The following is a 56,330-nucleotide window of genomic DNA, read 5'->3' on the forward strand; positions in this document are numbered from 1 at the left end:
CGACAGCGCGTCGACGGCCGCCGAACGCAAGGCGGCAGCCGTGAAGACCGGCCCGCTGTCGGCGGCCGAGGTCAAGTCGGCGTCCACGGCGTTCCTCACTGCCTGGCAGAGCGGTGACGTCGCGAAGGCCGCCGCCACCACGAACGACACGGCGGCGGCCCGCACGCTGCTCACCGGGTACGGCAAAGAGGCGCACATCAAGGACGTGACGCTCACCCCTGGCACCAGATCCGGCGCGAAGCTGCCGTTCTCCGTGAAGGGCACCGTCTCCTACAAGGGCCAGACCAAGGCCCTCTCGTACGACTCCCAGCTCACCGTCGTCCGCCGGGCCGAGGACGGAAAGCCGCTGGTCGACTGGCACTCCTCCGTCGTCCACCCGGATCTGGAGGACGGCGACCGGCTGGTCACCGGGGAGGCCGGGACACCGCCGGTCAAGGCGCTCGACCGGGACGGCGGGGAGCTGACCGAGGCCAAGTACCCGTCCCTGGGGACGGTCCTTGACGGCCTGCGCGAGAAGTACGGCAAGAAGGCCGGCGGCAAGGCGGGCATCGAGCTGCGGGTGATCCGCAAGGGCTCCTCCGGAGATTCCGCCAAGGCGACCGAGGGCAACGAGGGGGCCCCCGACAAGACGCTGCTGGAACTGAGCAAGGGGACGCCCGGCACGGTCCGTACGACCCTCAACCCGAGCCTCCAGGCGACGGCCGAGGGGCAGGTGGCCAAGAAGTCCAAGGCGTCGTTGGTCATGACGAAGGCGTCGACGGGCGAGATCCTGGCCGTCGCGAACTCCGGCCACGGCTTCAACACCGCCTTCCAGGGCTCCCTGGCGCCCGGCTCCACTATGAAGATCATCTCGGCGTCGCTGCTCCTCGACAAGGGGCTGGCGTCGATGGACAAGCAGCACCCGTGCCCCAAGTTCTCCACGTACGGCGGCTGGAAGTTCCAGAACGACGACAAGTTCGAGATCAAGGGCGGCACGTTCAAGGCGAGCTTCGCGCGCTCCTGCAACACGGCCTTCATCAGCCAGGCCAAGAAGCTCAGCGACGACGATCTGACGAAGCAGGCCCAGGAGGTCTTCGGGCTCGGCAAGAACGACTGGCAGATCGGGGTGTCCAGCTTCGACGGCGCGGTGCCGGTGCAGTCCGACGCCCAGATGGCGGCCTCGCTGATCGGCCAGGGCGCGGTCCGGATGAACCCGCTGAACATGGCGTCGGTCGTCGCGACGGCGAAGACCGGCACCTTCCACCAGCCCTACCTGGTGTCTCCGGACGTCGACGACCGTACGCTCGCGAAGGCGCCCCGTTCGCTGTCCGCCTCCACGCGGGCCCAGTTGCAGCAGCTGCTGCAGTACACGGCGGCGGCGGGCACGGCGGCCGAGGCGATGGCGGGCCTCGGTTCCGACTTCGGCGCGAAGACCGGCTCCGCGGAGGTGGACGGTCAGAAGAAGCCCAACGGCTGGTTCACGGCGTGGAAGGGCGACTTGGCTGCCGCCGGCGTGGTGCAGCAGGGCGGGCATGGCGGCGAAGCCGCTGGCCCGCTCGTGGCGGCGATGCTCAAGGCGGGGAGCTAGGCGCTCCGCTGGAAAGCACAGTTCGACGCTGCGGGTCCGTCGTGGCTGGTCGCGCAGTTCCCCGCGCCCCTGGAAGGAAGGCCTGCGGCCTCCTTTCAGGGGCGCGGGGCTTCACCCACTCAGCTCCTGTGAGCCACCGGCGCTCCCGCCGTGTACGTACGACGGAGGAAGCGGACCAGCGCTTTCACGTCGAACTGCACGACCTCCACCCCTTTCGGCGAGTGGAACTCCATCACGGCCTGCACCCGGCCGCACGGCCATATGCGTATGTCACCGGAGGCGGCCGGAGTGCGCAGCCCCCGTTCGAGGAGGTCGCGAGCGACAACCCACTCGTGGTGCCCGGGAAGGGTGACGTGCACCTCGGGCGGCTCGGCCTCGGGGTCGTAGCGGAGGGCGACCGGGACCGCGGGTAGGTCCTCCGCCGAATCCGTCACGATGTGGGCGCGCGCGTACTGCTCGACGGCGGACATCGGTCGCTCCTTCGCCGGGGGGTCCGGGGGACCCTGTGAGAACCCTTTGGGCTGATTTCTATCCAATGTCGCATATTTCGTGGATTGCGCTCCCGGGCTATTGATGGACACCTCGCTCTTGCAAGCTGTTCGCAACAAGGCACTATCATCAAACGGTTAGCCAGCCGGCCGGACCCCGGAAGCGGAGCCCATCCATGCACGTGCCCGACGGATTCATCAACGCCCCCGTCTCCCTGGCCACCGGAGCCGTCGCCGCCGGAGCCGTCGCCGTGAGCCTGCGCGGCGCCCGGCGCGAACTCGACGAACGCACCGCCCCGCTCGCGGGCCTGGTCGCCGCCTTCATCTTCGCCGTGCAGATGCTGAACTTCCCGGTCGCGGCAGGCACCAGCGGCCACCTCCTCGGCGGCGCCCTCGCGGCGATACTCGTCGGCCCCTATACCGGTGTCCTCTGTGTCTCCGTCGTGCTGCTCATGCAGGGCATCCTCTTCGCGGACGGCGGCCTCACCGCGCTCGGCGTGAACATCACGATCATGGCGGTGGTCACGACGGTCGTGGCCTACGCCGCGTTCCGCGGCCTTGTAAAACTCCTGCCCAAGAAGCGCCGCTCCATTACCGTCTCCGCGTTCATCGCCGCCGTGCTCTCCGTGCCGGCCGCCGCCGCGGCCTTCACGCTCGTCTACGCGATCGGCGGCACCACGGACGTGCCCATCGGGCAGGTCCTGACCGCCATGGTCGGCGTCCACGTCCTCATCGGCATCGGCGAGGCCGCGATCACCGCGCTCACGGTCGGCGCCGTCATCGCCGTACGACCGGACCTCGTGTACGGCGCCCGCGGACTGACCGCCCCGCTGAAGCTCCGCGTGAACGGCGAGCTGGTCGACGCCCCGGCCGCCGAGCCCGCCCCGGTCACCGCCCGGTCCCCCCGCAAGGTCCTGCTCGTCGGCCTCGCGGCCTCCCTCGTCCTCGCCGGTTTCGTCAGCTTCTACGCCTCCGCCAGCCCCGACGGCCTGGAGAAGGTCGCCGCCGACAAGGGCATCGACGCCAAGGCCGAGGACCACGCCGCCGCCGACTCCCCACTGGCCGACTACGGCATCGAGGGCATCACCGACTCCCGCCTCTCCGGCGGCCTCGCGGGCGTGATCGGCGTGGGCGTCACGGTGGTCGCGGGCACGGGCATCTTCTGGTCCGTACGCAAGCGCCGTACGTCCGAGACCTCGCCCTCGTCAGTTCCCGAGAAGGTCTGACATGGGTGCGGGCCACGCGCACAAGCTCTACCGGCACGGGCACTCGCCCGTGCACGCCCTGCCGCCGCACACCAAGCTCGCGGCCGTCTTCGCCTTCGTCATCGTCGTCGTCTCGACCCCGCGCGAGGCGATGTGGGCCTTCGCGCTGTACGCCGTGCTGCTCGCGGCCGTCGCGTACGCGGCCCGCGTACCGGCCGGCTTCCTGCTGAAGCGGCTGCTGATCGAGGTGCCGTTCGTGGCCTTCGCGGTACTGATGCCGTTCGTGGCGCAGGGCGAACGCGTGGAAGTACTCGGGATGTCCCTGAGCGTGAACGGCCTGTGGGGCGCCTGGAACGTACTCGCCAAGGGCACCCTCGGCGTCGCCGCCTCCGCACTGCTCGCCTCCACCACCGAACTGCGCGAACTGCTCCTGGGACTGCAGCGGTTGAAGCTCCCGCCGCTCCTCGTACAGATCGCCTCCTTCATGATCCGGTACGGCGACGTCATCGCGGACGAGATGCGGCGGATGAAGATCGCGCGGGAGTCGCGCGGCTTCGAGGCCCGCGGCGTACGGTCCTGGGGCGTCCTCGCCAAGTCGGCGGGCGCGCTGTTCATCCGGTCGTACGAGCGCGGGGAGCGGGTGCATCTCGCCATGGTGAGCCGGGGTTACACCGGTTCCATGCCGGTCATCGACGAAGTGACCGCGTCCCGGGCGCAGTGGTCGTACGCCCTTGCCCTGCCCAGTACGGCCCTTGTCGTGTGTCTGTTGGGATGGACCCTGTGACAACCCCCTCTCTGGAAGTGGCCGGACTGGCCTTCGCGTACCCCGACGGCCACCAGGCCCTGTTCGGCGTCGACTTCACCGTCGCGCGCGGTGAGCGCGTGGCGCTGCTCGGGCCGAACGGCGCCGGGAAGACCACGCTCGTGCTGCACCTCAACGGCATCCTGACCGGCGGCACCGGCACCGTGACGGTCGCCGGGCTGCCCGTCGGCAAGAAGCACATGGCCGAGATCCGGCGGAAGGTCGGCATCGTCTTCCAGGACCCGGACGACCAGCTGTTCATGCCGACCGTGCGCGAGGACGTGGCCTTCGGACCCGCGGCGGCCGGCCTGAAGGGGCCGGAACTGGAGACGCGCGTACACACGGCGCTGGAGCGGGTCGGCATGGAGGCCTTCGCGAACCGTCCCCCGCACCATCTGTCGTTCGGGCAGCGGCGGCGGGTGGCGGTCGCGACCGTGCTGGCGATGGAGCCGGAGATCCTGGTCCTGGACGAGCCGTCGTCCAACCTCGACCCCGCCTCGCGGCGCGAACTCGCCGACATCCTGCGGTCGTTGGACGTCACCGTCCTCATGGTCACGCACGACCTGCCGTACGCCCTCGAACTGTGCCCCCGCTCCCTGATCCTCAGCGAGGGCGTGATCGCCGCGGACGGGAAAACGGGCGAACTGCTCTCGGACGAGGAGCTGATGCGGGAGCATCGTCTGGAGCTGCCCTTCGGCTTCGATCCGCGTTCCGTGACAATGGGCGCGTGACGAACGACGAGACCGAGAAGACCACGGTCAGGGGCCAAGGCTCGCTCTTCCTGGACGACCAGCTGTGCTTCGCGCTGTACGCCGCCCACCGCGCGGTGACGGCCGCGTACCGCCCGCTGCTCGACGAACTCGGCCTCACCTACCCGCAGTATCTCGTCCTGCTGGCCCTGTGGGAGCGCGGCGAGACGCCGGTCAAGGAGCTGGCGGCCGCCCTGCGGCTCGACTACGGCACGGTGTCCCCGCTCCTGAAGCGGCTGGAGGCGGCGGGCCTGGTGCGGCGTGAGCGGTCGGCGCGGGATGAGCGGTCGGTGCTCGTCGCGGTCACGGGACGCGGGGAGGAGCTGCGGGAGCGCGCGGAGTGCGTACCTGGCGCACTGCTCACGGCGACGGGGCTCGGCGGGCCGGAGGTCGCGCGGTTGCGCGAGGAGTTGTGGCGGCTGGCGGAGAAGGCTGAGGCCGCGGCGGACCGTACCCGCTGATCTCGCGTTACCCACGGTTGCTACCCCCTGGTAACAGCGGCCCGGCTACCGCCAAGTACCTTGTGCACGATGTACTTGTGCGCATGCCTTCTGGGGGAGGCCAACCATGACTGATGGCACCGCTGTTGTCGACACCCGCCCGACAAAGATCATGTACGTCGCCGAGGCCACCGCGCACGGCGGTCGCGACGGCTACGTCACCAGCCAGGACGGTCAGATCGAACTGAAGGTCGCGATGCCGCCCGCCCTCGGCGGCGACGGCAACGGCACGAACCCGGAGCAGCTGTTCGCGGCCGGCTTCAGCGCCTGCTTCCACAACGCGCTGGTCCTCGTCGGCCGCCGCGCCGGCTTCGACCTCACCGGTTCCACGGTCGCCGCGAAGGTCGGCATCGGCCCGAACAAGCAGCGGGGCTACGGACTCGCGGTCGCCCTCAGCGTCTCGCTGCCCGTCCTCGACGCGGGCATCGCATCGAAGCTGGTGGACGCGGCCCACGAGGTCTGCCCGTACTCGAACGCGACGCGGGGGAACATCGACGTGACGATTCTGCTTGGCTGAAGGAGGCGACCGGGACAACGGTCCTTCAGCGAGACAGGAGTACGAACGTGGACGTGCACGGCACAGTGGCCGAGGGCTTCGAGCCGGTCAGGGACGCGTTCGTACGGAACTTCGCGGTGCTCGGGGACCGGGGCGCGGCGGTGGCCGTGTACCGGGACGGGCGCAAGGTGGTCGACCTGTGGGGCGGGACGCGCGATGTCGACGGCACCGAGCCCTGGGAGCGGGGCACGGCCCAGATCATGCGCTCGGCGACCAAGGGCGTCGCCGCCGCCGTACCGCTGCTGTTGCACCAGCGCGGGGAGTTGGACCTGGACGCACCGGTCGGCGAGTACTGGCCGGAGTTCAAGGCGCGCGGCAAGGACCGCGTGCTGGTCCGGCACGTGCTGAACCATCGGGCCGGGCTCCCGGTGCTCGACCGCCCGCTCACGCCGGAGGAGGCCCTGGAACCTTCGAAGGGCCCCGAGGCCGTGGCCGCCCAAGCCCCCGTCTGGGCGCCCGGCACGGATCACGGCTATCACGCGCTGACGTACGGCTGGATGCTCGACGAGTTGGTGCGGCGCGTGACAGGACACGGCACCGGTGAGTGGATCGCGTCGGAGATCGCCGGGCCGCTGGGCCTGGACCTGTGGCTGGGGCTGCCGGCGGAGGAGGAGGCAGCGGGCCGGACCGGCCGCGTCGGCCGGATCGAGGCACCGGAGCCGGCCGGGGCGGGCCCGCGCCTCCGCCCGAAGCGCGCGGTCACCGAGGCCTACGACGACCCCTCCTCCCTCACCCGGCGGGCCTTCGCCGCGATCACCCCGTTCCCCGACCAGAACGACCCGGCGTACCGCGCGGCGACGCTCCCCGCGACGAACGGCATCGCGACGGCGGACGGCCTGGCCCGCTTCTACGCTTCGCTGATCGGTGAAGTGGACGGCATATCGCGGCTGTTCACGCCGGAGACCCTGGCGGCGGCCCGCAAGGAGGAGTCGGCAGGCCCCGACCGAATCCTGGTGATCAACACCCGCTTCGGCCTCGGCCACATGCTCCACGGCTCGGCCTCACCCTTCCTGTCCCCCGGCTCCTTCGGCCACCCGGGCCGCGGCGGCCCCCTCGGCTTCGCCGACCCCGAGTCGGGCATCGCTCTCGGCTACGTGACGAACGGCTTCCGCAAGACGGTGACGGCGGATCCGCGGGCACAGGCGCTGGTACGGGCGGTACGGGCGGCGCAGTCGTCGTAGCCGAGTCCCCCGCTGTTCCTCGCTCGATCTGGTGCGCCTGTGGTGCGGGCCATGCGGTGCGCAGCGGTCGGCCGTCCTCGACCACGCAGCGAGCCAGATGCCGGAAGGTCCTCACCCGGGACCCGCACCATCCGTCCACAACCTCCCGAGACAGCACGATCAGCGGGCAAGATGGCCTCATGACAAAGCTGTCGGTACGGTCGGTCCGTCGCACTCCCTCCGGTTCGGTGCTGTCGTTGTGGTCACAGGACTCCGTGTTGTCGATCGGCTCAGTGGGTTCGGTGCTGTCCGTGGGGTCCGTCGGTTCGGCCTTGTCGGTCGGCTCGATCGGAAGTGCCCTGTCGGTCGGCTCGATCGGTTCCGCCCTGGCGCTGATCTCAACCGGGTCGTGGCTGAGTACAGGATCGTTGTTCTCCGCGCAGTCGCGGTGGTCGGTGCTGTCCTGGCGTTCCTCTCGCGGTTTCCTGGCCGCGGGAGCGGTAGGGGCAGCGGCCGGAAGCGCCCTGCTGTTGGCCCAGATGCTGCACAAGGCCGAAACCGGCACCGAATGATCCAAGTCAGGCTGAGAGGACATTCCGCTCCGCGTTTCAGCCCGAAATGGATACTTGGAGCTCGTAACACGATCACGATCCGGGCTTCTTGAGGCGTGTCCACGCACACGCGGGTCGTCGGCGGTGCGGGCCCCGAAGGCGCGATGTCCTTCGGGGCGCGCGGCAGGGGTTCGCGTTCAGGCGTTGTAGCCGCCGTGGGCGTCCAGCACCGCGCCCGTGACGTACGACGCGGCGGGGCTCGCCAGGAAGGCGATCGCCGCGGCGATTTCGTCGGGGTGCCCCATGCGTTGCAGGGACAGCGAGCTGACCAGGGCCTTGAGGGTCTCGGGGTCCGGCGGTTGCATGCCGCCCTCCATCAGTCCGGCCTCCACGACGTTGGCCGTGATGTTCCGGGGCCCGAGGTCGCGTGCGGCGCCCATGGTGTACCTCTCGATCCCGGACTTGGTCGCCGAGTAGTCGGCAAGGCCGGGGGTGCCGACCCGGGAGCCCAGTCCGGAACTCACCGTGACGATGCGGCCGCCCTTGCGCAGCACTCGGGAGGCGGCCCGGATGACGGCGATCACGCCGAGGTAGTTGGTGGCGTGCATCCGGTCCAGTGCGGCGGTGTCGGCGTCCGGGTCGTCCACCGTGCCGGCCACGGAGATCGCCGCGTTGTTGACGAGGACGTCCAGGCCGCCGAAGTGCGCGACCACGTCGTCGATCAGCGCCGGCGCCCGGCTTGTGTCCGCCTGGTCGGACTTGAAGGCGACGGCCTTGGCTCCCTTGCCGTGCACCTCGTCGACGACTGCCTGCGCCTGCTTCTCGGAGCTGACGTAGGTGAAGGCGACGTCGGCGCCCTGCTCGGCCAGCAGCCGTACGGTCGCGGCTCCCAGTCCGCGCGACCCCCCGGTGACCAGGGCGACCTTGCCCGTGAGTGGCTTGCTCATTCTTCTCACCTCGTTGATTGACCCTTCCTGGCAGTCGCAACGTTAATTGTTACGACAGGCTGTTGCAACCTTCACTGTTACGACTGCACTGTCGTAACATGAAGCGTTGCGACCGAGAGGAGGAGTCCATGAGCGCCAACAGCAGGCTGACCATCGCCGCCCACGCGCTGGCCTGGATCGGCCTCTACCAGCGCCAGGGCCATGAGGTCGCCACCTCCGAGCAGATCGCGACCAGCGCGAACACCAACCCCGTGGTGATCAGACGGCTGCTCGGTGAGCTGCGCAGGGCCGGGCTCGTGGAGTCCCGGCGGGGCGTGGGCGCGGGCTGGTCGCTGGCACGCGAGCTGGAGTCGATGACCCTGCTCGACGTGTACGAGGCAGTGGAACCCGGCCCGCTGTTCGCAATGCACCGCACCACCCCGGACCAGGGATGCGTGGTGGGTCACGGCATCCAGCCGGCAATGCAGAGCATCTACGAGGGCATCGAGGAGACCGTGAGACACGAGCTGGCCCGCGTCACGCTCGCGAACGTACTCCGGGACGTACTCGCGGCACCTCGCTAGCGTCGCAGATGAGCTTAGGTTTTCCTGGGCAGGGCTGGGTTTTCGCCCCGGGAGGAAAGAGGTCTCGGTGGTCCGTGGCCGGGTCCCTGCCGGGTGGCGGGGGTGGCGTGGGCGTGCAGGTGGAAGCCTGCGCCGAGTCTGGCCCCGCGCGGCAGGTGCCGGGTGGGGGTGCTCATCGTGTGCGGTGCCTGCCGCCCCGGGCGCCGCTGGCTGCGGCGGCGGGGTGGCTGGGGCGTCCGCCCCGCCGGACGCTTTCCACCCGGACGGGCCGTTGACGCTTGAGCGGCGGCTCGTGTTGCGGGTGGGGCGGGGACCCTGCGTCGCTTCCTGGGCACAGGGTGGTTTCTCGTCGGCCCGCTCTTGGTCCGGTCCACGGGCATCGCCTGCGGGGTGGACGAGGAGAGCGGGGCCGGGTGGGACTGCTGGACCGGCTGGTCCAGCTCCTGGGCCGTGCGACGCAGCACATAGCTGCCGTCGGATCGGTTCAGGACGCTCAGGTGCTGATGCTGCAGGCCGCGTGCGCCGATCCGCTGCCAGGCCGCGACGTCGCGGTCCGCGCTGTAGCCGCAGGCCGGATTGGGGCAGGTGGCCCATTTCCAGCCTGGTGTGGTGCGGTCGGGTGCGGCGTGGTGGCGGAAGGGGGTGAGGCAGCGGGGGCAATACTTCGAGGTGCCCCGGGCGGGGACGATGACCACGGCGATGCCGTACCGGGCGGCGGCGTGGATCGTCTCGGTGACGATCTGTCCGCGCACGCTGCTGGACAGGCGGGTGTTGAGGGTGCGGCCCTTGCCGCGGGCCTCCATGTCCCGCAGGTCCTCCAGGTAGATCACATGCGCCTCGGCGGCGCGGGCGTGTTCCACCATGAAGCGGGCGGCGGTCTTGGCGAGCGCGGTATTCAGCCGCTCGCGCCGACGGCTGACCCGGCGGTGCTCCTCACGCAGCACGGCCAGCTTCGCAACATCGGCCGGGTCGGGGCGCGAGCCATGGTAGTGACCGTCGATGAGGGTCTGCAGGTGGGTGGCCTTGGTCCACAGCTGCTCGCCGATGATCCGCAGCCGGTCTGCCTTCGCCAGCACGCCGTCCACGCGCAGGAACACCGGCTTGCCGTCGGTGAGCGCGGTCGGCTGGGTGCCGCCGGTGAGGGTGAGGGTGCCGCCGGTGAGCAGGGTGTTCAACCCGTAGTCGAAGGCCACCGCCGTCCGGTGCCCGTCACGTCGGGTCCTCGGAGCGGGGTGGCTGTGGGCGACATCCAGGCGGATCCGGCCGTCACGCAGCCGCAGAGTCGGGGCGTGCAGCGCGGCGGCCGCCTCGATGGTGGGCGGCAGCCGGAAGCGGATCTTGACCGGGTGCCAGTCGGCCCGGGTACGCGGGTCAGGGCGCACCGGCAGCCGCACGGTCAGTACCCCGTAACGCGCGGGATCGTCCGCCCACCGACTCAGGCTGGTCAGCTGCCTGTCAGCGGCGGCCAGTACCACCTGGCGCCCGCCGCCCGGCGCCTCCTCCAGCTCACACACATCGTTCGGCATCCGGTGATGGGCTGTCATAAAGCGCAGCACCTGACGGGTGCGGCCGCGCAGGACGGACGCGGGCACTGCCTGGCCGTCCGGGCACGCCTCGCGCAGCGCGTCCCACTCGGCCGGGGTGCGCCGCATCGGATCCGGATGTGCCGTGGGCCAGGTCGCCAGGACGGCGTCCAGGATCTGGGCACGCCACTGTGCCGAGCGCAGTACTCGTCCGGCCTGTTCCTCGGCGATCCGCCGCACCCGGTCGGGCACATACACGCCGTCGGGTACGGCCGCGGTCCAGCCCAGGGTGCGCAGCGCCATCCAGGCGTTGCCCGGCAGTTTCTCCCCCGAGGGGGCGCGCCCGGAGGCCAGCTGGTCCACCTCCGCCCGCGTCCAGTGCGCGCCGATCACTGCGGCGGCCATTTCCTCCACCAGGTCGGTCAGCCAGCCGACCCGATCACCCAGCCCTCCCGCGCCCAGCACCTCACCGGTCGTTGTGTCCAGGCCCCGGAAAGCCATGGCGGGGGCACAGGCCACCCGCGCTGTCTCCCCGTCCCCCAACTCGATCTTCCGCCGCATGGGTCACCCCTCACCGTTCGCAGGAGCAGCAGTGCGCGCAGCGGCAGCGGCCGCCAGAAGACGCTGCCGGGCCTGGCGGGAGCGGATTCCATACAAACGGCCCGAGAAAGAGGCGACCAGCGACATGAAGTCGGCCAGCAGCTCCTCCGTGCCGCCGGGCGCCTGCGACTTGGCATGCAATACCTCCACCTGGACCTGATCACGGGAGAGCAGCGCGGTCAGCCAGGCCGCACCGAACCGGGCGAGGCGGTCCTCGTGCGTCACCCGCACATGCGTGAACTCCCCGTTCCGTGCCCGGACAAGCAGGCGGTCCAGGCCCGGACGGTGCTCGCGCATCCCCGAAGCCCGGTCCCGGAAGACCGCCACCACCTCACCCGTGGCCGACGCCCGCAGCTCGGCCTCCTGGGCCGCCAGCGACGACTCCTGACCAGTCCGTCCCGACACCCGCACATACAACGCCTCACGCCGCTCACGCACCGGCATGACATCCCCGACAACCAGCCCCTCCAACGCCAGGCAGGAGAAGCGACGCTCCCTGCCGACCCACACCACCTCGACCTTGCCCGCATCCGCCCACGCCCGCAGCGTGTCCGGATGCAGCCCCACCCGACGCGCGGCCACCGACAGACGAAGAAGCTCCATGTCCCAGACGCTAACCACTCACAACAACACACCCCCACCACACAGTTGAGACACCGCCCATAGGTGCGAAAACACTCCGATCCCCCTGCGCCCCCGACCCGCATGTGATACCCAGCCAAACCCAGGAAAGCCAAGCCAATCAGCACACGGTACGTGCCCCTCCCCGTTACGCCCTGACATCACCAAAATCCCCATCCATGCCCAGGCCCGCGAATGGCCTGGCAACCAGTCACGCCAAAGACCGTTGCGGTATCAGACCGTGTCCTACGAGCTCGTAATGATCTTGTTGCAGTGCCCTGGTCCGGCGTGACCGATGTGACGATTCCGCCGTTCGGGAGGATGTGAGCACCCGGCCATGGATCGTGGACGACGACTTGTGGGCGCCGATCGAGCCGCTGCTGCCGCCCTGGCCGGAGAAGTCGCCGGGCCCACGGCCGGTGGCGGACCGGCTGTGTCTGCAGGGCATCCTGTACGTCCTGCACAACGACATAGCCTGGCAACTCCTGCCGCTGGAGCTGGGATTCGGTTCCGGGCAGACCTGTTGGCGGCGCCTGGAGCGGTGGCAGCAGGCCGAGGTCTTCGACCACCTGCACCGCATCCTGCTCGCCGAGCTGAACGCGGCCGGCCAACTCGACTGGTCACGGGCCTGCGTGGACGGCTCCCATGTCCGCGCGAAAAAGGGGGCGCCGACACCGGTCCGTCGCCGGTCGACCGGCGCAAGACGGGCAGCAAACACCACCTGATCTGCGACGGACGTGGAACTCCGCTCAAGGTCATCACCACCGCAGCAAACGTCAACGATGTCACCCAGACCCTCGCCCTGGTCGACGGCATCCCACCCGTCGCCGGCCGCCCCGGCCGTCCTCGCAGGCGTCCAGAGGCCCTGCTGGGAGACAAAGGCTACGACTCCAATCCGAACCGCGAAGAGCTCTACAAGCGGCGGATCCTGCCTGTCATCTCCCGCAAGGGCGCCCCGAACATCCAGGGCATGGGCAAGCTCCGCTACGTCGTCGAGCAGACCTTCGCCCTGCTCCACCACTTCAAACGACTCGCCATCCGATGGGAACGCCGCACCGAACTCCACGATGCCTTCGTCTCCCTGGCCTGCAGTCTGATCTGCTGGCGACGCCTCAAGGGGACCCGAACGTGACCGTGCCATGAGCCATTGCGGAAGGTGGCTGGTGAACGCCGACGGCGGAATGGCCGTCCGCTGTGCTCCGGTAGGTTGCGGCGGGAAACTCGATTCCTGTTGAAGGAAACCCGATTTGAGCACGTCAGAAGCGGTCGAGGTCCCGCAACACCTGGCGGCGTCGTACGCCAGAAGCTTCGGCGAGAAGGGGAGGGCCTGGATCGCCGGACTGCCGGCTCTCGCTGCGGAATTACTGGAACGCTGGGAGGTGAAACGGGACGGTGCGGCCGGAGCCGGGGAAGCCTCGCTGGTGCTGCCGGTGCTGCGCCACGACGGCACGCGCGCGGTCCTCAAACTCCAGATGCCCAGGCAAGAGACCACCGCCGCACTTGTCGGGCTCCGTGCCTGGAATGGTGAGGGGGCGGTGCGGCTGCTCGATCACGACCCCGTGAGCAGCAGCATGCTCCTGGAGAGGCTGGACGGGGCCCGCACGCTGACCTCGATCGAGGACGACGACGTGGCGATGGGCATCCTCGCCGAACTGCAGGCGCGGCTGGTCTCCGTCCCCGCGCCGCAGGGACTGCGCAGCCTTGGTGACCTTGCCACCGAGATGCTGGAGCAGGTCCCGCAGGCGATCGCGGCTCTGGCCGACCCGGCCGACCGGCAACTCCTGCGCAGCTGGGCGTCGGTGACGGCCGAGCTGGTCGACGAGCCCGGAAACCGGATGCTGCACTGGGACCTGCACTACGACAACGTTCTCGCCGCGCAGCGTGAGCCGTGGCTCGCCATCGACCCCGAGCCGCTCGCCGGCGATCCCGGATTCGACCTGTGGCCCGCCCTGGACAGCCGGTGGGACGACGTCGTCGCGAAGGGCGACACTCTGCGCGTGGTGCGACGCCGCTTCGACCTGCTCACCGAAGTCCTCGGCCTGGACCGAGCACGCGCGACCGGCTGGACGCTGGGACGGCTGCTGCAGAACTCGCTATGGGACATCGCCGACGGCGAGACCGCGCTCGCCCCGTCCTCCGTCGCGATCGCGGAGTCGCTGCTCAACCGGTGACCCCGCCCCTTTGCGAGACGAGGATCCACGGCTAAGCATTCATCTTTGCCGAACGGCCGAACGGCCGAACCATCACACCCGTCACATCCGACCGGCAGACCTCAACAAGATCGTGTTACGAGCTCTTACTGTCCTGAGCCGAAGCACGTTAGTTGTCACATAGGCAACCTTCTTGTCACCTGCAGGGCCGCGGGCCTGTCGATCACCTTGGCCAGTTCCTCGGCGCGGGCGTCGAGCAACGACTTGAGGGCCCGGCAGGTCGGGGAGGTTGTCCTGTGTCCATCTGCTGCCTGAGCCAGTGACAGAGGTTATGCCGTTGTCGGCTCCAGACGGCGTGGAGTTCGGGATCGTGGGCGATGTGTGGTGGGCAGGGCGCAAGCTGAGTGCGGGGTTCCCGGCGCTCAGCTGTAGTAGGCGATCTTCTCGTCGAGAACCTCCATAGCCCGGCACAGCGCTGCCACCCGCTGCTCCAGGGAGGCACGGCGCTCGCGAAGGAAGGCGACCCGGTCCTGCGGAGGGTGCTCGGCGCGCAGGATGGCGACGAACCCCCGCAGGTCGGTGATGCCGAGGCCGGCCTCGCGGAAGCACGTGACCAGGCCGATCCAGAAGAGGTCGTCCTCGGTGTACTGTCTGCGCCCGCCAGCGGAGCGCCGGATCGGGCCGATGAGCCCTTCGCGCTCGTAGTAGCGCAGCGTGTCGATGGAGACACCGGTGCGGTCGGCGGCCGTTGCCGGGGTGAGAGTGGTCATGGGGCTCCTTTGGTAACTGCCGCTACCGCGCTTCGCCGAAGCGCGCCAGGTGCTCGTCGCTGAGCCGCACACGGCGCGCAGCGAGTGCCTCCTCGATCTGCTCCACCCGGCTCGCGCCGACGATGGGATCGATCCCCTGCCGCATCAGCCATGCCAGGACGACCTGGTTCCTCGTGGCCGAGAGCTCGTCGGCGACGTCGTCCAGGACCGCGAGCACCTGGATGGTCCCGGGGTGATCATAAGTGTGCGGAAGCGGCTTGTCCGCGCGCACGTAGGAACCCCACATCAGCGAGCTGTACGACCACACGGCGAGCCCCTCCGACCGCGCGAGGTCCAGGTCCTCAGCGGCGAGCATGCGGTGGCCGGCCTCCGCCACGGGGGTGAGCGGGCGCGGCTGGACGAGTGAGTGGCGCAGTTGCAGGGCCGTCCACGGTTCCACGCGCTGCTCCCGCGCGAGTGACCGGGCGCGCTCGACACGCCAGGCGGCATGGTTCGCCGCCCCGACCCGCAGAGCCACTCCCTTTGCGACCAGCTCGCCGAAGGCGCCGACCGTCTCCTCCAGCGGCACGGCGCGGTCCTCGGCGTGGGCCCACAGCAGATCGATGTGCTCGACTCCCAGACGTCCCAGGCTCTCCTCCACACCGGCGTGGACGGCGCGGGCGGAGAGCCCTTCGGCGCTTTTCGGCCAGGAATGCGGAACGAGCGGGTTCTGCCGGACCTTCGTCGCGATCCGCACCGCGTCGCGCGCGCCTGGGCGGGCCCGGAGCCATGCGCCGATGAGGCGCTCGCTGGCGCCGCCGACGCCGCTGGGGTCGGCCCAGAAGGAGTAGCAGTTCGCGGTGTCGAGCCAGACACCGCCGCCGGCGACGAAGGAGTCGAGGATCGCGAAGGCCCGGTCGGGGTCGACGCGGGTGCCGAAGTCCATCGTTCCGAGGACGATCTGGGGGTCGGTGGTGTTCATGCCGCCCATGCTCGTATCTGGAGCGCGCTCCAGGTCAAGAGCGGTTGTGTACGGGCGGCGCAGTCGTCGTAACTCACCCCGCGTGCAGCATCAGCCCGATCCCCACCACCAGCAGCCCCGCCGCAGCGATGCGCGGCGTCCCGAACCGCTCCTTGAAGAACACCGCGCCGATGACCGCGCCGACGATGATCGAGGACTCGCGCAAGGCCGCGACAGGAGCAAGCTCCGCCTTCGTCTGCGCCCACAGGACGAGGCCGTACGCCGCGACGGACAGGGCGGCTCCCAGCAGCCCCACGCCCGCGAACGGCCGTAGTACGCCCAGCAGTTGACCACGCCAGCGATACAGCGCGTACGCCGGGACCGCCACGCCCTCCACCGCCATCAGCCAGGCGATGTAGCCGAGGGAGGAGCCGGAGGCCCGTACGCCCAGTCCGTCGACGACCGTGTACGCCGCGATGGTCAGCCCGGTCGCGAGCGCCGCGCCGATCGCCGCCCAGTTGGGCCGGTGTCCGCGCAGCCCCCACAGGGCGACCCCGGTCAGACCCGCGCACGACACCGCGATGCCGGCCGCCGCCCAGCCGTCGGGAACCTCATGGGCGAACACTGCCGCCAGCACGGTCACGACCAGCGGCGCGGTGCCGCGCGCGATGGGGTACGCCTGACCGAAGTCCCCCAGCCGGAAGGACCGCATCAGCAGGACGTAGTACGCGACGTGGATGACGGCCGAGGCGATCAGATACGGCCACGCCCCGGCCGCCGGGAACGGCACGAACGGCGCCATGGCCAGCCCGATCAGCGTCCCGCCGCCGGCGATCAGCGTGAACCCGACCAGCTTGTCGGTGATCTGGTGCGCGATCGCGTTCCAGCTGGCGTGGGTGACGGCGGCGAGGAGGACGGCCGCCGCGACGAGTGGGGTCACTCGGACTGCTCGCGTACGTCCACCAGTGTGGCGCCCGCGTGCGTGATGAGGGTCTTCGGATCCATCGGGAAGACGGTGTACGGGGTGCCCGCCGCGGCCCACACGATGTCGTGGTCGAGCAGTGAACGGTCCGCCAGGACACGGGTCTTGGTGCGGTGCCCGAAGGGCGGTACGCCCCCGATCGCGTACCCCGTCGTCTCCCGCACGAGATCCGCCCTGGCCCGCGTGACCTTCTCGGCACCCAACTCCCGCTGCACGAGCTCGAGGTCCACGCGGGACGCCCCGTCCATGAGGACGAGGACCGGGACCCCGTCCGCTGCAAAGATCAGCGACTTGCAGATCTGGCTCAACTCGCACCCGATCGCGGCAGCTGCCTCGGCGGCGGTGCGGGTCGCGTCCGGGAAGCGGCGGATCTGCGGGGGCAGGTCATCCAGGCCCAGCTCACGCAGGGCCTCGGCGAAACGGGGGTGGGCGGCGTTCTGTTCTTCGGCGGAGGTCATGCACGGCACGCTAGCGGTGCGTGTACGGCGCATGCGACCGAGTTCTCCGGGTCACGTCCCGGAGACGTGGCCGCCGCCGCGCCTGCCGGTCCGGGGAGCTGGCCGTAAGCGGAGCAGGTCACCCACAAGGGTGATCATCGTCCAATCCGTTGGATATCGGCATATATTTACGCCATATGCTCGCCCCGTTCACCACGAAAGGAACGCTGACACCGCGATGGTCAGTTCCCTGCATGAGGCGATGCACTCGATCTTCGGAGAGGATCCGGGGCTGTTCGCCCGGGCCACCCGCACGCTCGACATCCCGCCGTTCGAGACTCCGATCTCCGCGACTCCGCTGCCGACCGACCTCACCGAGAACCAGCCAGTGGAGCGGCGAGTGGACACACTTTTACGGATCGAGGCGCCGAGTGGCGACTACGTCCTCGCCGTCGAGGCGCAGAACCAGCCGGATCCGAGGAAGCCCAGCAGTTGGGCGTACTACTTGGCTCATCTGCAGGCCAAGTACCAACTGCCACCGGTACTGCTGGTCGTCTGCCCGGACCAGCGGACCGCCGACTGGGCGGCCCAAGAGGTGAAGATCGGCCCACCACAGTGGTCGTCGCTCCGGCTGACTCCGCTGGTCCTCGGACCGGGCAACGTACCGGTCGTCAGGACCGTGGAGGAAGCCGCCCGCGATGTCCCGCTGTCCGTTCTGTCCGCCGTTCTCCACCGCACCGACCGGGATGTCGATGTGATACTGGAGGCGCTGGTAGCAGCCCTGAAGGTCCTGGACCGGGAAACCGCGGAGAAGTTGATCGACCTCACAGGTCAGGGCCTGGACGACAACACCAACGCCATCAAAATCTGGAGGAGACTCGTGGCCGCCGACACCTCGTTCTTCAAGTCGTCGCTGTCCCAGGAGATCCGGGCTGAGGGGAAGGCCGAGGACCGCGCCGCCGCCATCTTCGATGTCCTCGAAGTCCGCGGCATCCCCGTGCCAGAGGCCGACCGTTACCGCATCGCCTCGTGCGACGACTTCGACACGCTCATGCGCTGGTTCCGCCGCGCCGTCACCGCGAAATCTACCGCCGAGGTGTTCGACGACGACCTGGCCGACACCGAGCACTGACAGACCGCGGCTCACCTCAACGGACAGGGCGCCCCACGCGTTGGTGGGGCGCCCTGTCCGTTCAGGTGAGGCTTCAGACTCGTAGCCTCAGACCCGGGCCAACTCCCGGTCCTCGTCCGGGTCCTTCGGGCCGTCGGCGGCGGCGTCGTGAGTGCGGAGCGCCTCGCCCTCGACGTCGACGTTCGGGAGGGCGCGGTCCAGCCACTTCGGGAGCCACCAGGCCTTCTTGCCGAGCAGGGCGAGCACCGCCGGGACGATGGCCATGCGGACCACGAACGCGTCGAAGAAGACGGCGATCGCGAGGCCGAAGCCGATCATCTTGATCATCGACTCGCTGGAGCTGATGAAGCCGCCGAAGACGGCCATCATGATCACCGCGGCGGCGGCCACGACCCGGGCGCTGTGCCGGAAGCCGGTCACGATGGCCTGGCTCGGCGACTCGCCGTGGACGTACGCCTCCCGCATCCGGGTCACGAGGAACACCTCGTAGTCCATCGCGAGACCGAAGACCACGCCCACCATGAAGATCGGCATCATCGACATGATCGGGCCGGTCTCCTCGACGCCGAGCAGGCCGCCGAGCCAGCCCCACTGGAAGACCGCGACCACGGCACCGAGCGCGGCGAGCACGCTGAGCAGGAAGCCGAGGGCCGCCTTCAGCGGGACCAGGATGGAGCGGAAGATCACGATCAGGAGCAGGAAGGCGAGGCCGACCACCAGGGCCAGGTACGGGACCAGGGCGTCGGTGAGCTTCTGCGAGAAGTCGATGTTCATCGCGGTGGTGCCGGTGACCAGGACCCTAGCGTCCGTGTCGGCCTTGACGTCGGTGCCCTGGTCGCGGATGGCGTGCACCAGGTCCTCGGTCTGTACCGAGGACGGCTTGGAGTCCGGGATCACGGTGATCGTCGCCGTGTCGCCGGCTTTGTTGAACGCCGCCGGGGTCACCGTCACGACGTCCTTGAGGCCCTTGATCCCGTCGGTGACCGTGGTGGCCGCCGCCTTGGGGTCGTCGCTCTCCTTGGCGTCGACCACGATCATCAGGGGGCCGTTGAAGCCGGGGCCGAAGCCCTCCGACAGCAGGTCGTACGCCCGGCGCTGGGTGGTGGACGTCGGCTGTGAACCGTCGTCGGGCAGGCCCAGTTCCAGCTGGGTGGCCGGGACGGCGATCGCACCCAGGCCGACCACGCCGAGCAGCAGCACGGCGACCGGACGGCGGATGACGAAGCTCGCCCAACGGGTGCCCATGCCGGGCTTGGACTGGGTCTTGGACGGCTCGGACTTCTCAGGCTTCGCGGACTGCACGGCCTTGTCGCCGCCGCGCGCCTTGCGCTTCTCGCCCACCGGCCGGACCTTCCTGCCGGCGTACCCGAGCAGCGCCGGGATCATGGTCAGCGCGATGAGGACGGCCACCACGACCGTGCCCGCCGCCGCGAGGCCCATCTTGGTCAGCATCGGGACGCCGACGACCGAGAGGCCCGCCAGGGCGATCACGACCGTGAGACCGGCGAAGACCACCGCCGAGCCGGCGGTGCCGGTGGCCCGGCCTGCCGCCTCCTCGCGGTCACGGCCGTCGGCCAGCTCGCCCCGGTAGCGCGAGACGATGAACAGCGCGTAGTCGATGCCGACCGCGAGGCCGATCATCAACGCGAGCGTGGAGGTGGTGTCGCCGAGGTCGAGCGCGTTGGCGAGGGAGGTGATGGTGGCGACGCCGATGCCGACGCCGATGATCGCGGTCAGCAGCGGCAGTCCGGCCGCGACCAGCGAGCCCAGGGTGAGGACGAGGACGACAGCGGCGATGGCGAGACCGATGACCTCGCCGATCGCCCCCGGCTCGGCCGCGGCCTGCAGGGCGTCGCCTCCGACGTCGACGGTCAGCCCGGTGGCCTGCGCCTCGTCAGCGGCCGCCTCGAGGGCGTCCCTGGTCGAGTCCTTCAGCTCCATGCCGGGGGCGTCGTACGTCACCGACGCGTAGGCGACCGTTCCGTCCTTGCTCACGGCGTTCGTCGTGAACGGGTCGGTGACGGAGACGACTTCGGCGCCGCCGCCCAGTTCCCTGACGGTCTTCTCGACGGTCGCCTTGTTGTCGGCGTCCGTCATCTTCTGGCCCTCTGGTGCCTTGAAGACGATGCGCCCGGTCCCTCCGTCGGCGCTGGCGCCGGGGAAACGCTGCTCCAGCAGGTCGAAGGCCTTCTGCGCCTCGGTGCCGGGGATCGAGAAGGAAGTCGATCCCGCCGCCGGTGCACTGGCGGCGCCGACACCCGCGAGCGTCAGCAGCGCCACCCATATCAGGGCGACGAAGTGCCGTCGCCGGAAGGCGAGTCGGCCGAGTTTGTAGAGGAACGTAGCCACGAGGGAGTACTCCCGGTCAGGTCGTGGGGTGGAACAGGGCAGGGGCGATCAGCCCGACGACGTGAGCGGTCGCGTCAGGTACGGCTGGGGTTTTGAAAAAAGGGGGGAGGGTCAGGCGCCGAGAGCGGGGAGGACCACGGCGTCGACGTACGAACGAAGGAACTCCTGGGTCGGCGGCAGCCCGTCGATCAGGTTCCGGGCGACGAAGGCGCCGAGGAGCATGTGCAGCACGTAGTCCATCGCGGGGTTGTCCGTACGGATCTCACCCCGTTCGACGGCACGCTGCAACACCTTGCGAATCTCGGCCGCCTCAGGTTCGATGAGCCACTCCCGGAACGCCTGGAGGAGTTCCGGGTTGCTGTGGATCGCCATGACCAGGCTCCGCATCAGCGCGGTGTCCTGCTCCATGGAACAGTCGTCCTCACGCAACGCCATGGCGTGGAAGTCGCCCCGCAGGGACCCCGTGTCGATCTCGGCCGGGTCGATCCGCTTGTGATGCCGGAGCGCCTTGGCCACCAGCTCGGGCTTGCCGCCCCACTGGCGGTAGAGCGTCGCCTTGCTGGACCGGGTGCGGGCGGCCACGGCGTCCATGGTCAGGGCGTCGTAGCCGACTTCCCGGAGCAGGTCGAGCACGGCCCCGTACAGCTCGGCCTCACGCTCGGGCGTGATCCGGCTCCGACGCACCGTTGCGGCTTCAGCCATTCCACTCACCCTCTCCTGCTCCACACGCTCGGAGCGCCAGGCTACAGACACGTGCCTGCGGACCCACGCCGCCGAACGAAACGGTTTCGTACGCCTATGAAGATACCCTGAGATTCTGCGAAACGAAACCGTTTCGTACGTGTCCTGAATCACGCCCCCACCGGTCAACCCTCGCCACAAGTTGCCGGGCCCCCTCCCCAGGCAAAGCATGGGTAGGTGAGCGACAAGCACGAGAACCCGATCACGCGGGAGCGGGCGCCGGCACCCGAGAACGCGCCCGGCTATCTGCGCTTCCCGCACCTCAGCGGCGACCGGCTCTGCTTCGTGGCCGAGGACGACCTCTGGGTGGCTCCCCTCGACAGCCCCGGCCGGGCCTGGCGGCTCACCGTCGACCGTACGAAGGTCGGCCCTCCGCGCTTCTCCCCCGACGGCCGGCACATCGCGTACACGACGTGGCGCAGCCTCGACCCGGAGATCCACCTCGCCCCGGTGGACGGCGGCCCGGCCAGACGGCTCACCTACTGGGGCAGCCCCGACACCCGCGTCTGCGGCTGGAACCCCGACGGCGACATCCTCGCCGTCGCCTCGCACGGCGAGCCCTTCGCCCACTTCACCTGGGCCTACAAGCTCCCGGTCGACGGCGACCCCGGCGGCAAGCTCCCCTGGGGCCCGGTCTCCCACATCGCGGTCGCCGACGTCGCCGGCGAGCACAAGACGCTGCTGCTCACCGGCACGCCCCCGCACGAGCCCGCCTCCTGGAAGCGCTACCGCGGTGGCGCCACCGGACGCCTCTGGCTGCACGGGCGGCGCATCCTCGACGAGCTCGACGGGCACCTGGACGCGCCCATGTTCGTCGGCGACCGCATCGCCTTCCTCTCCGACCACGAGGGCGTCGGCAACCTCTACTCCTGCCTGCACGACGGCTCCGACCTGCGCCGCCACACCGACCACGACGCCTTCTACGCCCGCCACGCCGCCGGCGACGGCACCCGCGTCGTCTACCAGTGCGCGGGCGAGCTGTGGATCGTCGACGAGTTGTCCGCCGACTCGGGGCCCCGCCGACTCGACGTACGCCTGGGCGGGCCGCGTGCGGGGCGCCGCCCGTACCAGGTTCCGGCCGGTCTGCACGTCGACGGGATCTCCGTGGACGAGACGGGCCGGGCCAGCGCCGTCGTCGTCCGCGGCAGCCTGTACTGGCTCACCCACCGCGACGGCCCGGCGCGCACCATCGCGGACACTCCGGGCGTACGCGTACGGCTGCCGGAGATGCTCGGCTCGAGCGGGCGGCTCGCGTATGTGACGGACGCGGAGGGCGAGGACGCCGTCGAGATCGCGTACCTGCCGCGCGCGACCGGCGCCCGCGCACCGCGCCGGATCGCTTCCGGCCGTCTTGGCCGCGTACTGGAACTCGTCTCGGATCCGCAAGGGGAACGGCTCGCGATCGCGTCCAACGACGGGCGGCTGCTGCTCATCGATGCGACGGAGGAGCCGGAAGGCGGCCAGATCACCGAGCTGATCCAGTCCGTCAACGGGCCCGTGCGCGACCTCGCCTTCTCCCCCGACGGCGCCTGGCTGGCCTGGTCGCACCCGGGCATCGGCCGGTCCCTGCGGCAGATCAAGATCGCGCGGATCGAGGGGCCGATAGCCGAAGGTCCGAGAGCCGAGGGTCCAGGAGCCGTAGGCCCGGTGGCGCACACGATCGTCGACGTCACCAACGGCCGCTTCGAGGACGAGAACCCGGTGTTCACGTGGGACGGCCGCTTCCTGGCGTTCCTGTCCTGGCGCGGCTTCGACCCGGTGTACGACGTGCACACCGGCGATCTGTCCTTCCCGCTGGGCTGCCGCCCGTACCTCGTCCCGCTGTCGTCCGCGACGCCCTCCCCCTTCGCGCTGACCCCTGAGGGACGCCCGGCCGCGGGAGGCCTGGACGTGGTCGAGGAGGACGCCGGCGACGGCGCCGCGGTGACCGTCGAGACCGAGGGCCTGGCGATGCGGGTCACGCCCTTCCCGGTGCCCGCCTCCAAGTACTCGGCGCTGTACCCGGTCGCCGGCGGCGGCCTGGTCTGGCTGCGCTGGCCGATCTCCGGCGCGCTCGGCGAGACCTTCGTCAACCCGGACGACACCTCCGGGCGGCCCACGCTGGAGTACTTCAACATCAGCAAGGCGAAGAAGTCCGAACTCGTCGACCAGCTCGACTGGTTCGCGCTCAGCGGCGACGGCTCGCGGCTCGTCGTGGTCGACGAGGGCGACCTGCGGGCCGTCCCCTCCACCGAGTCCGGCGACCTGGACACCACCGTGTGGATCGACTCGCGGCGCATCCTGCACCACGTCGATCCGGCCGCCGAGTGGCGGCAGGCGTACGAGGAGGCGGGCCGCCTCATCCGCGCGTACTTCTGGGAGCCGAAGATGTGCGGCATCGACTGGGACGCGGTCCTCGACCAGTACCGGCCGCTGGTCGAACGGGTCGCCTCCCCCGACGAGTTCGCGGATCTGCTGCGCGAGGTCCTGGGCGAGCTGGGCACGTCGCATGCGTACGTCATTCCCGCGCGCCGCAACGAAGGCCCGCCGCACTACCAGCGCGCACAGGGCCTGCTGGGCGTCAACTTCGTTCGCAAGGACGGAAGTTGGGTGGTTCGGCGGGTCCTGCCCGGCGAGTCGTCCGACCCCAAGGCGCGTTCACCGCTGGCCGGTACGGGGATCCGCGAGGGCGCGGTGCTCACCCATGTCGACGGGCGGCCGGTCGATCCGGTCGCCGGGCCGTATCCGCTGCTCGCGGGGGCGGGCGGTACGACGGTGGAACTGACGTTCGCGGTGACCGACGGGGCTGCAGGCACGGACGGGATTACAGGCGCGGACGGAGTTACGGGCGCGATGACCGACCCGGCGGCGGACGCGGCAGGCGGCGAGGCCCATGCGCGCCGGGTCGCGGTCGTGCCGCTGATCGACGAGCGGCCTCTGCGCTACCAGGACTGGGTGGCCAAACGCCGCGAAGTCGTACGGGAGTTGAGCCACGGCAAGTGCGGGTATCTGCACATCCCGGACATGGGCGGCTCGGGCTGGGCCCAGTTCAACCGTGATCTGCGCATGGAGATGTCCCGGCCCGCCCTGATCGTCGACGTGCGCGGCAACGCCGGCGGCCACATCAGCGAGCTGGTCGTGGAGAAGCTCACCCGTACGATCCTGGGCTGGGACCTGACGCGTAACGCCCAGCCGGTGTCGTACACCTCCAACGCCCCGCGCGGCCCGGTCGTCGCCCTCGCCGACGAATCGACGTCCTCGGACGGCGACATGATCACGGCGGCCTTCAAACTGCTCAAGCTCGGCCCGGTGGTCGGGCAGCGCACCTGGGGCGGCGTGGTCGGCATGACCGGGCGGCACCGTCTCGGTGACGGCACGGTCATCACGGTTCCCATGAACGCCGCCTGGTTCGACGCGTACGGCTGGTCCGTCGAGAACCACGGCGTCAGCCCCGACCTGCCCGTGCTGCGCACCCCGCTGGACTGGGCGGAGGGCCGCCACGCGCAGTTGGCCGACGCGGTCCACCTGGCCCTGAAACTGCTGCCGGACCATCCGGCGGCAACTCCCCCGGACTACAACCACGTTCCGGACCGGACCCGCCCGAAACTGCCTCCCAGGAGAACCGCGTAGTCCAAGGCGCAATGACCGCCCTCCTAGGACAACGCGTAAGGGGTGCCCTCCCATTGAGGGCACCCCTTACCGATCAGACCGGCTCAGCGCGATCGAGCGTGATCGAGCACGGTCAGATGTCGTAGTCCTGGTCGAGACGGTCCTGCTCCTCCTGCTGGGCCCGGCGCGTCGGGTCCTGCCCCTGGCGGCCGCGCTGCTGCTCCTGACGGCGGCGCTGGGCGTCCTCGTGCTGGGCCCGCTCTCGTTCCTCCGGGGTCATCCGGCTACGACGCTCGCGCTCTTCCGGTGTCAGCCGGGAGCGTTCGCTCTCGTCCCGGCCTTCGCTCGTCTTTTTCTTCGCGCTCCGCTGAAGCTGCTCGGCCTTGTCCTGGAACTCGTCCTTCATGCCCATGAGATTCACTCCCTGGTGGGTGTGGGGATGGGGCCGGAACCAGATTTACATGGCCTGACAAAGCGCGCATTTCGGTCAGTTACGTTCGGTTACGCACCGCGCCGCGCGCCTCTTCATCAGCCGCCCCACCCGCGCCGACAAGCCCCGTACGGACCCGCCCGAGGCGCGGCTCGAACCGCTGCATCTCCCGCCGCCCCACCGTCGCGACGATCCCCGGCAGATACCCGCGTACACCCTGCACACCGCGCAGCCACCACTGCCCGTACACATGACTCGACCGCCGCTCGATCCCGGCCACGATCCGGTCGACGGCGGGCCCCAGCGGATACGTCTTCCCGGCCGGCCACGGCATCCGCTGCCTCAACTCCCGCATGACGTCGTCCTGATCGGCCCCGCGCACCATGTCGGTGTCGGTCCACGACAGATAACCGACCCCGACGCGTACGCCCTTGTGGCCGACCTCGGTGCGCAGGCTGTGCGCGTACGCCTCCACGCCCGCCTTGGACGCGCAGTACGCCGTCATCATCGGCGCGGGCGTGAGCGCGGCGAGCGAGGCGATCTGCAGCAGATAGCCGCGGCTCGCGAGCAGGGCGGGCAGGAAGGCGCGGGCGGTCACCGCCGAGCCGATGAGGTTGACCTCGATGACGCGGCGCCAGGCCTCGGGGTCGGAGCCCGCGAAGGTCCCGCCGTTCGCGACGCCCGCGTTGGCGACGACGATGTCGACCTTCCCGAACCGCTCCTCGACCTCGGCCGCGACCCGGACCATCGCCTCGTGGTCGGTGACGTCGGCGTACCAGTGACCGCCCTCGGTGTGCAGCCGCCCGGCGACCCGCTTCAGCTCCTCCGGCTCCAGACCGACCAGCGCGACCTTCGCGCCGCGCGCGGAGAGCTTGCGGGCGAGGAGTTCACCGACGCCGCGCGCCGCTCCGGTGACGACGGCGACCTGCCCTTCCAGGCTTGTCCCGCTCCTCATGCGCCTTCCTTCAGCCCGGCCCCCACATAGGCGGACGCGAGTTCCCGGATCCGCCCACTGACCAGCTCGGGCGCCTCGATGGGCGTCATGTGCCCGATCCCGGGCAGCTCGGTGAGGCCGGCACAGTCGGGCAGCGCGGCGGCCAGTTCGCGTGCGTGGACCGCGGGGGTCATCCGGTCTGCCGTGCCCACGATCACGGCCGTCGGCATGGTCAACTCCCGTACGGCATGGTCGAGTTCGAGTGCGTCCAGTACGTGCGACCAGGCGTACCGCACCTGGCGCGGACACGCGTGCACGATGCGCGCGCATGCGTCGACCATCTCCGGGGCCGAACCGGGGCCCATCGTCGCGTACTTGAGGATCCGCCGGGCGATCGGCGTGACCGGCCCCATCGGCGCCCGCGCCCCCAGGATGCGCCGGGTGAGCCAGAGCCGCAGCCGTCCGGCCCGCAGCGGCACCACCAGCGACTCGGCGACCAGCCGCGAACTGCCCGTACTGCACAGCAGCACGGCCGCCGCATGCTCCCTCAACCGCTCCCGTCCAGAGGCGGCGATCACCGTCATCCCGCCCATGGAGTGCCCCACCACCACAGCCTTCTCGCCCGACTCGAGGGTGGCCGCGAGCACGGCCTCCAGGTCGTCGGCGAGCGCGTCCGCGGTGCAGGTGGTGTGCGCGGGACTGCGGCCGTGCCCGCGCTGGTCGTACGCGATGACCTTGTGGTCGGCGGCGAGATCCCGTATCTGCGCCGCCCAGTAGGCGGTCGAGCAGGTCCAGCCGTGCGCGAGCACGACCGCGGGGGCGTTTTCGGGCCCGTGCACCTCCACGTGCAGCCGCGCGCCGTCGGCGGAGACCGCGGTCAACTCCCTTACGGGCGCGGGCGGGGAGTAGGGACCACTCTTCACATGCGTCAGTCGGCTCACGCGCCGGCCTCCACCTTCTGCTCGCCTTGGATGTCGTCGGTACGTTGCCGGGGTTCCCGGAGGACTTCGTACTCCGCGAGGTCGACGCGTCGTGTCGCGCTGCGGAACTCCGTCGTCGTACCGGGCCAGATGGTCGTGTTGCGGCCGTTCGCGTCGAGGTACCAGCTGGTGCAGCCGCCCGTGCTCCACACCGTGCGCCGCATGCGCTGCTGAACCCTGTCGTTCCAGGCGCTGACGGCGCTCGGGCGGGCGTCGAGGGCGGCCCGTCCACCAAGGACGTCCAACTGCCGCAGGTAGTCGGCCATGTAGTTCAGCTGGGACTCGATCATCAGGATCATGGAGTTGTTCCCGAGGCCCGTGTTCGGGCCGATGATCGACATCCAGTTGGGGAACCCGGCCGCACTCGCACCACGCAGCGACTTCATGCCGGTCGCCCACGCCTCGGCGAGGGTGCGGCCGTCCGCGCCCACGACGCGCTCGGCGATCGGCAGGTCGGTGACGTGGAAGCCCGTACCGAAGACGATCGCGTCGGCCTCGGTGCGGCTGCCGTCGGCGGCGATGACGGTGCTGCCCCGGATCTCCGTGAGCCCGGAGGCGACGACGTCCACATTGGGCCTGGCGAGCGCCGGATAGTAGTCGCTGGACAGCAGGATGCGCTTGCAGCCGATGCGGTAGTCCGGAGTCAACTTGGCCCGCAGCACCGGGTCCTTGATGGCGCGGGCCATGTTCAGCCGGGCGAACCGCTCGACCAGGCCCAGCTCGCCCGGATGCTTGGTGAACGCCTGGACCTGCAACTCCCGGATGCCCCACAGGAGTCCACGCCGGGCCTGCGCGGTGAAGGGCAACTGCCGGTGCAGCAGACGCTCGACACCGCTGATCGCCCGGTCGACGCGCGGCAGCACCCACGGCGGAGTGCGCTGGAAGAGGGTGAGCCGGGAAACCCGGGGCTGGATCGCGGGCACGATCTGGGCTGCGGAGGCGCCCGTACCGACGAATGCGACCCGCTTGCCGCGCAGGTCGTAGTCATGGTCCCAGCGAGCCGAGTGGAAGACCGCGCCAGGGAAGGTGTCGAGCCCGGGGATGTCCGGGATTCGGGGCTCGGAGAGCGGCCCGGTGGCGGAGACGACGACATCGGCGGTGAGGTTGCCGCTACTGGTCTCGATCTCCCAGCGCAGCCGCTCGCCGTCCCAAGTCATCCTCTTCACTTCGGAGTTGAAGCGGAGGTGGGGGCGAATACGGAAGACATCCGTCACATGCTCAAGGTACGCGCGGATGTGCTCCTGCCCCGAGAAGGTGCGCGGCCAGTCGGGATTGGGGGCGAAGGAGAACGAGTAGAGGTGGGACGGTACGTCGCAGGCGCAGCCCGGATAGTTGTTGTCCCGCCAGGTGCCGCCGACGCTGCCGGCCCGTTCGAGCACGACGAAGTCGGTGATCCCTTCCCGCCGCAGCCGCACGGCGGCCCCGAGCCCGCCGAACCCGGACCCGACCACCGCCACGCGCACATGCCGCACGTCCGCGTCCGCACCCTCGCGCTCGGTCATCCCGATGCCTCCCTGCCTGGCCCAGCTCTGCCGTGCCGTGCCGCCTCAGTGCGACCATGCCAGTGAACACTGGCGCAATGGGGAGAGTAGGGGAACGGCGCATTCCTGGATAGAGGGCAGGCCCCAAGAAGTTACCGGCGGTACAACATAGGCTGCTCGTGTGGCTGAGGCATCGGGAGAGCGGGAATCGGGGAAACGGGAGCCCGGCGAGCGGGAGGCGGGAAAGCGCGAGTACCGCATGGAGGAGCTGGCCGAGGAGGCCGGCATCACGGTGCGCACCCTGCGCTTCTACCGCGAGCGCAAGCTGCTTCCGCCGCCCCGCCGCGAGGGCCGTATCGCCTGGTACGACGACGATCACCTGGCCCGCCTGCGCACGATCTCGGCACTCCTGGAACGCGGCCACACCCTCAGCGGCATCGCCGAACTGGCCGAGGCCTTCGACCACGGCCGCGACGTCGGCGAACTGCTCGGCCTGGGCGCCCCCACCGAGGAGGTCCCGGTCCGCCTCTCCCCCGAGGAACTGGCCGACGCCTTCGGCGACCAGGCCACCTCCGAGAACCTCGCCGCCGCCCTCGACCTCGGCTACCTCGCCACGGACGGCACCGACCTCGTCCACATCAGCCGCCGCCTGCTGGACGTCTCGGCGGCCCTGGTCCGCGAGGGCATCCCCCTCGCGGAGGTCCTACGGACCGGCCGCCGCGTACGCGAACACGCGGACGCCCTGGCCGAGTTGTTCACCGACCTCGCCATCGCCCGCGGCGCCTCCCCGGAGGACCTCGAGCGCTTGCGCCCGCTCGCGAAGAGCGTGGTGGAGGCGGAGTTGTCGATGGCGCTGGACCGGCGGGTGCGGGACGCCGGGAAGCGGGCCTGAGCGCTCCGCTGGAAGTGCAGTGATGAGGCTGCGGGCCGGTGGGGGCTGGTCGCGCAGTTCCCCGCGCCCCTAAGAGGCCTGCGGCCTCCTTAGGGGCGCGCGGTCCGCACCGGACTTCTCAAGACGGCTCAGAGGCTGTAGAGGACGGTCACGGGCGCGTGGTCCGACCACCGCTCCGCATGCGTGGCCGCCCGCTCCACGTACCCCTTCACGGCCTTGGCCGCGAGCCCCGGCGTCGAGACGTGGAGATCAATGCGCCAACCGGCATCCCGATCAAAAGCCCGCCCACGGTAGGACCACCACGTGTACGGCCCCTCGACATCCGGATGCAGAGCCCGTACGACATCGACGTACCCGCCCTCCGCCTCGCCGAAGACCGCCGTGAGCCACTCGCGCTCCTCCGGCAGGAACCCCGAGTTCTTCCTGTTGCCGCGCCAGTTCTTGAGGTCGGCCTCCTGGTGGGCGATGTTCCAGTCACCGCAGACGACGACCTCGCGACCGTCGGCGGCGGCTCGCTCCCTGAGCGCCTTCAGGTAGGCGAGGAACTCCCCCATGAACCGGACCTTCTCGTCCTGCCGCACGGTCCCGACCTCACCGGACGGCAGGTAGAGGGAGGCGACCGTGACCCCGGGCAGATCGACCTCCACGTACCGCCCACTGCCGTCGAACTCGGCGGACCCGAAGCCGACTTGGATACGGTCGGGCTCCCGCCGCGTATAGACGGACACCCCCGCACGCCCCTTGGCGGCGGCGGGCGCGTGCACGACATGCCACCCGTCGGGCTGTCGAATCCCCTCGGGCAACTGCGGCGGCTCGGCCCGCACTTCCTGCAGACACAGCACATCGGCGGAGGTGCCCGCGAGCCACTCCACAAAGCCCTTCTTGGCAGCGGCCCGAAGCCCGTTCACATTCACAGAGGTCACAGTGAGCACCGGGGCACCATACCGGCCCATGGGAAAATGGACCGCCCTGCACGGCGCATAGAAGTACGATACTCAGCATGGATATACGCCGCGCCTCCTTCGACCACCCTGACGCCGTCAAGCTGAACGACCAGGTCCAGGCCGAGTACGCCGCGCGCTACGGGGACGAGGGTGACGTCACCCCGCTCGACCCGTCGATGTTCGAGCCGCCGCTCGGCCTGTATCTCATCGCGTACGACGCGCAGGAGCGGCCGGTGGCCACGGGCGGCTGGCGTGCCCAGGACGCGAACGACGAGGGCTACTCGGACGGCGACGCGGAGATCAAGCGCATGTACGTGATCGAGGAGGCGCGCGGCAACCGCCTCGCCCGCCGTATCCTCGCGACCCTGGAGGACGACGCCCTCGCGGCCGGCCGTACGCGCATGGTCCTGGAGACGGGCACGAAGCAGCCGGAGGCGATCGCCCTCTACACGTCCAGTGGCTACAAGCCCTGCGCCAAGTTCGGCCACTACCGCTTCCACGACGCGAGCAGGTGCTTCGCGAAGCCGCTCTGAAGTCCCTGTGAAACACCGGACCTTGATGCGGCGTCAGGCGCGCAGAAAGGTCAGTACGGCCAGCACCCTGCGGTGGGTCTCGTCGGCCGGGGGCAGGTCCAGCTTGGTGAGGATGCCGCTGATGTGCTTGCCGACGGCGGCCTCGGACACCACCAGTTCGCGGGCGATCGCGCCGTTCGACCGGCCCTGGGCGATCAGCGCCAGGACCTCGCGCTCGCGCGGGGTGAGCCGCTCCAGCGGATCGCGGCGGCGGCGCAGCAGTTGGCGTACGACCTCGGGGTCGACGACCGTGCCGCCGTCGGCGACCTCGATCAGCGCGTCCACGAACTCCTCCACCTGCCCGACCCGGTCCTTGAGCAGATAGCCGACGCCCGTTCCGTCGCCGGAGTCGAGCAGGTCGGCGGCGTAGGTCCGCTGGACGTACTGGCTGAGGACCAGGACGGGCAGCGTGGGTCGCGTCTCGCGCAGTCGTACGGCCGCGTGCAGGCCTTCGTCCTGGAAACCGGGGGGCATCCGGACGTCCGTCACCACGATGTCCGGCCCGTGCTCGTCGACCGCGGCGAGCAGCGCATCGGCGTCGCCGACGGCCGCGACGACCTCGTGCCCGTAGCGGGTGAGCAGGCCGATGAGCCCGTCCCTCAGCAGCACGCTGTCCTCGGCCAGGACTACACGGAGCGAACGGGCCGATCCATCCGATCGGTCGCCTCGGTCGACTCGGCCAACTCGGTCAGCTCGCAAGGGATCTCCACGCGCAACAAGGTCGGTCCGCCGGGTGGGCTGGACAGGGAAAGTCTGCCATCCAGTACTGACACCCGGTCCGCGAGTCCGGTCAGCCCGCTGCCGTTCCCGGCGTCCGCGCCGCCCCGCCCGTCGTCGCGTACCTCCAGGAACAGCCGCCCGTCGCGGTGACCGCCGCCGATCTCGGCACGGTGCGCCCCGCTGTGCTTGTCGACGTTGGCGAGGGCCTCGGACACCACGAAGTACGCGGCTGCCTCGACCGCTTGGGGCAGGCGCCCGGGCAGTTCCAGGCTCAGGTCCACGGGGATTACGCAGCGGTCGGCAGCGTCGGCGACGGCCGCCTGGAGTCCGTAGTCCGCGAGGACCTGCGGATGGATGCCGTGGATGAGTTCGCGCAGCTCGGCCAGCGCCTTGCCCGCCTCGTCGTGTGCCTTGGCGAGCTGGTCGGCGAGCGGGCCCGGCGGGGCGTCCAGGCGAGCCAGGCCGAGAGTTATCGTCAGGGCCACCAGGCGCTGTTGCGCCCCGTCGTGCAGATCGCGCTCTATACGCCGCCGCTCCGCCTCGAAGGCGTCCACCAACCGGACGCGGGAACGCGCCAGTTCGACGACCCGCACGCTCAAGTCGCCCTCGCGGGAAGCGACCAGCAGACGCGTCAGCGCGGCCCGCGCGCCCGCCGCGACCCCGAGAACGTAGGCGCACAGGCCCATCAGGACGAGCCCGAGGACGGCGATGCCGAAGGCGGCCGGCCAGCTGGTGACCGTCCACTGTTTGAGCACCTTCGCCTCATGGCCGTCGCCGACCGTCGCCATCAGCAGCGGAGTTGCTGTCATGGACGCCGGGAACAGCAGTGCGAGGGTGAGCACCAGGACGTCCACCGGCCACAGCAGGCCCGCGAACAGGAGCGCGTACCCGAGTTCCCGCCAGGTCGTCCGCTCCCGCAGCCGCGTCGTCAGCCAGGGCCACAGGCCGGGCGCGGCGGGCACCCGGTGCTGGTCGGGCGCCGGCTCCAGGTCGACCAGACGCAGCCTGAGCCGCTCGACGCGGGCCACCGGCAGACCGGCCAGGGCCGTGCCGACCAGCAGTGGCAGCCCCACCAGGACGACGGCGAGGACCCCGCCGACCGCCGCCAGGGTCACGATCGCCACCAGGGTGGCAACGCCGGTCACGGCACCGGTGACCAGGTAGGCGATTGAGCGCCACGGCCATGCCGACAGCAGGTAGCCGGGCCTGGTCATGGCCTGCCACACGTTGCGGGGCTGCGCGGGGATCGCTGGATGCATGGGGATCACCGTATGAGCGGCGTACGTGGCTGTGCCATCGGTCCAGGGGGTGGATCGGGGGTAGGCCTGGCCCTACCCCAGGTCTCGGCTCTGCCGCACTGCGCCTTTGTGCCCCCGCACGGTTTCGTGAAGCCGTCACAATCCCGAATCGCCAGATCGAGGCCATGCTGTGCTGAGAATCGCCCTGCGCACGCTGCGTACCCGCTGGATTTCCTTCGTCGGCAGCTTCGTCGCCCTCTCGCTGGGCGTCGCGCTGATCGCCGTGATGGGTCTGGCCCTGGCCTCCTCGCTGGACGCCCCCGAACGCCGGCCCGAGCGGTTCGCCGCGGCGCCGGTCGTCGTGCAGGGCGCGGATACCTTGCGCGTATCCACCGCGAACGGCGACGAGACGCGACAGCTCGCGCATCCGCGTGCCGTACCGGCCAAGGTCGTCGCGCGGCTGAAGGATCTCGGGACGGTCGTCGAGGACCGGTCGTTCGCCGTACGGGCCCGGGGCGGCCCCCGCGAACTGGTGGGCCACCCCTGGTCGACCGCAGCCTTCACTCCGTACGAGATGAGGACGGGACGCGAGCCGCGTACGGCCGACGAGGTCGTCGTCAGCGGCGACTGGGCGAGACCGGGTGAACGCGTACGGACCGACCGCGGCACCGTACGCGTCGTCGGCACCGTCGCCGCACGCGGCTTCGAGAACGCCGTGTTCCACACCGACGCACGCGCCGCCGAGCTGTCGCCGCACAGCGTCCAGCTCGTCGTGGACGCGGACGCGGCGGCCGTACGCGGCGTGGTGCGCGGCAGCGGCGTACAGGTGCTCACCGGGAACGCGCGCCGTTACGCCGATGCCGACCCGGACCGGGACAGCGAGGCGCTGACCGCGATGAACGCCCTGTTCGGCACGGCGGGCGGGGTCACCGGCTTCGTGTCGGTGTTCGTGGTGGCGTCCACCTTCGCGTTCGCGGTGGCCCAACGGCGCCGGGAGTTCGGGCTGTTGCGTACCGTCGGGGCGACCTCCGGCCAGATCCGGCGCATGGTCTTCGCCGAGGCCCTCGTGATCGGCGTACTCGCTTCGGCCGCCGGCTGCGTACTCGGGGCGTACGGTGCGCCGTGGCTCGCCGACCGGGTGGTCGACGGCGATCTCGCACCGGGCTGGTTCACGATCGGCGATCACACCTGGCCGTACCACCTGGCCTTCTGGACGGGCCTGCTCGTCGCGCTGTGCGGAGTGGTGGCCGCTTCCTGGCGGGCCGGGAGGACGGCGCCGACCGAGGCGCTGCGCGAGGCGTCCGTCGATACGCGGACGCTGACGTGGGGCCGCGGGCTGTGCGGCGCGGCACTGCTGCTGACCGCCGCCGTAACGCTGGGGATGGCCCTGTTCAGCGATCCGGGCGACCTGCTGCACCGCAAGACGTACATCAGCCGCACCATGCTGCTGATCACCGCGGTCGCCCTGCTCGCCCCGGTCCTGGTGCGTCCGCTGACCCGCGCGATCGCCTGGCTCCCGGCCCGACTGCCGGGCGTGATCGGCAGGTTGGTACGCGAGAACGCCGCCACGGACGTACGCCGCACCGCCGCCGTCGCGGCCCCCGTCCTGGTCACGGTCGCGCTGGCCGGCTCCCTGCTCGGCGCCACCGCCACCCTGAACGAGGCGAAGGCTGCCGAGACCCGCGAGCAGACGGCCGCCGACTTCGTGATCACTCCGGCTGACGGCGCGGACTTCCTCCCGACGGTGGCGCGGCTGCGCGAGGTGACCGGAACCGTGGTCTCCGCGACCTCGTCGAGCGCCGTGCACACGCTGGAGGAGGGCGTGGCCCTCATCAGGTCCGAGGCCCGCGCCGCCGATCCGCGTACGCTCGCCGCGACCACTCATCTCCCGGTCACGGTCGGCAAAGTCCGCGACCTCGACGACGACTCGATCATCGTCAACGAGGAGTGGGAGAAGCACACGGTCGGACAGCGCGTGGACGTCTGGCTCGGCGACGGCACGAAGAAATCCCTACGGATCGCCGCCGTACTGTCCATCGGCACGGGCGACAACGGCGTGTACGTCACTCCGCGCAACGCCCCGGGCGCCACGGTCGACCGAGTGGACGTGGTCGTCGCGGAGGGCGGCGACAGGTCCGCGGTGGCAAGGGGCCTGCACGAGGCGGTGCGCGGCACGGGCGGCGAGATCCTCACCAAGTCCCAGTGGATCCGGTCGAGTTACCCCGAAACCAACCGCACGACCCGGCTCGGCATCCTCCTGGTCCTCGGCATCGCCTTGCTGTACACGGCCATCTCCCTGACCAACACCATGATCACGGCAACCTCCGACCGCTCCCGCACCCGCGACCTGGCCGCCCTACGCCTGGCCGGCGCCACCAGGGGCCAGGCCCTGCGCATGGTCGCCGCCGAGGCCCTGCTGGTGGTGACGGTGGGAGGCGCACTCGGCCTCTTGACCACCGCCCTGAACCTGCTGCCGATGTGGGCCGCCCTGACCCTCCTGTCGGCCCCCACCCCGCTCCAGATCCCCTGGCCGACCCTCGCCACAACGGTCATGGCGTGCGCACTCCTCGCCGTGCCCTCGGCACTCGCCGTCGCGGGGGTCGCCTTGCGGCGAGGGGCGGTGAGGTCGGCGGGCGTACAGGAGTGAGGCTCTGCGCCCCTCCTTTGAGTGATGGCGCCAGCATCAATTTCGAAGTAGTTTCAAAGTTGTGAGTACCGAGAACGCAGCCGTGAACTTCTCCGAGCTGGTGAACAAGAACAAGAAGACACTCGCCCGACTCAAGGAATCGCCGCGACTACTGCTGCACCGCAGAGACGGCGAGGACCTGGTCCTGACCACCGCTGCACGGGCTGAGCAGGACCAGACCGTGGTTTCGGCCGCCACCCGGATGCTGGCCGCGATGGCACGCCGGGAGCCCGGCAGTATGGAGCTTCTCCTCGGCATACTGCCGGATGCCTTCCCATGGGTCCGTTTCCTGCCCGAGGCCGATCTCCATGCCTTCGCCGTCGAACTGGTCGACACCATGCGCGCCGCCGACTCCCTCGGCAACAGCGCCTCCGTCGCGCAGCTGCTCATCGCCTGGCAGCACACAGCCGAGGTCTACTCCGACCCCGAGCTCCTGGCCGCGCTGACCAGAGACCATGGCGAGGACTACGGCCCGGCTGCGGACCCGCGGGACATCGGATGACCGCCGGCCGCGGCGACCGCGCCGCACCACCGGCACCGGAAGGCCACTGGGAAGTCCGCTTTGCGGACGCGGCCTCGGCACTCCTCCTCCTCCTCCTCCTGAACAGCGCGACCAGGCCTTGTCGAACCTCACCCCGCGCGAGAGCGAGGTACTGCGCCTGATCGCGGAGGGCCGCTCCAACGCCGGCATCTCGGAATCCCTCTTCATCACGGAGAAGGCGGTCAACAAGCACATCGGCAACATCTTCCAGAAGCTGGGGCTGACACCGACAGAGCGGGGCAATCGGCGGGTGCTGGCGGTGTTGGCCTGTCTGGAGCGGTGAGGGTTCCTCGCGGCAAGCAACCTTGTGGCGGTGAAGGCGGCGGTGGGAGCGCGTAACACCCTTTTGGTCACCTCCTCCCGGGCGCCTGCCGGAGTTCGCCGACGAGTTGGGGGGTGAGGAGCGCGCCGCCGCGGTCGGAGAGGACGGACATCTCGTAGCCGACCAGGCCGATGTCGCAGCCCTCCTCGGCGAGGACGCCGAGGCAGGAGCCGTCGCGCATCTGGTTGATCATCATGAACCCGTCGAGCATTTCGATCATGACGAGCTTCATACCGCGGAAGCCGTGCGTCGCGGCGGCGTTCTGGGTGAGGGACGCGATACCGGACACCACGGCGGAGAGGTGGTCGGCACGGTCGCGGGTGAGGCCCTCGGAGGCCGCTATGAGGAGGCCGTCGGAAGAGACGGCGACCGCGTCGGTGACGCCGTCGGCGGTGCGGACGAAGTCGGAGATGAGCCAGGCGAAGTTCTGGTGCGTGGAGGTCATGGATGGTTCCTATCTGGCTTCGGCGCGCGCGACGCCCGCCCTGAAGCCGTTGAGCATGGAGGAGACGGACTTCCGCGGGTCCGGCGGCGGGGCCTCGTCGGGGGCGAGGATCCGGGCGGGGAGGGTGACGAGAGCGGACAGGCCTCCATCGGGGGTGTCGGAGAGCAGGACATCGACACCGAGGCGGCGGGCGAGGCGGCCGACGACATAGTGGCCGAGGTACCGGGTGGGGGCGACGAGGAACGCCTCCTCCCCGGCGATGCGGGCGTTGGCGCCGGCGAGGTCCTCGGGGGACATGCCGACGCCGTGGTCGACGATGGCGATGGAGTATTCGTTGCCGTCGCCCCAGCCGTGGACGTTCACGGGCTCGTCCGGCGGGGAGAAGGTGAGGGCGTTCTCGACCAGCTCGGCCAGCAGGTGAGAGAGCTCGGCGACGGCGCGGCCGCTGATCCGACGGGGCTCGATCTCGGCTATGGCGACCCGTCGGTACTGCTCGACCTCGCCCAGGGCGGACTGCACCAGTTCCAGACTGCTGGCGGTCGTGCTGCTGATCTGGGGGGTGCGTTCGTCCACGAGGACGAGCAGGCTCTCCGCGTTGCGGCGCATACGGGTCGCGAGGTGGTCGAGTTCGAAGAGTTCGGCAAGCGACTCAGGGTCGAGCTCCTGCTGTTCGAGGGCGGTGATGAGGCTCAATTGACGGCGGACGAGCCCCTGGTTGCGGCGGCCTAGGTTGGCGAGTGACTCGGTGGTGTTGCGGCGCAGTACGGCCTGCTCGGCGGCCAGGCCGACGGCGATGCGCTCGACGTTGTGCAGGGCGGCGACGACCCTGGTGATCTCCTGTGCGCTGCTGGGCAGCCCCCGGTCCTCTTCGGGCGGGACGAGTTCGCCGGTCTGGATGCGCGCCACAATCTCGGGCAGGCGGCGCTGGGCGATGCCGTCGGCCTCGCGGGCGAGCGTGTCGAGGGGCCTGGTGATGGCGCGGCCGGCGAGGATCGCGGCGGCGACGAGGGCGGCGGCCATCAGCACGCCGAGGGCGATGTAGCCGGCCAGGGCGGTGGCGGCGGCGTCGCTGAGAGTTTTGGCGCGGGTCTGTACGTCGGTGTCGATCCGCTGCTGCGCCCGATACAGGGTGGCGTCAACGAGGCTCCCGTCGCGGGCGAACGCTACCGGGTCGGCGTGCAGCCGTGACCCGTCGTTGGCCTTGAGGGCCGCGTTCTCAAGCCTGTCGAGGCGTTGGATCACGGGCGAGGAGAAGATCTTCGTCACGTCGTCGCGCTGGGACGGAGTGGCGAGCTCGAAGAAGCGGCCCATTGCGGACAGGCGCGTAGCCCGCGCTTCGACGAAGTCGAGGAAGCTCGTCCCCTTGAAGGAACCTGCGGCCAGAACGCCGGCGAGCAGGCTGCCTTCCTGGCTTTGGGCTTCCTTCGCCTCGGCGAGCGCCTGGAGGGCGGCCAGGTCGTCACGCAACAGCCGGTCGCCGCGGGTGGCCTTGTCCGCGGCGGGGTCGGCGGCATTGAGTGCGCCGATCACGTTGGTGTAATAAGTCTGGGTCTTCTTGCGGTCGGCCGTGCCTGAGTCCACGGCGGTGCGGATCGAGTCGAGCTTCCCGAAGCGGCTCATCGCGCCGGCCGCGAGCGGCTCGTCACGCAGCTGACGGCGGAAGCCGTCGACCTGCTCGCGCTTGCGGGTGAGCTGTGTGCGGTAGCTGTTGTCGCCGGCGAGCAGGCCGTAGGTGAAGATGCGCTCTGTCTGCATGTTGTGCACCAGATCCTGGATGCGCACGCTCACCCCGATCTGCGACCTGGTGTCACGCGCGTCCTGGTACGCATTGAGCTGGTTGTCGACGGCCACGCCGACCATCACCAGCAGCAGGCAGGTCGGTACGGCGAGGATGAGCGCCATGCGTCCGCGGATGGTGCGCCAGCCGAATGCGTTGCCCATGTTCTGCGCCCAGCGGCCTCGGCCGGACAACCCCATCTACGACTCCCACCTCGTCGACCTCATCAACGGTCAGACATTAGCGACCCATCCCCATAACAGGGTTTCTGTCGCATAACGTATCGGCCTCAGCCGTGTCACCGTATTGCCCTATTAGGTACTGAATCGTTACACGCCTGGCTCGCCAGGCCACCCATTTCGGCGGCGCGCGCATGCCCGCCCTGAGGGGGACACGAGCTCACTCGCGCGAAGGCCGTCCAGGCGCTGCGCGAACTTGAGCGGACCGGCGCAACGGTCACCTTCGAGGCTGTCGCCCGCACGGCCGGGGTCTCGCGATCCTGGCTCTACAGCCAGCCCGATGTCCGCGACGAGATCGACATCGGCAACCCGAAACACCGGCCCGCACCCGGCCAGGTCACCCAGACACTCCTCGTCGCCGCCCTGGTCACCGCAGGCGACCTCGACATCCTCGAGACCTGGCTCTACCAGCGCACCGGCACCCACCTCACCGACACCGACTTCGGCGACGCCGATCCCCAGCCACCAACGCCGCCAGAGACAAACCCACCCGCGCGCGGACCGGACGGCCACCGCCACCCACTACAAAGCACTGAGCGGACAGAACAACACGTGATCACGGCCACACTCCACAACCGCCGCCATCCACCACCCCGAACAGCCCTCGGAGACGACGAAGATCCCGCACGATCATCATGATCGCCGGGATCTCGTCAACCGCTCCTGAGCTAACTCAAGAACGGCCGTGCGGTGGACCTGAGGGGATTTGAACCCCAGACCCCCTCGATGCGAACTACCGGCATTGCGGTCGCTGAGGTCTCCTCACCTGGTCAGCCGGACAGTGAGGATCAACTACGGTCGGTGATGGTCGGCACGGTTGCTGTACTTCCGTGCTGTACCGCAGCGACGAAGGCTGGGGCCTGGCTGCACGCCCGGACCGCTATTGCCCCCTGCCCTGGCAGCCAGCCGACCCTGTTTATGCTCACGCCCATGGCACTCGAATGGGAACAGATCATCGTCGACTCCTCCGACCCCATCGCCCTCGGGCGCTGGTGGGCCGAGGCTCTCGGCTGGGTAGTGGTTGACGAATCCGAGGAGATCATCGAGATCCGGCCTGAGCCGGACCAGATGCCGGGGCTGCTCTTCGTGCCTGTCCCCGAGGGCAAGACGTCGAAGAACCGGCTCCACCCCGACTTCCGCCCCGACGACCAGGAGGCCGAGGTCGCCCGGCTGCTCTCCCTCGGTGCCCTGCGCGCCGACACCGTGCAGGGCGAGCAGCACTGGGTGACCCTCCTCGACCCGGAGGGCAACGAATTCTGTGTCCTGGGTGAGCGGAAGAGCTGAGCGGGGCCGGGCAGCCGTTCAGGCGGAGGTGCCGGACGGTTTCACCCACCCGCAGCTGCCCCCGCCGCTACTTCCCCGAAGGCAGCATGGACAAGATCTCCCCCAGGACATCGACCAACTCGACCCGGCTACACCACTACACGGGACTTGACCCCATAGGCGTGCGTGGAGGTTCCGATGCGCTGCATCCCCAAGCACTCGTAGAGCCGAATGGCTGCTGTGTCCTTGGCCATGACGTCGAGCACCACCCGTAGTCCGCGTTCGCGAGCGTAGGTGTTCGCTGCCTTCATGAGCCGTTCGCCGAGTCCCTCATGGCGCGCTTCCGGTGCGACGAACAGGCGTGCGCCCACAGCCAATTGGGCTTCGCTGTCCTGGCTCTTGTCGAGCCACAGAGCCACGGCGTCCTCCCCGCTTGGGCGAGTCAACGCCGCATGGCCTACAACCCGCTCGCCGCGAACCGCCACCCATGCCGCCAGTAGTTCCGGCGGAGTCAGCCACGCTTCGGGGTCGTCGACTCCTTCGACCGGGTACCCGTCCTCGGCATGCACCTTCACCAGCGCTGCGGCTGCCTCGGGAACGTCTCATCCGTACGCCGTCGGATGGTGGAAGCCTGTTCTGTGGCGGCTTCGCGGCTCATCGGGTCTGGGCTCCCGTCAGTCGGTCGGTAGCTCGTACGTCAAGACGTTCTCGTCGGCGCGGAGCACGAAGTGATTGAGAGGTCCATGGGCGTCTCGTCCTGGTCGTAGCTGATGTGCACCACATCGAGGACGGGCGTTCCAGACTCGGCGCCGAGCCGTTCCGCCTCCTCGTACCTCGGCATGCGGGCCTGAACCTCTTCGAGCATCCGACTGATCCTGTGGCCCAGTCCCTCGAACGCGGCATAGATCCCGCCGGGGCCAGGCACGGCCTCTTCCAAGTACGTGCCTCCGGCGATCGAGAGCGGAATGTACGTGGTCACGAGCTGCACCACTCGCCCGTCGGCGCGGTACGGTACGCGACCAAGGCCGCCGAGACGACCGGGACCCTTGAACGCACCCCGTCGCGTCGCACGGTGCAGGATGCGCGCGCTGTTCTGCGGTCGGCACTGACCAACGCAATGACCGAAGAGATGATCTCGAAGAACGTCGCGGCCCTGGTCAAGGTTCGATCGGCGCGCAAGAAGAAGCGGCACCCATGGTCCGTAGAAGAGGCGCGGCAGTTCCTCGAAGCCGCGAGCACGACTCATGATCCGCTTTGTGCGGCGTACGTGCTCATCCTCGTCCTGGGCTTCCGGCGTGGTGAAGTACTGGGCCTCACCTGGGACAACGTGAACCTGGACGCCGGAGAGATCACGGTGCAGATGCAGCTACAGCGGATCAACCGGCGCCTGGTCCACGACGAGACCAAGACTGAGGCGTCGGCGGCCACGCTTCCGCTGCCGCAGATCTGCGTGGCTGCGCTCCAACTCCGCAGGAAGGAGCAGGAGTTGGCGAAGCAAGCCGCTGGCGACCTATGGACGGACTCAGATCTCGTGTTCACCACGCGCTACGGCACACCGTTCGAGCCCTGTAATTTCAACCGCCGGTTCGTCGACCGGTCGGCCAAAGCGGACGTTCGCCGGATCCGCCTGCACGACACCCGGCACACCTGCGGCTCGCTCCTGGCAGCCCTCGACGTGCACCCCCGCGTCGCGATGCAGATCCTTCGGCACAGCAAGATCGCGGTGACGATGGAGGTCTACACGCACGTGCCGTCAGAGTCGACCCGGCAGGCACTCCGCAAGCTCGGCAAGCACCTTGGGAAGCAAGATCCAATGTAGTTGCTGTACTTCACTGCTGTACGGCATGCAAAAGCCCCTACTGGCGATCACCAGTAGGGGCTTTGAGCTGCGGTGGACCTGTGGGGATTTGAACCCCAGACCCCCTCGATGCGAACGAGGTGCGCTACCAGACTGCGCCACAGGCCCTTGCAACGAGGGAAACTCTAGCATCCGGGTCCGGGTGCTTGGAAATCCGTTCCTGGCTGGTCAAGGGCGGGGCTTCCGGGGCGCTGCCACTCGCTTGTCACTCGTTGGCGGCGCGCGGTCGGTCGCCGTCCTCGTACTGGTCGAAGAGCGGGGTGCGGCCGCGTTCGCGGGCGCGGCGGGCCGAGGCGGCGCGGCGCGCGTCCGCGGCGCCGTCCGAGTCCGCGTCGGGCTCGGACGGCTCGTCCTCCGGCGTCGGAGCCGCCCCGGCCGCGGGGCGCTCGGCCGCGCTGGACCGTGCCGAGCTCCACGCGTCGGGTGCGCCCAGGTCGACGCCGGACGTGGCGCGCGGGGCGACGGGGGCCGTCACGTACGTCGGCAGCGGTACCGGTACGGGGTCCCAGCTGTCGCCGCCGGCCGGACCGCGGCGGCGTTCGCGCTGCTGGTCGACCCACTCCGCATGATCGGTCTGCTCGACGAGGGCTCGGCGGTCGGCGGTCAGCGCGGACAGGCCGGGGTCACTGGTCGGCTCGGGTCCGTCCTCCAGGTCGTCGGCGGCGCCCGGCTCGGCGGGCGGTCGTCGCCTCGGCTGCCGTTCCCGCAGCCGCTGCGCCGCGGCCTCGGCACGCCTGCGGTCCATCGTGTACGTGAACCGCCGCCGCTCCTGGGAGCGCAGATACGCGATGTAGACGCTCAGCAGTATCGCCGGCACCCCGGGCGCCCACAGAAGGGCGAGTCCTCCGACAGCCGCCACGATCGCGCCGAGCGTGAAGGCGAGGAAGAGAACCGTCGTCGTACGCCGTCGGCGCGCGAGCACCTTCGAGCGCCGGGCGCGCGCGGCGGCCTCCGCCGCAGCAGCCCGGCGCGCACGGGACGACGAGGGCGAGGAGGAGGACGACGATGACGTCGATGCCGGAGACGACGACGGCTTGGCGCTCGGCTTCCCTCCCGGCTTGGCCCCCTGCTGAGGCACCGGTCTGGCCCCGGCCGAGCGGCCCGCCTGCGACGCCGACTTGGCACCGGGCTTCGACTCCGCCGCGGATGCGGACTTGGACCCGGACTCGGACGCCGAGCCGGACGCCCGCTTCCCCGAAGGCCGACCCTCCGCCTCGGGCCGCCCCTCGCCGCGTACGCCCCGCGCATCGTCCCGTACATCCGCGACCTTGCCCCGTACCTCGCGCCGGGTCTGAGGCATGGCGAAGGCCCGGGCGTCCACCGAGGCGGTGAGGCCGTCCGGTTCGGCGTCGCGCTCCCCCTCTTCGGTGGAGCGCGCCCGCAGGTCCTTGGCGTATCGGCGCTCCATCCCCGCCCGTCCGGACAGCAGCCGGATGGCGGTGCTGAAGCGTTCCGTCGGACGGGCCTCATTCAGCTCGTCCTGCCTACGGAGCCACATGGGCACCAAGTAGGCGGCCCAGGCCCCGACAATGACTGCGTAGATGAGGCCGCTGCTGCTCACGCCTCACACGGTAGAGGGGTTTACGTGAGGCCATCTGCCAATTCCGCCGGTGTGTCGCACGATCTGGCTGATATTTCGAGCTTTTTTTGTGACCGATGCGATCAGCAGGCCGCCGAGACCGGGAAATTAGTGCCTCAGGACGGTCGATCACCGATCATTTTCGAACACGTATTTCATTTAGGTGGTGTTCTCGGTGGCCTTGGTGGAGCCTGGCCCGAGGCACCGCGCGACCAGCCACGACGGGCCCGCAGCCTCATTGCGGCACTTCCAGCGGAGCGCTCAGGCCGTGTTCCGGGGGGTGTCCCGCGGTGAGTTTTCGGATGTGTTCCGGGAGCGTGTCCGCTGCCAGCGGCTGAGCAGGCCCTCGGGGACCTCTTCTGCCGTGAGCGCGAAGACGAGGTGGTCGCGCCAGGCCCCGTCAATGTGAAGATAACGTGGACGAAGTCCTTCTTCGCGGAATCCGAGTTTCTCCACGACCCGGCGGCTGGGCACGTTCTCGGGGCGAATGCAGACTTCGATGCGGTGCAGCCCTACGGTGCGGAAGCAGTGGTCGACCGCGAGAGCGACGGCCGTCGGCATCACTCCGCGTCCGGCGACCGCCTCGTCCACCCAGTAGCCGATATGGCCCGAGCACATCGAGCCCCAGGTGATTCCGGCGACGGTCAACTGCCCGACGAGCCGCCCCTGGTACTCGATGACGAACGGCAGCATCCGGCCCGCGTTGGCCTCGGCGCGCAGATGCCGGACCATCTGACGGTAGGTCGGCCGGTGCGCTATCGGCCCGCTGGGCGTGGGCGGCGGAATGGTGGCTTCCCAGGGGCGCAGCCAGTCCCTGTTGCGTCGGTTGACGTCGCGCCAGACCCGGTGGTCGCGCATCTTTATGGGCCGGAGGACGACATCGGCGTCCACCAGCTCGACCGGCCAGGATGGGCTGTTCAGCTCGCACCCCCACTGCCGCTGGATCTGGGGTGATCGCCGCCGCGGAGCTGGTCCACGGCGTGGATCAACAGGGGTTCCAGGACGGCGAGTCCGTCCCTGACCCCGCCGGTGGAACCCGGCAGGTTCACGATCAGCGTCCGTCCGGCGACTCCGGCCAGGCCTCGGGACAGCGCCGACGTCGGCACCTTCTCCCTTCCGAACGCTCGGATGGCCTCCGCAATGCCCGGCACCTCGTGGTCGAGGACGCGCCGGGTCGCTTCGGGGGTGCGGTCGGTGGGCGAGATGCCGGTGCCTCCGGTGGTCACGATGACGTCGTACCCGGCCTCGACGCCCTCGCGCAGGGCGGCCTCCACGGGGTCACCGTCGGGGACGACCCGGGGTCCGTCCACGTCGAAGCCGTACGAGACGAACCCCTCGGCGATCAGGGGGCCGCCCTTGTCCTCGTAGACCCCGGCGGCGGCGCGGTTGGATGCCGTGACGACAAGGGCGCGATACGTCATGTCCGGCTCCAGTCGCCCGACTTGCCGCCCGTCTTCCCCTCGACGCGTACGTCCGTGATGACTGCCCCCTTGTCGACCGCCTTGACCATGTCGATCACGGTGAGAGCCGCCACGCTGACCGCGGTGAGGGCCTCCATCTCCACGCCCGTACGGTCGGTGGTCTTCACGGTGGCCAGGATCTCGACGGCGTCGTCCGCGACCGACAGATCAAGCTTGACACCCGACACCGACAACGGGTGGCACAGCGGGATCAGGTCCGGTGTGCGCTTGGCGCCCATGATGCCCGCGATGCGCGCGGTGGCCAGCGCGTCGCCTTTGGGGAGGCCCTCGCCGCGCAGCAGCTCGACCACCCGGGGTGAGACCAGGACCCGGCCGCTGGCGCGGGCGGTGCGCGCGGTCACGTCCTTCCCGGACACGTCGACCATACGGGCGGCACCCGCCTCGTCGATGTGGGTCAGTCGGTCGTTGGTACTCATGGCGCTCCCGGTCGGGCGTGTTGTGCGCGACACGGTACCGCCATCCCGGCCCTGTCAGCCGAGGAGGACCACTTCGACCTCGGTGCCGGGCTCCACGGATTCCACGGTCTCGGGGACCACGATCAGCGCGTCGGCGCGGGCGAGGGCCGCGATCAGGTGCGAGCCGGCGCCGCCGACCGGGGTCACCTCACCGTTCGCGTACCGCCCGCGCAGGTATTGACGGCGTCCGGAGGGCGAGGTCAGCGCCTTGTCGGTGTTCAGGGCCGCCCTGGTCGTGGGCCGGTGGATGTCGTCGACGCCCATCAGGGTGCGGATCGCGGGGCGTACGAACAGTTCGAAAGAGACGTACGACGAGACGGGGTTGCCCGGCAGCGCGAGCAGCGGGGTGTGGTCGGGGCCGATGGAGCCGAAGCCCTGGGGCTTGCCGGGCTGCATGGCGAGCTTGCGGAACTCGATGCCGCTGCCGGGCTCGTCCTCGTCACCGACGGACTCCAGCGCCTCCTTGACGACGTCGTACGCCCCCACGCTGACGCCGCCCGTGGTGACCAGGAGGTCGGCGCGGATGAGCTGGTCCTCGATGGTGGCCCGGAGGGTCTCGGCGTCGTCTGCGACCGCGCCCACGCGGTAGGCGATGGCTCCGGCGTCGCGGGCGGCGGCGGTCAGGGCGAAGCTGTTGGAGTCGTAGATCTGGCCGTTGCCCAACTCCTCGTCGGGCTGGACGAGTTCGCTGCCGGTGGACAGCACGACCACGCGCGGGCGCGGGCGCACGCGTACGGTGCCGCGGCCGATCGCGGCGAGCAGCGCGATCTGCGGCGGGCCGAGGATCGTGCCCGCTTCGAGTGCGCGGTCCCCTGCCTTGACGTCGCTGCCCTTCGCGCGCACGTGCGCGCGTGCCGGAGCCGGACGGTGCACCTGGACCTGCCCGGAAGCGCCCTCGGGGGCCGCGCTGTGGGCGCGCATCCGGGAGACGGGGCCCTCGCCGAGGCCGCCGTCGGTCCACTCCACGGGGACGACGGTCTCGGCGCCCGGCGGCAGCGGGGCGCCGGTCATGATGCGGGCGGCCTCTCCGGGGCCCACCTGGAGCGGCTCGGCCGGGCCCGCCGCGACGTCTCCGACGACCGTGAGGACGGCCGGGAACTCCTCGCTCGCGCCCGCGACATCGGCGACCCGGACCGCGTACCCGTCCATCGAGCTGTTGTCGAACGGCGGCAGGGAGACCGGCACCGTGACGTCCTCGACCAGGACACAGCCCTGGGCGTCGAGGAGTTGCAGCTCGATGGGTTCGAGGGGGCGGACGGTCGTGAGGATGTCCTCCAGGTGCTCGGTCACCGACCAGAGGTGGTCCTGGCCGGTGACGCGGGTCGCGGCGCTGCTCAAGGTTGCTACATCTCCTCGGTGACGTAACTGCGAAGCCAGGTCCGGAAGTCCGGGCCCAGGTCTTCACGTTCGCACGCGAGTTGGACAATGGCACGCAGGTAGTCGCCCCGGTCGCCGGTGTCATAGCGGCGGCCCTTGAAGACGACGCCGTGCACGGGTCCGCCGATCTTCTCGTCGGCGGCGAGCTGCTGGAGGGCGTCGGTGAGCTGGATCTCGCCGCCGCGGCCCGGCTCGGTCTTGCGGAGTATGTCGAAGACGTGCGGGTCGAGGACGTAGCGGCCGATGATCGCGTAGTTCGACGGGGCGTCCGCCGCGGACGGCTTCTCGACCAGGTCGTGGACCTTGACCACGTCGCTGTCCGGGGTGGCGTCGACGGCCGCGCATCCGTAGAGGTGGATCTGCTCGGGCGCGACCTCCATGAGGGCGATGACGCTGCCGCCGTGCTGCTCCTGGACCTGGACCATGCGCGCGAGCAGGGGGTCTCGCGGGTCGATCAGGTCGTCGCCGAGGAGGACGGCGAAGGGCTCGTGGCCGACGTGCGGGGCGGCGCACAGGACGGCGTGGCCGAGGCCCTTGGGGTCGCCCTGGCGTACGTAGTGCATGGTCGCGAGGTCGCTGGACTCCTGCACCTTGGCGAGCCGGTCGGCGTCGCCCTTCTTCTGAAGGGCCGATTCCAGCTCGTAGTTGCGGTCGAAGTGGTCCTCAAGGGGACGCTTGTTGCGGCCTGTGATCATGAGGACATCGTCGAGGCCCGCGGAGGCGGCTTCCTCGACCACATACTGGATCGCCGGCTTGTCGACGACCGGCAGCATCTCCTTGGGAGTGGCTTTGGTGGCCGGCAGGAACCGGGTACCGAGGCCCGCTGCGGGGATGACAGCCTTGCTGATCCTGGGGTGTGCCTGAGTCATGCCGGTCACCATATCCGGTGCCAAAGTATTGAATGTGTGGCTCCGGTTAATTCGCTCTCATATGAGCGCATGAGCAAGAGTACGGGAGTGAACTGTGAGTCGGCCGAGACCGGATGCGGAGCCTGGCAAGCGGATGTTACGGCAGGGGTTCCTCCTGGCGAGAAGCCGGTTGACGGCGGATGACAGACGGGAAACAGAAGCCGCACTCGCCGCCCGCGCCCTGGAGCTGCCCGAACTGGCGCGGGCGCGCACCGTGGCGGCGTACGTCTCCGTGGGGAGCGAGCCGGGTACACGCGCGCTCCTCGACGCGCTCCACACGCGTGGGGTGCGCGTTCTGCTGCCGGCCCTGATGGCGGACAACGACCTGGACTGGGGTGCGTACGACGGTCAGGGCTCGCTCGTCCGCATACAGCACCGGGGAAAAATGGCCCTCCTGGAGCCCGCGGGCGAGCGCCTCGGACCGGATGCCGTGCTGTCGGCCGATGCCGTCCTGCTGCCGGGGCTCGCCGTGGACGCACGCGGGATGCGGCTCGGGCGCGGCGGCGGGTCGTACGACCGGGTGCTCGCGCGGCTGGAGCGGGCGGGGGCCGATCCGGCGCTGGTGGTGCTGCTGCACGACTCCGAAGTGGTCGATCGTGTCCCTGAGGAACCGCATGACCGGCCGGTGCACGCGGTGATCACCCCTTCGGGAGTACGTCGCTTCCGGTGACGCCCCTGGAGAGGCTGATCTGCGAAATGGCCCTCCACGCGCGCGTGGAGGGCCATTTTCACGGCCGGGCCCGCCGATTCACGGCGGGGTCTGCCGAAGTCCGCCTCAGGGCTGCAACACCAGCGTGTCCTCGGTGTTCTCCTCGACGGCCCTCTCCGTGGAGACCCAGTCCAGCAGCTCGCCCTTGGCCCACTTGTCGGTCTGGTCGATGTAGTGGGCGTTGTAGGCGTGCCCGGAGGCGCCGGTGAGATTGATCCACTTCGACTTGTCGAAGTCGTCGAGGTTCACGACCATCCGCATCGACGGCACCCAGACCACGGTGTAGCCGCCGGCGGCGTTCCAGCCGGTGGCACTGACCGCGGCCTCGCCGCCGCCCAGGTTGTACGGGCCGCGGTTGAGCATGAACTGCAGGAAGCCGGGGCCGTCGGTGCCCATGGTCTGGTTCTTGAGGTACAGCCGGTGCAGGCGGCCCCAGTTCCAGGTGTCCATGTCCTTGCCGAGCTTGGCGGTCAGCTCCCAGCGGGCGTCCTCCAGGGCCCGCCCGAAGAGCTCGTCGCGGTTCGTGGCCGCCTCGTCGGTGCGGTTGCCGGGCGCCTGCCACCAGTCGCTGTCCTCGTCGTCGAGGATCGACCTGACCACCTCGAACCAGCGGTCGCCGCCGTCCGGCTGCGCGCTGTCCGCGTCACGCTGGCCGCACTCGCGCACCCGCCGGTCCTCGTCGGCCGGACCGGTGGTGTCGACCGGCTCGACGTACAGACACTGACCCTCGACCCGCAGCTCCTTGGGCAGCTTGTTGCCGAACGCGAGCTTCAGGATGTTGCGCCAGACCGCGTTGAAGTAGGCGGCAGCCGCCGAATCGGCGTCCTGGGTGTAGTTCCAGCCCTCCAGGAGCTTCTGCCCGTCCCGTACGTCCTTGTCGGGGACGTCGATCTTGAGCAGCAGCGGCACCAGGAGCTTGGCGATCTCGCTGCTGTTGTCGAGCTGCATCTGGCGCATGTCGTCGGTCGAGACCTTGCCGCCGCCCTTGATCTTCGACTCGATGAGATCGGTGATCCGCTGGCTGCGTGTGCCGTAGCCCCAGTCCGTGGTGAGCGTGTACTTGTACTTGTCCTTGTCGACGACGGCCTGGTTGGCGGTCACTATGTAGCCGCGTTCCGGGTTGTACTCGTAGGGCAGCTCGGACTGCTTGATGTAGTCGTCCTTGGGGTCGTCCTTGGTGTCGTCGGGCCCCCAGCCGTACTTGGAGTCCCAGCCCGGCGACGGGAGCGAGCCGTCGCCTTCGCTGCGGATCGGGATCCGGCCGGGCAGCTGGTAGCCGATGTTGTTCTCGGTGTCGGCGTAGATCAGGTTCTGCGAGGGCACGTCGAACAGGGCGGCGGCCTTGCGGAAGCCGTTCCAGTCGGTGGCCTTGTTCATCGCGAAGACGGCGTCCATCGAAGTGCCGGGGTCCAGGGCGGTCCAGCGCAGCGCGATGCCGTAGCCGTCGCCGCGGTCGGGGGCCGACTGGTCGACGGTGGCCTTCCTGCCGACCTTCACGAGTTCGTCGTCGCGGTCGGACAGCAGCGGCCCGTTGTTGGTCTCCCGGACGACGATCGTCTTGCTGTCGCCGCCCGCGACGTCGATCTTCTCCTCGCGGCTGGTGAAGGACCTCACCTTGCCGTCGTACTCGTAGCCGTCCCCGGTGAGCTTCTCCAGGTACAGGTCGGCGACGTCGGCACCGGAGTTGGTCATCCCCCAGGCGATGTTCTTGTTGTGGCCTATGACCACGCCCGGCAGGCCCGCGAAGGTGTACCCGGAGACGTCGTACTGGCACTTGTCGGAGACGCTCTTGCAGTGCAGGCCCATCTGGTACCAGACCGAAGGCAGCGACGGCGACAGATGCGGATCGTTGGCGAGGAGCGGCTTGCCGCTGATGGTGTGGGCGCCGCCGATGACCCAGGAGTTGGAGCCGATGCCGTTGCCGTTCACGCCGACAGCTGTCGGGACGTCGTCCAGTTCGTCGTAGAGGCCCGACAGCTGGCTCTGCAGCCCGGAGGGGTCAGTGCTGCCGCCGGCGAGCCCGGAGCCCTCGGTGGACGTGTCCGTGTCGCCGTTCTGCTCGTACTCCTGGGAGCTGCGGTTGTACTCGCCCTCCTGGACGATCGTCTTGTTCCGGTCGTACGGGTACTGCGGGTACAGGTCGGCGATCTGCTGCGGGCCGAGGCGGCTGGTCATCAGGGAGCGGTCGATCTCGTCCTGCATGTTGGCGCGCAGGTCCCAGGCCATCGCCTTGAGCCAGGCCACCGAGTCGACCGGAGTCCACTCCGCGGGCTTGTAGTCGTTGGAGAAACCGAGCGCCGCGTACTCCAGGGAGATGTCCTCGCCGTCCTTGCCCCGGAGGTAGGCGTTGACTCCCTTGGCGTACGCCTGGAGGTACTTTTTCGTCTCGGCCGACAGCTTGGTCTTGTACTCCTCCTCCGCGACCCGCTTCCAGCCTAGGGTGCGCAGGAACTCGTCGTTGTCGACCTGGCCCTTGCCGAACATCTCGGAGAGCCTGCCGGACGTCATGTGACGGCGTACGTCCATCTCGTAGAACCGGTCCTGCGCCTGGACATAGCCCTGCGCCATGAACAGGTCCTCGTCGGTGGCGGCGTAGATCTGCGGGATCCCGTTGCCGTCACGCTTGACGTCCACGGGGCCTGACAGGCCGTCCAGTTCGATCGATCCCTTGGTCTGCGGGAAGGAGCCGCGCACGGTGCTGATGGACCAGAACGCCCCGTATCCGACGCCCCCGATGATGGCCAGGATCAGGACGATCAAGATCAGACGGGTTCTGCGCCCCTTCTTCCTGCCGGACTTGCCGCGCGTCTGACTGGAAGAAGAGGTGGTGTTGGGGGGCATCGCTGTCCTTGCTGTCCTCACGCGAGCGGCAGGCGGGGCCGTGCTTTTGACTGAACGCTGGAGCAACCATAGGTCAGGGCCTGACGCGGCTTGACGCGGAGTCGGGAACGGGGCTCTTCAGGCGATGGGGGCCACATTCGCGATCGTCAAGAAAGCGTCAAGAGTTAGGTAAAGTAACGAAGTACTTGCACGGCCGAAAAGGGGAGCACCCGCTGACTGTCCACCACCTCAACCAGCTCCTGCTCATCTGCTCGCTCGTTCTGCTCGTCGCGGTGGCAGCGGTTCGCATCTCTTCGCGCAGCGGGCTCCCCAGCCTGCTCGTCTACCTGGGCATCGGCGTCGCCATGGGGCAGGACGGCGTCGGCGGTATCCAGTTCGACAACGCCGAACTGACCCAGGTCTTCGGGTACGCGGCCCTGGTCGTGATCCTGGCCGAGGGCGGTCTCGGCACGCAGTGGAAGGACATCAAGCCGGCGCTTCCGGCCGCCTCGTCACTGGCGTTGGTGGGGGTCGGGGTGAGCGTCGGCGTCACGGCCACGGCGGCCCACTACCTGATCGATCTGGAGTGGCGGCAGGCGCTCATCGTCGGCGCGGTGGTCTCCTCGACGGACGCGGCGGCGGTTTTCTCGGTGCTGCGCAGAGTGCCCCTCCCCGCGCGCCTGACGGGCATGCTGGAGGCCGAGTCCGGCTTCAACGACGCTCCGGTGGTCATCCTCGTCGTCGCCTTCTCCACGGCTGGTCCGGTGGAGCACTGGTACGCGCTGCTCGGCACGATAGCCCTGGAGCTGGCCATCGGCGCGGCCATCGGGCTCGCGGTGGGCTTCGCCGGCGCGTACGGACTGCGTCATGTGGCACTGCCCGCCTCCGGCCTCTACCCGATCGCCGTCATGGCCATCGCGGTCATGGCGTACGCGGGCGGGGCGCTCGCCCACGGCAGCGGCTTCCTCGCCGTGTATCTGGCGTCGATGGTGCTCGGCAACCAGAAGCTGCCGCACTGGCCCGCCACCCGCGGCTTCGCCGACGGGCTCGGCTGGATCGCCCAGATCGGCATGTTCGTCCTGCTCGGCCTGCTGGTCACGCCGCACGAGCTGAAGGACGACTTCTGGACCGCGCTCGTCATCGGCCTGGTGCTGACCATGGTGGCGCGTCCCCTGAGCGTCGTGATCGCGCTGCTGCCGTTCCGGCTGCCGTGGCAGGAGCAGGTCCTGATGTCCTGGGCGGGCCTGCGCGGCGCCGTGCCCATCATCCTGGCCACGATTCCGATGGTGAGCGGCGTCGAGGAGAGCCGTCGCATCTTCAACATCGTCTTCATACTGGTCGTCGTCTACACCCTCGTACAGGGCCCGACTCTCCCCTGGCTGGCCCGGAAGCTGAGCCTGGGCAAGTCCGCCGCCGAGGCAGCCGACCTGGGCATCGAATCGGCGCCCCTGGAGCGGCTGCGCGGACATCTGCTGTCGGTCGCGATCCCCGAGGGGTCGAAAATGCACGGCGTCGAGATCAACGAACTGCGGCTGCCCCCGGGCGCCGCGGTCACGCTGGTCGTACGGGACGGGGAATCGTTCGTCCCGCTGCCCACGACGATTCTGCAACGCGGCGACGAACTCCTCGTGGTGGCCACGGACCCGGTCCGGGACGCGGCCGAGCGACGGCTGCGGGCGGTCGGGCGGGGCGGCAAGCTGGCGGGATGGCTGGGGACGGGCGGTAACGGCACTTCGTAGGTGAAAGCGGCTAGGATTCTCACTTTCCCAGGGGCGCGATCATTGATGCCTGTACGATGAAGGCGCACTCAGATCGACCCACCTCTGCCTGACGCAGAGCTGGCGCGACCGTATGGCGGCCGCTGCCCTCCCCGGGCCCGGTATCTACCGCAGTTCCGCGCAAGAGGACAGCTCTCGGCACGCCCCCCGCACGGGCGCGCGCTACCAGGCGGCAGAAAGGCACGGCCGTGGCATCCACGGTCACCTCCGAGTCCGCCAGGACCTCGGTCACCTCCCGCCCTGGATACGGGCAACTGCTGCGCACGCGCGGCGCCTGGACGTTCCTGCTTCCCGGCTTCGCCGCGCGGCAGCCGTTCGCGATGCTGACGCTGTCCCTCGTACTGCTCGTGCAGCACACCACCGGCTCGTACGGGGCTGCCGGTGCCGTCGCCGCCGTGACCGGTGTCTCCATGGCACTGTTCGCGCCCCTCACCGGCCGGCTCGCCGACCGTCACGGGCAACGCGCCGTCCTGGTGCCCGGCATCCTCGTCCACACCGTGGCGGGTCTCTCCCTGACGGCGCTCGCGCTCGCGGACGCTCCCCTGTGGACGCTGTTCGCGGCGGCCGTCCCGACCGGCGCCTCCGTGCCACAGATAGGCCCCATGGTGCGGGCCCGCTGGGGCGTCAAGCTCCAGGGCTCACCCCTGATGACGACCGCGGCGGCCTTCGAGTCCGTCACCGACGAGCTGACCTTCGTACTCGGCCCGCTGCTCGCGACCGCGCTGTGCACCACCGTGGACCCGGCGGCGGGCCTGCTCACGGAGGCCGCGCTGACCCTGGTCGGCGGCCTGCTCTTCGCGGCCCAGAAGAGCACGCAGCCCGCGGTACGTCTCGAGGGGCACGCGCGCGTGGAGCACGTTTCCGCTGTGTCGGTCCCCGGAGTACGCGTCTTGATCGTGGCCTTCCTGGGCATCGGCTTCGTCTTCGGCGGTATGCAGGTCTCGCTCGCCGCGTTCACCGAGTCGATCGGCGAGCCCGGCCTGAACGGCGTCCTGTACGGCACGTTCGCCGCGGGCAACATGCTCTCCGGGATCGTCTGCGGCGCCATCGCCTGGAAGACGGCCCCGCGCCGCCGTCTGGTCATCGGGTACGCGGCACTGGCCCTGACCGCCTCCGGTCTGTGGGCCGCGGACTCCGTGGTCGCCCTCGCCGGAGTCGGCCTCCTGGTCGGCATGTGCGTCGCGCCCGCCCTGATCACCGGCTACACGATGGTCGACGGCCTGGTTCCGGCAGGCGCCCGCACGGAGGCCTTCACCTGGCTGACCGGCGCGGTCGCGCTCGGGCAGGCGGCGGCCGTCACCGTCGCCGGACAACTGGAGGACCGCCTCTGGGACGGCGCCGGCTTCCTCGTCCCGATGGGCGGAACGCTGCTGGCTCTGGCGACGCTCGTGGCCCAGCGCTCGCGGCTCGTGCCCAGGCCGGTCAGCCGGACCGTCGCACGTGGCGTCGGTCACCGCGTACCGCTGGCAGTGGACTGAATGCTGGGAATAGGTCACTATTGATGGTCGTTAGCACTCATCGAGTGAGAGTGCCAGGAGGAAGACTAAAGTGCCGACCTACCAGTACCAGTGCACCGCTTGCGGCGAGGGCCTCGAGGTGGTGCAGAAGTTCAGCGAGGACGCCCTGACCGAGTGCCCCAGCTGCGATGGCCGCCTGAAGAAGGTGTTCTCCGCGGTCGGCATCGTCTTCAAGGGCTCCGGCTTCTACCGCAACGACAGCCGCAGCTCCTCGTCGAGCAGCTCGACGGCCAAGTCGTCCTCCACGTCGACCCCCGCCTCCACGACCCCGTCGTCCACCACGACCTCGTCGTCCTCGGACTCGTCGTCGTCCGGCACCGGCACCTCCTCGAGCAGCAGCTCGGCCGCGTAAGGCTTTCTTACGAGACCCTGTCGTCGTACGACGGCGGGGTCCGCGGCGTTTTCGGACCCGGTTAGGGTGCGGTCATGGCGAACACGGAGAACGCCGAGATCGGCGTCATTGGCGGCTCGGGCTTCTACTCCTTCCTCGACGACGTGACCGAGATACAGGTGGCCACGCCCTACGGGGCGCCCAGCGACTCCCTTTTCCTGGGCGAGATCGCCGGGCGGCGGGTCGCCTTCCTCCCCCGCCACGGCCGCGCCCACCATCTGCCGCCGCACCGCATCAACTACCGCGCCAACCTGTGGGCGCTGCGCTCCGTCGGGGCGCGTCAGGTGCTCGGGCCCTGCGCGGTCGGCGGGCTGCGTCAGGAGTACGGCCCGGGAACGCTGCTCGTACCGGACCAGATGGTGGACCGTACGAAGTCCCGGGAGCAGACGTACTTCGACGGGATGCCGTTGCCGGGGGGCCAGGTGCCGAACGTGGTGCATGTGTCCCTGGCCGACCCGTACTGCCCCGTCGGGCGCGAGGCCGCGCTGGCGGCGGCCCGCGGCCAGGACTGGGAGCCGGTGGACGGCGGGACGCTCGTGGTGGTCGAGGGGCCGCGGTTCTCCACCCGTGCCGAATCGTTGTGGCACCAGGCGCAAGGCTGGTCGGTGGTGGGCATGACCGGGCATCCCGAGGCGGCGCTCGCCCGTGAACTCGAGCTCTGCTACACGTCGTTGACCCTGGTCACCGACCTCGACGCGGGGGCCGAGACCGGCGAGGGCGTCTCGCACGAGGAGGTGCTGCAGGTGTTCGCGTCGAACGTGGAACGGCTGCGGGGCGTGCTGTTCGACGCGGTGGCGGGGCTGCCCGAGAACGGGGCGCGGGATTGCCTGTGCGCGAAAGCGCTGGGCGGGATGGATCCGGGATTCGAGCTGCCGTAGGGCGGTCCGGGGGCTTCGGGAGCGGGGGTCTGGAAGTCCGGGGGTCTCAGGGGCGGCTCTGTGGAGGGGTTCGGGGCTCTCAGAGTGGCTCTGTAGACGGCTCGGTGGCTCTGTGGACGGCTCGGTTGGGGCGGAACTCCCCCTTCGGGTGAGCGAGTTGTCCACAACCGGCCGGTAGTCCACGGGCCGCAGCG

52 protein-coding genes, 1 tRNA gene and 1 pseudogene are annotated in these 56,330 nt (G+C 69.8%); 25 read left to right on the forward strand and 29 right to left on the reverse strand.

All coding sequences use genetic code 11. From position 1 onward, the window contains the following. Positions 1-1,567, forward strand: a 1,567-nt coding sequence (locus tag IEZ21_RS40890) for a penicillin-binding transpeptidase domain-containing protein (RefSeq protein ID WP_246568705.1), incomplete at its 5' end; no start/stop codon positions are given. Between the two features lie 119 nt (positions 1,568-1,686). Here the strand turns inward: IEZ21_RS40890 and IEZ21_RS40895 are convergent. Further along, a complete protein-coding gene (locus tag IEZ21_RS40895; protein ID WP_189326894.1) occupies positions 1,687-2,037 on the reverse strand; it encodes an SsgA family sporulation/cell division regulator in 351 nt (116 codons plus the stop codon). A 194-nt stretch (positions 2,038-2,231) separates the two neighbouring features. On the opposite strand from IEZ21_RS40895, the gene IEZ21_RS40900 reads away from it, so the two are divergent. From IEZ21_RS40900 to IEZ21_RS40930, 7 genes are all read left to right on the forward strand, one after another. Continuing rightward, the gene (locus IEZ21_RS40900; RefSeq protein ID WP_189326895.1) at positions 2,232-3,281 is read left to right on the forward strand and encodes an energy-coupling factor ABC transporter permease; all 1,050 of its coding nucleotides are present in this window, start codon (positions 2,232-2,234) and stop codon (positions 3,279-3,281) included. A gap of 1 nt (position 3,282) precedes the next feature. Then, positions 3,283-4,044, forward strand: a complete 762-nt coding sequence (gene cbiQ, locus IEZ21_RS40905; RefSeq protein WP_189326896.1) for a cobalt ECF transporter T component CbiQ — start codon at positions 3,283-3,285, stop codon at positions 4,042-4,044. Further along, complete coding sequence (locus IEZ21_RS40910) at positions 4,032-4,793, forward strand: energy-coupling factor ABC transporter ATP-binding protein (protein ID WP_189326897.1); 762 nt, start codon at positions 4,032-4,034, stop codon at positions 4,791-4,793. Before cbiQ ends, IEZ21_RS40910 begins: the two co-directional genes overlap by 13 nt. Further along, positions 4,790-5,272, forward strand: a complete 483-nt coding sequence (locus tag IEZ21_RS40915; protein ID WP_189326898.1) for a MarR family winged helix-turn-helix transcriptional regulator — start codon at positions 4,790-4,792, stop codon at positions 5,270-5,272. Before IEZ21_RS40910 ends, IEZ21_RS40915 begins: the two co-directional genes overlap by 4 nt. Before the next feature lie 106 nt (positions 5,273-5,378). Then, positions 5,379-5,828 (forward strand): organic hydroperoxide resistance protein, encoded by a 450-nt coding sequence (locus IEZ21_RS40920; protein ID WP_033323061.1) that lies wholly within the window; start codon positions 5,379-5,381, stop codon positions 5,826-5,828. A 47-nt stretch (positions 5,829-5,875) separates the two neighbouring features. Continuing rightward, positions 5,876-7,048, forward strand: coding sequence for a serine hydrolase domain-containing protein (locus IEZ21_RS40925; protein WP_189326899.1), 1,173 nt, complete (start codon positions 5,876-5,878; stop codon positions 7,046-7,048). A 179-nt stretch (positions 7,049-7,227) separates the two neighbouring features. Continuing rightward, on the forward strand, positions 7,228-7,599 hold the full coding sequence (locus IEZ21_RS40930; protein WP_189326900.1) for a hypothetical protein: 372 nt from the start codon (positions 7,228-7,230) through the stop codon (positions 7,597-7,599). Positions 7,600-7,775: 176 nt separating this feature from the next. Here the strand turns inward: IEZ21_RS40930 and IEZ21_RS40935 are convergent, their stop codons facing one another. Continuing rightward, positions 7,776-8,525, reverse strand: a complete 750-nt coding sequence (locus tag IEZ21_RS40935) for an SDR family NAD(P)-dependent oxidoreductase (RefSeq protein ID WP_189326901.1) — start codon at positions 8,523-8,525, stop codon at positions 7,776-7,778. 128 nt (positions 8,526-8,653) lie between these two features. Between IEZ21_RS40935 and IEZ21_RS40940 the strand changes: the two genes are divergently transcribed. Beyond that, positions 8,654-9,088, forward strand: coding sequence for an Rrf2 family transcriptional regulator (locus tag IEZ21_RS40940; RefSeq protein ID WP_121785998.1), 435 nt, complete (start codon positions 8,654-8,656; stop codon positions 9,086-9,088). 14 nt (positions 9,089-9,102) lie between these two features. Here the strand turns inward: IEZ21_RS40940 and IEZ21_RS40945 are convergent, their stop codons facing one another. Then, positions 9,103-11,172 carry a zinc ribbon domain-containing protein gene (locus tag IEZ21_RS40945; RefSeq protein ID WP_246568707.1) on the reverse strand — a complete coding sequence of 690 codons (2,070 nt, stop codon included), beginning with the start codon at positions 11,170-11,172 and terminating at the stop codon, positions 9,103-9,105. A 3-nt stretch (positions 11,173-11,175) separates the two neighbouring features. After that, entirely contained in the window at positions 11,176-11,814 is a 639-nt protein-coding gene (locus tag IEZ21_RS40950) for an IS607 family transposase (RefSeq protein ID WP_189326902.1), read from the reverse strand. 359 nt (positions 11,815-12,173) lie between these two features. Between IEZ21_RS40950 and IEZ21_RS40955 the strand changes: the two genes are divergently transcribed. Then, positions 12,174-12,964, forward strand: a protein-coding gene (locus IEZ21_RS40955) for an IS5 family transposase (protein WP_373302363.1) whose coding sequence is annotated in 2 segments (ribosomal slippage) — positions 12,174-12,473 and positions 12,476-12,964 — 789 coding nt in all. Because the reading frame shifts where the segments join, the coding sequence is not laid out codon by codon here. 115 nt (positions 12,965-13,079) lie between these two features. After that, positions 13,080-14,003 (forward strand): aminoglycoside phosphotransferase family protein, encoded by a 924-nt coding sequence (locus IEZ21_RS40960; protein ID WP_189326903.1) that lies wholly within the window; start codon positions 13,080-13,082, stop codon positions 14,001-14,003. A 401-nt stretch (positions 14,004-14,404) separates the two neighbouring features. Here IEZ21_RS40960 and IEZ21_RS40965 read toward each other — a convergent pair whose 3' ends face one another. From IEZ21_RS40965 to IEZ21_RS40980, 4 genes are all read right to left on the reverse strand, one after another. Beyond that, positions 14,405-14,752: a MerR family transcriptional regulator gene (locus IEZ21_RS40965; RefSeq protein WP_102907108.1), complete on the reverse strand. Its 348-nt coding sequence runs from the start codon at positions 14,750-14,752 to the stop codon at positions 14,405-14,407. 22 nt (positions 14,753-14,774) lie between these two features. Next, positions 14,775-15,713 (reverse strand): aldo/keto reductase, encoded by a 939-nt coding sequence (locus tag IEZ21_RS40970; protein WP_189326904.1) that lies wholly within the window; start codon positions 15,711-15,713, stop codon positions 14,775-14,777. A gap of 73 nt (positions 15,714-15,786) precedes the next feature. After that, the gene (locus tag IEZ21_RS40975) at positions 15,787-16,632 is read right to left on the reverse strand and encodes an EamA family transporter (protein WP_189326905.1); all 846 of its coding nucleotides are present in this window, start codon (positions 16,630-16,632) and stop codon (positions 15,787-15,789) included. Continuing rightward, complete coding sequence (locus IEZ21_RS40980) at positions 16,629-17,165, reverse strand: YbaK/EbsC family protein (RefSeq protein WP_189326906.1); 537 nt, start codon at positions 17,163-17,165, stop codon at positions 16,629-16,631. The genes IEZ21_RS40975 and IEZ21_RS40980 overlap by 4 nt, the downstream gene beginning before the upstream one ends. A 184-nt stretch (positions 17,166-17,349) precedes the next feature. Between IEZ21_RS40980 and IEZ21_RS40985 the strand changes: the two genes are divergently transcribed. Beyond that, the gene (locus IEZ21_RS40985; protein WP_189326907.1) at positions 17,350-18,243 is read left to right on the forward strand and encodes a hypothetical protein; all 894 of its coding nucleotides are present in this window, start codon (positions 17,350-17,352) and stop codon (positions 18,241-18,243) included. A gap of 87 nt (positions 18,244-18,330) precedes the next feature. Here IEZ21_RS40985 and IEZ21_RS40990 read toward each other — a convergent pair whose 3' ends face one another. Beyond that, the gene (locus tag IEZ21_RS40990) at positions 18,331-20,592 is read right to left on the reverse strand and encodes an MMPL family transporter (RefSeq protein WP_189326908.1); all 2,262 of its coding nucleotides are present in this window, start codon (positions 20,590-20,592) and stop codon (positions 18,331-18,333) included. A gap of 111 nt (positions 20,593-20,703) precedes the next feature. Further along, positions 20,704-21,294, reverse strand: coding sequence for a TetR/AcrR family transcriptional regulator (locus tag IEZ21_RS40995; RefSeq protein WP_189326909.1), 591 nt, complete (start codon positions 21,292-21,294; stop codon positions 20,704-20,706). Positions 21,295-21,534: 240 nt separating this feature from the next. On the opposite strand from IEZ21_RS40995, the gene IEZ21_RS41000 reads away from it, so the two are divergent. Then, positions 21,535-24,942 carry a S41 family peptidase gene (locus IEZ21_RS41000; protein ID WP_189326938.1) on the forward strand — a complete coding sequence of 1,136 codons (3,408 nt, stop codon included), beginning with the start codon at positions 21,535-21,537 and terminating at the stop codon, positions 24,940-24,942. Positions 24,943-25,054: 112 nt separating this feature from the next. Here IEZ21_RS41000 and IEZ21_RS41005 read toward each other — a convergent pair whose 3' ends face one another. The 4 genes from IEZ21_RS41005 to IEZ21_RS41020 form a co-directional block, all read right to left on the reverse strand. Then, entirely contained in the window at positions 25,055-25,333 is a 279-nt protein-coding gene (locus tag IEZ21_RS41005) for a hypothetical protein (protein WP_189326910.1), read from the reverse strand. A 79-nt stretch (positions 25,334-25,412) separates the two neighbouring features. Next, positions 25,413-26,306 carry an SDR family oxidoreductase gene (locus IEZ21_RS41010; RefSeq protein ID WP_189326911.1) on the reverse strand — a complete coding sequence of 298 codons (894 nt, stop codon included), beginning with the start codon at positions 26,304-26,306 and terminating at the stop codon, positions 25,413-25,415. Further along, positions 26,303-27,226, reverse strand: a complete 924-nt coding sequence (locus IEZ21_RS41015; RefSeq protein WP_189326912.1) for an alpha/beta fold hydrolase — start codon at positions 27,224-27,226, stop codon at positions 26,303-26,305. Before IEZ21_RS41015 ends, IEZ21_RS41010 begins: the two co-directional genes overlap by 4 nt. Further along, the gene (locus IEZ21_RS41020; RefSeq protein ID WP_189326913.1) at positions 27,223-28,767 is read right to left on the reverse strand and encodes a flavin-containing monooxygenase; all 1,545 of its coding nucleotides are present in this window, start codon (positions 28,765-28,767) and stop codon (positions 27,223-27,225) included. Before IEZ21_RS41020 ends, IEZ21_RS41015 begins: the two co-directional genes overlap by 4 nt. Positions 28,768-29,005: 238 nt before the next feature. Between IEZ21_RS41020 and IEZ21_RS41025 the strand changes: the two genes are divergently transcribed. Continuing rightward, positions 29,006-29,638 carry a MerR family transcriptional regulator gene (locus IEZ21_RS41025; RefSeq protein WP_033323027.1) on the forward strand — a complete coding sequence of 211 codons (633 nt, stop codon included), beginning with the start codon at positions 29,006-29,008 and terminating at the stop codon, positions 29,636-29,638. Positions 29,639-29,766: 128 nt separating this feature from the next. Here IEZ21_RS41025 and IEZ21_RS41030 read toward each other — a convergent pair whose 3' ends face one another. Further along, positions 29,767-30,591: an exodeoxyribonuclease III gene (locus IEZ21_RS41030; RefSeq protein ID WP_189326914.1), complete on the reverse strand. Its 825-nt coding sequence runs from the start codon at positions 30,589-30,591 to the stop codon at positions 29,767-29,769. A 47-nt stretch (positions 30,592-30,638) separates the two neighbouring features. Here IEZ21_RS41030 and IEZ21_RS41035 point away from each other — a divergent pair, with 47 nt between their 5' ends. Next, positions 30,639-31,115: a GNAT family N-acetyltransferase gene (locus tag IEZ21_RS41035; protein ID WP_189326915.1), complete on the forward strand. Its 477-nt coding sequence runs from the start codon at positions 30,639-30,641 to the stop codon at positions 31,113-31,115. Positions 31,116-31,148: 33 nt separating this feature from the next. Here the strand turns inward: IEZ21_RS41035 and IEZ21_RS41040 are convergent, their stop codons facing one another. Together IEZ21_RS41040 and IEZ21_RS41045 are read right to left on the reverse strand one after the other, a co-directional pair. Then, positions 31,149-31,763, reverse strand: a complete 615-nt coding sequence (locus IEZ21_RS41040; protein WP_246568713.1) for a LuxR C-terminal-related transcriptional regulator — start codon at positions 31,761-31,763, stop codon at positions 31,149-31,151. Between the two features lie 17 nt (positions 31,764-31,780). Further along, positions 31,781-33,088: a sensor histidine kinase gene (locus tag IEZ21_RS41045; RefSeq protein WP_189326940.1), complete on the reverse strand. Its 1,308-nt coding sequence runs from the start codon at positions 33,086-33,088 to the stop codon at positions 31,781-31,783. Between the two features lie 214 nt (positions 33,089-33,302). On the opposite strand from IEZ21_RS41045, the gene IEZ21_RS41050 reads away from it, so the two are divergent. From IEZ21_RS41050 to IEZ21_RS41060, 3 genes and pseudogenes are all read left to right on the forward strand, one after another. Further along, complete coding sequence (locus tag IEZ21_RS41050; RefSeq protein ID WP_189326916.1) at positions 33,303-35,759, forward strand: FtsX-like permease family protein; 2,457 nt, start codon at positions 33,303-33,305, stop codon at positions 35,757-35,759. Positions 35,760-35,820: 61 nt separating this feature from the next. Beyond that, a complete protein-coding gene (locus IEZ21_RS41055) occupies positions 35,821-36,300 on the forward strand; it encodes a hypothetical protein (RefSeq protein ID WP_189326917.1) in 480 nt (159 codons plus the stop codon). A 118-nt stretch (positions 36,301-36,418) separates the two neighbouring features. Then, positions 36,419-36,622, forward strand: a pseudogene (locus tag IEZ21_RS41060) (response regulator transcription factor); the annotation flags it as partial. Between the two features lie 67 nt (positions 36,623-36,689). On the opposite strand, the gene IEZ21_RS41065 reads toward IEZ21_RS41060, so the two are convergent. Further along, positions 36,690-37,106 carry a roadblock/LC7 domain-containing protein gene (locus IEZ21_RS41065; protein WP_189326918.1) on the reverse strand — a complete coding sequence of 139 codons (417 nt, stop codon included), beginning with the start codon at positions 37,104-37,106 and terminating at the stop codon, positions 36,690-36,692. A gap of 9 nt (positions 37,107-37,115) precedes the next feature. Next, positions 37,116-39,047, reverse strand: a complete 1,932-nt coding sequence (locus IEZ21_RS41070; protein ID WP_189326919.1) for an ATP-binding protein — start codon at positions 39,045-39,047, stop codon at positions 37,116-37,118. 1,005 nt (positions 39,048-40,052) lie between these two features. Between IEZ21_RS41070 and IEZ21_RS41075 the strand changes: the two genes are divergently transcribed. Beyond that, positions 40,053-40,406 (forward strand): VOC family protein, encoded by a 354-nt coding sequence (locus IEZ21_RS41075; protein ID WP_213089421.1) that lies wholly within the window; start codon positions 40,053-40,055, stop codon positions 40,404-40,406. 128 nt (positions 40,407-40,534) lie between these two features. Here the strand turns inward: IEZ21_RS41075 and IEZ21_RS41080 are convergent, their stop codons facing one another. Together IEZ21_RS41080 and IEZ21_RS48555 are read right to left on the reverse strand one after the other, a co-directional pair. Beyond that, positions 40,535-40,960 (reverse strand): GNAT family N-acetyltransferase, encoded by a 426-nt coding sequence (locus IEZ21_RS41080; protein WP_246568715.1) that lies wholly within the window; start codon positions 40,958-40,960, stop codon positions 40,535-40,537. A 122-nt stretch (positions 40,961-41,082) separates the two neighbouring features. Further along, positions 41,083-41,577 (reverse strand): UTRA domain-containing protein, encoded by a 495-nt coding sequence (locus IEZ21_RS48555; protein WP_281399674.1) that lies wholly within the window; start codon positions 41,575-41,577, stop codon positions 41,083-41,085. On the opposite strand from IEZ21_RS48555, the gene IEZ21_RS41090 reads away from it, so the two are divergent. Then, the gene (locus IEZ21_RS41090) at positions 41,458-42,204 is read left to right on the forward strand and encodes a site-specific integrase (RefSeq protein ID WP_246568717.1); all 747 of its coding nucleotides are present in this window, start codon (positions 41,458-41,460) and stop codon (positions 42,202-42,204) included. The two genes, IEZ21_RS48555 and IEZ21_RS41090, sit on opposite strands and share 120 nt — an antisense overlap. A gap of 73 nt (positions 42,205-42,277) precedes the next feature. Here the strand turns inward: IEZ21_RS41090 and IEZ21_RS41095 are convergent. From IEZ21_RS41095 to galU, 7 genes are all read right to left on the reverse strand, one after another. Next, positions 42,278-42,351: transfer RNA gene (locus tag IEZ21_RS41095), tRNA-Ala, on the reverse strand. A gap of 97 nt (positions 42,352-42,448) precedes the next feature. Beyond that, positions 42,449-43,804 carry a divisome protein SepX/GlpR gene (gene sepX / locus IEZ21_RS41100; RefSeq protein ID WP_189326922.1) on the reverse strand — a complete coding sequence of 452 codons (1,356 nt, stop codon included), beginning with the start codon at positions 43,802-43,804 and terminating at the stop codon, positions 42,449-42,451. Between the two features lie 279 nt (positions 43,805-44,083). Then, positions 44,084-44,713, reverse strand: coding sequence for a GNAT family N-acetyltransferase (locus IEZ21_RS41105; protein WP_189326923.1), 630 nt, complete (start codon positions 44,711-44,713; stop codon positions 44,084-44,086). Between the two features lie 26 nt (positions 44,714-44,739). Then, positions 44,740-45,243 carry a MogA/MoaB family molybdenum cofactor biosynthesis protein gene (locus IEZ21_RS41110; RefSeq protein ID WP_189326924.1) on the reverse strand — a complete coding sequence of 168 codons (504 nt, stop codon included), beginning with the start codon at positions 45,241-45,243 and terminating at the stop codon, positions 44,740-44,742. Next, positions 45,240-45,752, reverse strand: coding sequence for a cyclic pyranopterin monophosphate synthase MoaC (gene moaC, locus IEZ21_RS41115; RefSeq protein WP_373302362.1), 513 nt, complete (start codon positions 45,750-45,752; stop codon positions 45,240-45,242). Before moaC ends, IEZ21_RS41110 begins: the two co-directional genes overlap by 4 nt. A gap of 21 nt (positions 45,753-45,773) precedes the next feature. Then, the gene (gene glp, locus IEZ21_RS41120; RefSeq protein WP_189326925.1) at positions 45,774-47,096 is read right to left on the reverse strand and encodes a molybdotransferase-like divisome protein Glp; all 1,323 of its coding nucleotides are present in this window, start codon (positions 47,094-47,096) and stop codon (positions 45,774-45,776) included. A 5-nt stretch (positions 47,097-47,101) separates the two neighbouring features. Next, positions 47,102-48,004, reverse strand: coding sequence for a UTP--glucose-1-phosphate uridylyltransferase GalU (galU, locus tag IEZ21_RS41125; RefSeq protein WP_189326926.1), 903 nt, complete (start codon positions 48,002-48,004; stop codon positions 47,102-47,104). 133 nt (positions 48,005-48,137) lie between these two features. Here galU and IEZ21_RS41130 point away from each other — a divergent pair, with 133 nt between their 5' ends. Further along, positions 48,138-48,713, forward strand: a complete 576-nt coding sequence (locus tag IEZ21_RS41130) for a 5-formyltetrahydrofolate cyclo-ligase (protein WP_189326927.1) — start codon at positions 48,138-48,140, stop codon at positions 48,711-48,713. A gap of 105 nt (positions 48,714-48,818) precedes the next feature. Here IEZ21_RS41130 and IEZ21_RS41135 read toward each other — a convergent pair whose 3' ends face one another. Beyond that, complete coding sequence (locus IEZ21_RS41135; protein ID WP_189326928.1) at positions 48,819-51,593, reverse strand: penicillin acylase family protein; 2,775 nt, start codon at positions 51,591-51,593, stop codon at positions 48,819-48,821. Between the two features lie 185 nt (positions 51,594-51,778). On the opposite strand from IEZ21_RS41135, the gene IEZ21_RS41140 reads away from it, so the two are divergent. The 4 genes from IEZ21_RS41140 (at position 51,779) to IEZ21_RS41155 (ending at position 56,136) form a co-directional block, all read left to right on the forward strand. Beyond that, complete coding sequence (locus tag IEZ21_RS41140; protein ID WP_189326929.1) at positions 51,779-53,311, forward strand: potassium/proton antiporter; 1,533 nt, start codon at positions 51,779-51,781, stop codon at positions 53,309-53,311. A gap of 227 nt (positions 53,312-53,538) precedes the next feature. Beyond that, on the forward strand, positions 53,539-54,828 hold the full coding sequence (locus IEZ21_RS41145; RefSeq protein WP_189326930.1) for an MFS transporter: 1,290 nt from the start codon (positions 53,539-53,541) through the stop codon (positions 54,826-54,828). Positions 54,829-54,898: 70 nt separating this feature from the next. Next, positions 54,899-55,219 (forward strand): FmdB family zinc ribbon protein, encoded by a 321-nt coding sequence (locus IEZ21_RS41150; protein WP_033328853.1) that lies wholly within the window; start codon positions 54,899-54,901, stop codon positions 55,217-55,219. A gap of 74 nt (positions 55,220-55,293) precedes the next feature. After that, positions 55,294-56,136: an S-methyl-5'-thioadenosine phosphorylase gene (locus tag IEZ21_RS41155; protein ID WP_189326931.1), complete on the forward strand. Its 843-nt coding sequence runs from the start codon at positions 55,294-55,296 to the stop codon at positions 56,134-56,136. The last annotated feature ends 194 nt before the right edge of the window (positions 56,137-56,330 follow it).

It is taken from the genome of Streptomyces flaveus (genome assembly GCF_014647675.1).
In the GTDB taxonomy this organism is placed as follows: Bacteria; Actinomycetota; Actinomycetes; order Streptomycetales; family Streptomycetaceae; genus Streptomyces; species Streptomyces flaveus.

Bases quoted from the DNA above. Each gene is read 5' to 3' on its own strand.
- IEZ21_RS40950 (WP_189326902.1), bottom strand. From the start codon at position 11,814: ATGGAGCTTCTTCGTCTGTCGGTGGCCGCGCGTCGGGTGGGGCTGCAT.
- IEZ21_RS41075 (WP_213089421.1), top strand. From the start codon at position 40,053: ATGGCACTCGAATGGGAACAGATCATCGTCGACTCCTCCGACCCCATC.
- IEZ21_RS41070 (WP_189326919.1), bottom strand. From the start codon at position 39,047: ATGGGCAACGCATTCGGCTGGCGCACCATCCGCGGACGCATGGCGCTC.
- IEZ21_RS40895 (WP_189326894.1), bottom strand. From the start codon at position 2,037: ATGTCCGCCGTCGAGCAGTACGCGCGCGCCCACATCGTGACGGATTCG.
- IEZ21_RS41035 (WP_189326915.1), top strand. From the start codon at position 30,639: ATGGATATACGCCGCGCCTCCTTCGACCACCCTGACGCCGTCAAGCTG.
- IEZ21_RS41135 (WP_189326928.1), bottom strand. From the start codon at position 51,593: ATGCCCCCCAACACCACCTCTTCTTCCAGTCAGACGCGCGGCAAGTCC.
- IEZ21_RS41025 (WP_033323027.1), top strand. From the start codon at position 29,006: ATGGAGGAGCTGGCCGAGGAGGCCGGCATCACGGTGCGCACCCTGCGC.
- IEZ21_RS41030 (WP_189326914.1), bottom strand. From the start codon at position 30,591: ATGGGCCGGTATGGTGCCCCGGTGCTCACTGTGACCTCTGTGAATGTG.
- IEZ21_RS40910 (WP_189326897.1), top strand. From the start codon at position 4,032: ATGGACCCTGTGACAACCCCCTCTCTGGAAGTGGCCGGACTGGCCTTC.
- galU (WP_189326926.1), bottom strand. From the start codon at position 48,004: ATGACTCAGGCACACCCCAGGATCAGCAAGGCTGTCATCCCCGCAGCG.
- IEZ21_RS40945 (WP_246568707.1), bottom strand. From the start codon at position 11,172: ATGCGGCGGAAGATCGAGTTGGGGGACGGGGAGACAGCGCGGGTGGCC.
- IEZ21_RS40920 (WP_033323061.1), top strand. From the start codon at position 5,379: ATGACTGATGGCACCGCTGTTGTCGACACCCGCCCGACAAAGATCATG.
- IEZ21_RS41005 (WP_189326910.1), bottom strand. From the start codon at position 25,333: ATGGGCATGAAGGACGAGTTCCAGGACAAGGCCGAGCAGCTTCAGCGG.
- IEZ21_RS40900 (WP_189326895.1), top strand. From the start codon at position 2,232: ATGCACGTGCCCGACGGATTCATCAACGCCCCCGTCTCCCTGGCCACC.
- IEZ21_RS41155 (WP_189326931.1), top strand. From the start codon at position 55,294: ATGGCGAACACGGAGAACGCCGAGATCGGCGTCATTGGCGGCTCGGGC.
- IEZ21_RS40985 (WP_189326907.1), top strand. From the start codon at position 17,350: ATGGTCAGTTCCCTGCATGAGGCGATGCACTCGATCTTCGGAGAGGAT.
- IEZ21_RS40970 (WP_189326904.1), bottom strand. From the start codon at position 15,713: ATGAACACCACCGACCCCCAGATCGTCCTCGGAACGATGGACTTCGGC.
- IEZ21_RS41010 (WP_189326911.1), bottom strand. From the start codon at position 26,306: ATGAGGAGCGGGACAAGCCTGGAAGGGCAGGTCGCCGTCGTCACCGGA.
- IEZ21_RS40995 (WP_189326909.1), bottom strand. From the start codon at position 21,294: ATGGCTGAAGCCGCAACGGTGCGTCGGAGCCGGATCACGCCCGAGCGT.
- cbiQ (WP_189326896.1), top strand. From the start codon at position 3,283: ATGGGTGCGGGCCACGCGCACAAGCTCTACCGGCACGGGCACTCGCCC.
- IEZ21_RS41045 (WP_189326940.1), bottom strand. From the start codon at position 33,088: ATGACCAGGCCCGGCTACCTGCTGTCGGCATGGCCGTGGCGCTCAATC.
- IEZ21_RS40940 (WP_121785998.1), top strand. From the start codon at position 8,654: ATGAGCGCCAACAGCAGGCTGACCATCGCCGCCCACGCGCTGGCCTGG.
- IEZ21_RS40930 (WP_189326900.1), top strand. From the start codon at position 7,228: ATGACAAAGCTGTCGGTACGGTCGGTCCGTCGCACTCCCTCCGGTTCG.
- IEZ21_RS41110 (WP_189326924.1), bottom strand. From the start codon at position 45,243: ATGACGTATCGCGCCCTTGTCGTCACGGCATCCAACCGCGCCGCCGCC.
- IEZ21_RS40935 (WP_189326901.1), bottom strand. From the start codon at position 8,525: ATGAGCAAGCCACTCACGGGCAAGGTCGCCCTGGTCACCGGGGGGTCG.
- IEZ21_RS41065 (WP_189326918.1), bottom strand. From the start codon at position 37,106: ATGACCTCCACGCACCAGAACTTCGCCTGGCTCATCTCCGACTTCGTC.
- IEZ21_RS40965 (WP_102907108.1), bottom strand. From the start codon at position 14,752: ATGACCACTCTCACCCCGGCAACGGCCGCCGACCGCACCGGTGTCTCC.
- IEZ21_RS41020 (WP_189326913.1), bottom strand. From the start codon at position 28,767: ATGACCGAGCGCGAGGGTGCGGACGCGGACGTGCGGCATGTGCGCGTG.
- IEZ21_RS41130 (WP_189326927.1), top strand. From the start codon at position 48,138: ATGTTACGGCAGGGGTTCCTCCTGGCGAGAAGCCGGTTGACGGCGGAT.
- IEZ21_RS40980 (WP_189326906.1), bottom strand. From the start codon at position 17,165: ATGCGCCGTACACGCACCGCTAGCGTGCCGTGCATGACCTCCGCCGAA.